Source organism: Martinezella lusitana (genome assembly GCF_010668395.1).
GTDB classification, from domain to species: Bacteria; Pseudomonadota; Alphaproteobacteria; order Rhizobiales; family Rhizobiaceae; genus Rhizobium; species Rhizobium lusitanum_A.
In genome coordinates, this window is the sequence record NZ_WUEY01000036.1 from 1 (window position 1) to 44470 (window position 44470).

Genomic DNA, 44470 nt, shown 5'->3' on the forward strand with positions numbered 1-44470 from the left:
GACGGGCCTAAGCGTGGGCGCAAGGCAAAGGTATAAAACATCGAAAACGGTGAAGTCTGCGGATGCGGGCTTCACTCGTGTTCTAGGCGGTCTCCCCAACCACCTTTTTGGGCTGGGCAATGCCGGTCCGCTTTCTCGAGCCAAAGCATATCTTCTCTGCTGAGCGGACATCCCTTCTGGCGATCAATAACATGACCAGCGATTTTCGGCTCCCGCCATGTTCTTTTGGGAGATATCCTTTGATCAGCATCGGCACCGCAAAGGCGATATAATATAGGACGATCAACTCAGGAAGCCGCAATCGTGTCGCTATTCCATCTGCAAAAGATCGTGCACCAAGAAACGTAGCGACCGACAGGGAAATTCGTCGCAGTCACGCGATACGATCCGAGGGTCAGAACCCCGTGCAGCTTGGCGATTGCTCCTTCAATGGGCTGCGCGTGCATCGCCCACAGTTCCGCAGCCAGTTCGCGCTCGAAATCAGCCGCCAGGCTCTCGGCTTCCCGGGCTCCGGTGCAGTCGCCTCAATCGCCTGTGCTCTCCCGCGCCTTGACTTCGAAACCCAGATCGATGCGCTCGACGGCTGGGCGCGTGCTGGCGTGGATCGCTGCAAGCACCTTTTCGGCAGCGAGCTTACCGGTCTCGTAGCGTCGGGAGGCGATCGATGAGAGAGAAGGTGACGCGCAGGCGGCGAATTCCAGGTCATGAAAGCCGATGATCGAGATATTGTACGGGATTCCGATGCCGCGCTTGCGGCATTCCTGCATGGCGCCAAGCGCGAGATTATCGTCCGTGCAGAAGATTGCTTCGGGCATCTTCATGCAGTTCAACATTTCCGCGCAGAGGGCCGAACCGAGTGCAATCGAGCTATGGCGTGGCCTCTGCGTCACCAGCTCGAAGTCCTCCAAACCGGCTTCGCGCATTGCGAGATAGTAGCCATCGAGCCGCGACTGCGAGCGATGGTCGAGATTGCCGCTCAGAAAAGCGATCCGTTTAAAACCACGCTGGATGAGATGCTGCGTCGCCGCACGCCCGGCGCTTTCTTGCGACATGCCGATATTGATGTCGATTGGATCCTGCGAGAGTTCGAGCGTTTCTACAACCGGGAGATGGGCGCGGGTCAGGAGCTGCCGCGCATGGGTCGTGTGATGGATGCCGGCAATAATGACTGCTTCCACCCGCTGGCCGAGCAAAGCCTTGATGGCATTCTCCTCTTCGATTTCCGAGTAGCGGCTGTTGACGACGATGACCTGGAAGCCGGCATCGACGAGTATCTCATGCAATGCCAGCAGATATTCGGCGAAGATAACGTTGTATAGCGTCGGAACGATCACGCCGATGGCATGGCTTCGGGCTGAGGCGAGCCTGCTTGCGGCTATATTCGGCACATAGCCAAGCTCCTTGACGGCGGAGTTTACACGCTGACGAAGTGGTTCCGAAACGGAATCGGGCTTGCGGAGAACCCGGGAGACGGTGATCGGACTGACACCGGCAAGACTTGCCACATCATCCAATGTTACACGGCGCATGGAATAGTTTTCCCTCAAAATTTCGATATTGCTGCAGTAGCGAATAGAATAAGTTCAGTTATGCCATAGTTGACAGCGCTATCAAATTGAAATTGACAGCGCTGTCTACTGTGTTACCTTTTTTCTCGTTCCGGATATGGATGGGAATGGAGCCTTCCGGACCAAGCACGCCAATCTATTCATATTGGAAGGGCGGCCCCAGTTCGCCCATGGAGGAGGACATTCCATGCTTAAGAGATTGAAGGCGAAGCCCATCGGGCTCGCGTGCCTTTCCGTACCCATGCTCGCCCTGCTTTGCACAACCGCCGCTGCGGCGCCGAAGGTCGTTTCCGGCCCGGCGGCCGACCCCAAGTGCATGACCCCCTGGGCATCCGACACGCAGTTCCTTCAGTTTCCGAAGAAGGACGGGCCCTACCGGATCGCGCTTGCCAACGGCTATATCGCCAATACCTGGCGCATCCAGATGGTACAGACTGCCAAGGCTTACGCTGCGCAGCCCGACGTCAAGGCAAAGCTGAAGGAGTTCAAGGTCGTCTCTACGGGTGAGGATGTTCCCGCCCAAATTTCCGCGATCAACAACTTTATTGATGCCGGCTATGACGCGATCGTCGTCGATGCTCAGAACCCGACCGCCTTCGGTCCCGTCATCAAGCGCGCCAAGGAAGCTGGCGTCGTCCTGGTCGCCTTCGACAATACGCTCGACACCAAGGATGCGATCAATGTCAACGTCGACCAGAAGGGCCTTGGCGTCATCTGGGGCGATTGGCTGGTCAAGCACATGCCGAACGGCGGCAAGGTGCTGGAAGTCCGTGGCGTCGCGGGCACCTCGGTCGATACCGATCGCCACGACGGCATCAAGGAAACGCTGGACGCCTCAGGCAAGAAGTTCAACGTGACGGAGGTCGTCGGCAAATGGGATGACGGCGTCGCCCAAAAGGCGACTGCCGATGCAATCGCGACCAATGGTCCGTTTGATGGTGTCACGGCGCAGGGCGGCGATACCGGCGTCGTGCAGGCAATGATCGATGCCAAGCATCCTTTTGTACCCTTCGGCGGCGAGACGGAGAATGGTTTTCGCAAGTTCTGCGCCGCGCATGCCGCTGATGGCCTGAAGTGCACCTCCGCAGGCACGGGGCCGGCCCAGGTCGCCGTTGCGATCAAGACGGCGATTGCTGCGCTCGAAGGGCAGGTGATCCCACAGGCAATCAAGCTGCCGACCGCGCTCGTGTCGGATCCAGACTTCAAGGAAGGTCAGGATTATTATCCGAAGGAGTCCGACAACTTCTTCGTCGGCAACGCATTCCCCACCTGCGGCATCAATTTCACGGCGCAGGAAATCATGGGGCAGAACAAGGAAAATCAGTAAGCCGCTTCATTCGTCATGGTAGCTGCGGGCGCCTCGCCCGCAGCACTTGCCTTCACTATGACCGCAGGAGACGAGCGCTTGAGCTTATCTGAACCCCTTTTCCGGATGGACAGCATATCCAAGCGATATGGCGGCGTCATCGCTCTGAAGGATGCCAGCATCTCGATCCGCTCGGGCGCGATCCATGCCGTCCTAGGTGAAAACGGCGCCGGTAAATCGACGCTCATCAAGATTATGGCCGGCGCGGTAGTGCCCGATGAAGGGCGCATGCTGCTCGACGGCCGGGAGGTTTCCTTCTCGACGCCAGCGGCGGCGATGGCGTCAGGCATCGTCTGCGTCTTTCAGGAGCTATCGCTCATTCCGGATCTTTCGGTCGCCGACAATATCGTCATCAGCAATCCACCTCTGCGCTTCGGCATGATCGACAGGCGCAGGCAGCGTACCATCGCGCAAGATGCGCTCGCGCGGGCTGGGGCTTCTGATATTCACCCCTCCTCGCTAGTGAAGGACCTGCCGTTGTCGCGTCGCCAGATCGTGGAGATCGCCAAGGCGCTTGCCCGCAAGCCGCGTCTGCTGATCCTCGACGAAGCGACGTCGGCGCTGACGCAATCCGATGTCGAGAACGTGTTCGGCGTCCTGAAACGGCTGCGCGCCGAAGGCATGGCGCTGATCTACATCTCGCATCGCATGCACGAGATTGCCGCGCTGGCAGACGACTGCACGGTCTTCCGCAATGGCCGCAGCATCGAATCTTATCCGGCCGGCAGCAAGACCGACCAGCAGGTGGTCGAGCTGATGATCGGGCGGGAATACGTCAATGTCTTCCCGCCCAAGCCGGCTGCGGCGCCGGATCGCGCTCCCGTGCTGTCTTGCCGAAACCTATCCTGGGGCGATCGTTTGTCCAATATCAGCTTCGATGTCCGCCCCGGCGAGATCATCGCTATTGGCGGCCTGGATGGGCAGGGGCAGCGCGAATTGCTGCTGGCTCTCTTCGGCGTGCTGCGAGACCTCAAGGGTACGATCGCCGTCGCCGGGCAGCCGGTGGCGTTTAGAAGCCCGAAGGAGGCTAAGTCGGGTGAGACATCGATCGCGCTAATCCCGGAGGATCGCAAGACGGAGGGGTTGATGCTACCAATGACGGTGCGTGAAAACCTCTCCATCGCCGCGCTTCGCAGCGTGTCGAAAAGCGGCATCATCGACCGCGGCGTCGAGTTGGCCCGGATCGACGAGCTGTTGAAATTGCTCGCGATCAAGGCGGCAACTATCGACATGCCGGTCGGGGCGCTCTCGGGCGGCAACCAGCAGAAGGTCGTTATCGCCAAATGGCTGATGAACCGGCCGAAGATCATTCTGCTCAACGATCCCACGCGCGGTATAGACGTCGGCACCAAGCAGGAAATCTACGCCCTGCTGCGCAAGCTCGCGGATGCCGGGGCAGCAATTATCTTCTATTCCACCGACTACGATGAACTGATCGGCTGCGGCGACCGGGTGCTCGTCATGTATGACGGCAGCATCATCCGTACGCTGGAGGGCAGCGAGATCAACGAACGCGAACTGATCGCCAGCGCGCTCAACGTCAATTCGCGCGCAATCGAACAAAGGATCGGGAAATGAGCACCAAGTCTTCTGGCGACTGGCGGTTCTGGTATGCGCAGCACAAGGGCACGCTGTTTGCGGCCGCTCTCTTCGTGGTCATGTTCGTAGTTTACGTCAGCAATCATCCGGCCGGCTTTACTCCGAATGTCGTGCAGACGGCGGCCAACAAGGCGACGCTTCTCGCCTTCGTTGCCATGGCGCAATGCTTCGTCGTGATTACGGCAGGCATCGATCTCTCCGCTGGTATGATCTTAATCCTCTGCAATTGCCTGGCCTCCTGGCTCGTCGTTGGCTCACCGCTACAGACGGGCATGGGCATCATCGCCGTTCTCATGGCCGGCCTTGCCTGCGGCATGCTGAATGGCCTCATCATCATCTTTGGCCGCTTGCAGCCGATCGTCACGACGATCGCGACGAGCGCGGTCTTCTTTGGCCTGGCGCTTCTCCTGCGCCCATCGCCTGGCGGATCGGTGAACGAGGATCTTGCCGATGCTTTTACCTCCAAGCTTTTCGGCGTCGTCCCGGCAAGCCTGGTTGTCCTCGCTCTGACGATTCTGATCATATGGGTGCCCTTTAAGCGGTCGGTTCTCGGGCGCGCAGCCTATGCGGCGGGATCCTCGGAAACGGCTGCCTACATGTCTGGCATGCCAATCAAACGGGCAAAACTGGTAGCCTATGCGCTTGGCGGCCTGCTTTCGGCAATCGGCGGCCTTTATCTGACCTTCTTCTCCTACACCGGCGAGGCGGCCTTCGCGAGCGGCAATGCCTATACACTTTATTCGATCGCGGCCGTCGTACTCGGAGGCGTGTCACTTGCCGGCGGAAAGGGCAGCGCAATCGGTGCTGTTTTCGGTGCACTTGCCTTTCGCACCATCGGCGACCTTCTATTCGTCTTTGACCTCGATCCACTCTGGCAGCCGCTATTCCAGGGGGTCGTGCTGATGGTAGCAATCAGCATCGGCTGCATCGGCTTGGCGCGCGTACGCAACAGGCTGGAGTGGTTTCAATGAGTGAGGATGCGTCGGCCATGCGGCAATCCATGATCCCCGCCCGCCTTCGCGGCATCGATCCCGCCGTGGCGATCGCCTTCGGATGCATCATCCTGCTGCTGCTCGGCGGGTCGCTCTATTCGCGCAACTTCCTGTCGCCCGACTATCTGTTGCAGCAGCTCAAGGTCGCCTCCTTCCTCGGCGTCATCGCAACCGGCATGATGATGGTAATCCTGCTCGGACAAATTGATCTTTCCGTGCCCTGGGTGGTGACGGCAGGGGCAATGATGGCCTGCGCGGCCACCGCCTACGGGTCGGCCGGCTCTGCCTTCGCCATACCTTTCGGCATTTTGTGTGGTGCCGCGATCGGCGCGTTCAACGGCGCCGCCGTTGCCTATCTGCGCATCCCCTCGATGATTATCACGCTTGCGACGAATGCCGTCGTGCAAGGGTTGATGGTCGTCTATACGGGGGGCTTTTCGCCACAGGATTCCGCCACGGCGGCGATGCGTTTTATTGCCACGGGCTATATTATCCCCGCCGTTCCGAACGGCGTCCTCGTCTGGCTGGTCATCGGTGTTCTTGCGATCTTCCTTTTGACCCGAACGACTTTCGGGCGATCGCTCTACGCAATCGGTAACCGCGAGCGCGCTGCCTATCTCTCCGGCATCGATACGCGTCGCATCACGTTGCTTGCCTTCGTCATATCGGGTGCGCTAAGCGCGCTAGCCGGCGTTTTGCTTGCAGGCTATGCTTCCAAGGCCTCACAGTCGATGGGGGATGCGTATCTGTTGCCCTCGATCGCAGCAGTCGTGCTCGGCGGCACCCATGTTCTGGGAGGCAAGGGCTCCTATCTCGGAACGATTGCCGGTGTCATTCTTATAACCCTGCTCCAATCTATCCTGTCCGTGATGCAGATCGAGGAAGCCGGACGTCAACTGATATACGGCACCGTAATCGTGTTTATGCTCCTGCTTTATGGCCGGCAGAAGTTGGAATAAACACCCACTGAGCGAGAATGCCATCGCAACAATGCTGTCGATTTCGGCTAGGAACTGGCCAGGTTGACCCGGAAACGGTCGTCGGATCACACTATCGCGCAACAGTGGATCAGGATGAGTTGCGACGAGATCATCCGCGCCAAGTCCGTTTCGAGGCGTAGCGGGTGAAATGCTTCCCTCTCATCGAGAAGCGTGTGAGCCCGCGTTGTTGTCTCGCCCAGTTGCGTCGGCACGGCTATCCCGAACCTCGGAAATCTGCGTCTATCGGATGCCCTTTCGTGACAACGCAAGATGGCGCCATATGCGTAAAAACAACCTGAAAGTCGGGGGCACCGCGCCGCGGCCTGCTCGGTATCTGAGGTGAAGCCTATCTGCATCGCTGCTGCATGTCGCTCGATCAGGCAGATCAGTCGAGGGTCATCGACCGGGGCCGGCCCGATCTCTGGCTCAGCGAATGCGAGGGTATGCAACACTGTTGCAGGAAGAGCCCGACGCGATGACCGGATTATTGTTGTTCCAAAGGCCAGCCACGTCACTTCTCCTAGGTTGTTTTGGGTCACTGGGCCCGTCCGTCGCCTGCTTTTGCGGACGATTGCCTTCACGCGTCGAATTCTGAAATGATCGGCACATCGAGGCTATGGTCGACCTTCCGGCCCACGTTGCTCGTGAACTGGCGAATGATTTCCTCATAGGAATATCGCTGAGCCGCAGTGCTGCAGCCTCCTGGGATAGACGCTTTTTATATCTGCACACCAAGTCCTGGTGATTCGCTGAGGCACTATATTACTGACCAAAATAAGTCAGTTTAACTTGAAATTAATCAGCTTTCGAAGGCGCTTATCTTCTTCAGGATATCAGCAGATATCTCGAATTGGCGCGCAGTTCCTCGGCCCATGGAATTTGTCCCCATGGTTTCCGTCAGCATTCCTCTCCTCACGAGGAGGTCGACCGTCTCTTTCGCACCACTTCGGGTGAGGTCGGTAACTTCTATGATATTTGAAAGAGTTAGCTTCTGGTGGGCTTGGGTCATTGTGTAGAGGATGGTCATCATGCCGATCTCTTTCAGCCGTGCCTGGGGCGTTTCTTCCTCAAGTGGATGATCGAGGATTTCATGAAGAATGAGTCCGGAAAAGGCAAGGTTGCGCAATTGCGTCTTGAGAGCTCTTGTCATGTCATTTAACTGTGTTATATAAGTTAGTAAAATGGCGCCTCGCTGGAGCTGAACGTTGCTTCCGCACGCGGCTGTCATCGTCTCGGAAAGTGCTGTCCATGAAAAGCCTTCTGCTCAATGTTCTGCTATCTATCGCCTGCATACTACCATCCTATCTGATTTCCCGCAGCAATGCGCGGGCTGAAGATTGGGGATGCCAGGTCATTTTGTGTCTTTCCAATCCGGGCGGGCCAACCCAGTATGCGGAATGCCGGCCTCCGATCCAGAAACTCTGGAGCGAGCTTGCCAAAGGACACTCGTTTCCAACGTGCAGCGGCGTCGGCTTTCGCAGTTCGCGTCCTGGTTACGAGCCCTACTATTGCGATGCCGGCTATCGGCTGTCGGGGAGCTACGGCCCGCGCGGTGAGGAAGCAACCTGTATTGCGACCTCCCTCCAGCGTGTGAGCAATTCGCTTTGCTCCTATGACCGCAACAATTATGGCAACGACTCCGGCTCGGTCCTGTCACCGCGTTGGCAACGCGAGGGCGGCCGTCTTCTATGCATGGCCTATCCGATAGCGCGCCCGAACGTGCGATCACAACCGCACTATGTCGACGTGACCATAGACGGCGTCGGCCAGCAGCGCGTGTGGTACTGATCCATGGCCGCCGCATTCGCCGATATTGCACAAAGCTGCGCGCCAATGGTCCAGGTGGAAATGCTGGCCGGCGTCGTGAGCCTGGAGAGCAAGTTCCTCCCCTTCGCCATCCGCATCAATAGCGGGGAGCCGCTGCCTTCGCAACCTTCCACCAAGGCCGAGGCCATCGAGCTCGCCACATCGCTGATCGCCGATCACCAGGATATCCAGATCGGACTTGGCGGTATCGGCACGGAAGAACTCCGCAAACTGAACCTCTCCGTTTCCGATGCCTTCGACCCTTGCCAGAACCTTAAGGCCACGGCGACGCTGCTCGACGGCTACTATCGTCTTGCCCTGCACGCCGGCGCCGGTCCGGCGCAGGCCGAAAAGGTGATGCTGCAGTCCTACTATGGACGCGACGACCCCTCCGTCGGTGCCATGATCAAATATGACGAGCAAGTGCGGCGTGAAGCCAAACGTCTCTCGCCGAAACTCGCCTCCCTTACCGTCGCCGGACCGGACGACCAAGCTGCACCTGCCGACGAACCTCGGGATCAGGAGGAACAATCCAACCCGAGGCAGCTCTCCCAAACCGAAGAACCTGCATCATGGAATGTCTTCACATCCAGACGCCGGTCCTCGGTTCTCGTTTTCCAGAATGACCGATCGGAGCAAAGCGAATGATCTTCACAAGCCGTATCCGCCCCTTTGCCGCCCCCGCGCTCATGGCCGCGGCCATTGTCGTCTGCATGGTCGAACCGGCCTTTGCGCAGTCCGCCGGCATCGAAACCGTGCTGCAAAACATCGTGACGATGCTCACGGGCAACATCGCTAAACTGCTGGCGGTGATCGCGATCATCATCATCTGCATCGCCTGGATGTTCGGCTACATGGATCTGCGCCGGGCCGGTTTCTGGATCATCGGTATCGGCGGCATTTTCGGCGCCACCGAACTGGTCAACACCATCGTCGGCGGCTGACGTCGATGGTAAGCGCTCCTACCCTCGAAGAAGACACGTTGTTCCTGGCCTGCACGCGCCCGGCAATGATTGCCGGCGTGACCATGGAAGCGATGGGCATCAACATCATGCTGACGACCATCCTCTATATCACCGCCGGGTCGATCGCCTACTTGGCTGTCGGTGTGGTCTTCCATCTCGTGTTCCGGGCGCTCGTCAAGCATGACCACAACATGTTCCGCATCCTGATCGCCTGGGTCGAGACCCGCGGCCGCTCGCGTAACGCCTCCTATTGGGGTGGCGCAACACTCTCGCCGCTGACGCTTGTCCGGCGCTACGACGAAAGGGATCTGAGCCTTGCCTAGCATAGCGAAACTGCAGTCCCGCGAGCTCGGGCCGGAGACCTTCATCCCTTATGTTCGCCATGTCGACGAGACGATCATCGTCCTCGATTCCCGCGCGTTGATGACCGTGCTCGTGCTCGAAGGCGTCTCCTTTGAAACCGCCGACATTCTGGATCTCAACGGCCTGCACCGCAGCCTGAACACGCTCTACCGCAATATCGCCGATGAGCGATTGGCGCTGTGGACGCATGTCATCCGCCGACGTGACAACGACTATCCCGAGGGACACTTCGCCAATCGCTTTTCCGACGGTCTCAATGCCAGATATCGTGAGCGGATGGTGCGTGAAGACCTGTTTCGCAACGACCTTTATATCACCCTCGTCTGGTATCCGAGCCGTGACCCCACTGACAGAGCTGCCAATCTTCTCTCTCGCCTTCGCAAAGCCCGCCGGTCCGGCGCCGAGCTGGACGAGACCGCGCTCAAGCACCTGCGTGACAAGGTTCTCGATGTCACCGCCGGGCTGAAGCGCTTTTCTCCCCGCACCCTGTCGCTTTGCGACCATGACGGCATCCTGTTCTGCGAGCCGAGCGAGTTTCTCCACCAGCTCGTCGGTGGGCGACGCGAGCCTTTGCCCCTGACGGAGGGACGAATCTCTTCGGCGATCTACTCGGACCGGGTGATCTTCGGTCGCGAGACGGTCGAAATCCGCCATGCGGCAGACACCCGCTATGCCGGCATGTTCGGTTTCAAGGAATATCCGGCAACCACGCGCAGCGGCATGCTCGACGGCATCCTGACCGCACCCTTCGAGCTCATTCTGACGCAGTCCTTTGCCTTCACCTCGAAGGCGGATGCCCGCACGATCATGGGCCGCAAGCAAAACCAGATGGTAAGTGCCGGCGACAAGGCGGCCTCGCAGATCGATGAGCTTGGTGAGGCGATGGACGATCTCGAATCCAACCGCTTCGTCGTAGGTGAGCATCATCTTGGCCTCACGGTCTTTGCGCCGTCGGTCAAGGACCTGACCGACCATATGGCAAAGGCACGCGCCCATCTCACCAGCGGAGGCGCTGTCGTCGCTCGCGAGGATCTCGGGCTCGAGGCCGCCTGGTGGGCGCAACTGCCGGGCAACTTGCGCTATCGGGCGCGCTCGGGAGCGATCACGTCGCGCAATTTCGCAGCGCTCTCGCCCTATCATTCCTATCCGACCGGCCAGAAAGACGGCAATGAATGGGGACCGGCTGTCGCCATGCTGAAGACGGCCTCCGGCTCGCCGTTCTATTTCAACTTCCATCACAGCGATCTCGGCAACACCTTTGTCTGTGGACCATCGGGTACGGGCAAGACGGTGCTCCTGAACTTCATGCTCTCCCAACTTGAGAAGCACGATCCCCATATGGTGTTCTTCGACAAGGACAGGGGGGCCGATCTGTTCGTTCGCGCCGCCGGCGGTACCTACCTGCCGCTCAGAAACGGCGTGCCGACCGGCTGCGCGCCATTGAAGGCGCTCGACCTGACGGCGGAGAACCGGATCTTCCTCACCCGCTGGATCGGCAAGCTGGTCGGAGCGGCGACACGGGATCTGACCGTCACCGAGCTGCGGGACATCGCCTCGGCCGTCGATGGTCTGGCGGACCTTCCCGTCGAGCGCCGCTCCATCGGCGCCCTGCGCACCTTCCTCAACAACACCGATCCCGAAGGTATCGCCTCGCGGCTCCGGCGGTGGGAGAGGGGAGGGCCGCTCGGCTGGGTCTTCGACAACGATCTGGACGATATCGGGATCGGCGCCAAATTCATCGGCTACGACATGACGGACTTCCTCGACAACGAGGAGATTCGCACGCCGTTGATGACCTACCTCTTTTACCGCATCGAGCAACTGATCGACGGACGCCGGATCATCATCGTCATCGACGAATTCTGGAAGGCGCTGCAGGACGAAGGTTTCCGCGAGCTCGCCCAGAACAAGCTGAAGACGATCCGCAAACAAAACGGGCTCATGCTGTTTGCGACCCAGAGCCCACGCGACGCCATTGTCTCGCCGATCGCCCACACCATCATCGAGCAGTGCCCGACGCAAATCTTCCTGCCGAATCCGCGAGGAGACCGTGCTGACTATGTCGATGGCTTCAAGCTGACCGAACGCGAATTCGAGCTGATCTCACGTGAGCTGTCGGTCGAAAGCCGGCGGTTCATCGTCAAGCAGGGCCACAACAGCGTCGTCGCAGAGTTGAACCTCAACGGCTTCGGCGACGAGCTCGCCATTTTGTCCGGTCGAACGGCGAATGTGGAGCTGGCAGACACCATTCGCGCTGAGATTGGCGAGGGACGCGAGGACTGGTTTGCCGTGTTCCAGGAAAGAAGGAGGAAAGCATGATCCGTACAGGCAGCATTCGGCTCTTTCTGGCATCGACCGCCTTCCTGGCATCGGTCAGTCTGACATTTGCCCAGGGCATTCCCGTTATCGACGAGTCAGCGATCGCCAAGCAGATCGAGAGCATCACCCAGCTCAAGTCGCAGCTCGATGCCCTGAACCAGCAGCTCCGGCAGGCCCAGCAGCTCTACGGTTCGCTGAACAAGATCACCAACATGGCCGACGTCGCCGGTTTGCTGAACGATCCGTCGATCCGCAAGGCGCTTCCGCAGGACTTCAACGCCATTGAGGGTCTGTTCAGGGGCTCGGGCACCGGCGTCTTCGGCGACTCCGCTTCGAAATTCCTTCAGGACAATTCCACCTATCGCACCAGCGCGAACGATTTCTACGCGCAGGAGCTTTCGCGCATCCAGAACCAGAACGCCGGGCAGATGAGCCTCGGCCAGCAGATCTATGATGCCGCCACCAAGCGCATCGACGGCATCGACCAGCTCCGCCAGCAGATATCGAGTGCAGCGGATGCCAAGGATATCGCCGATCTGCAGGCCCGCCTGCAGGCTGAAACCGCCTTCCTGCAAACCGACGTTCTTCGTATGCAAGGCCTGCAGATGGTGCAGCAGGCCCAGGTGCAGGTCGATGACCAGCGCAAGGCCGAGGACTGGCGCCAGCGTATGGACACGATGGGAGCGGCGCTCAAATGAGGTGGCTCATTGCGGTCGCGGTCGTGTTTCTCCTCTCAGGCTGCTCCCCTGAGACGGAGAAAGTCTACACCGTCGATGAACTGGTCGCCGACGATGCGCTTCTGACGAAGATCATCGGGGAATGCCGCAACAATCCGGGCGAGCTTCACGATACCCCCAATTGCCGCAATGCCGAGGCCGACGACGGCAAGCTTCGTCTCGAGCGCATGCGCAAATCGTTCGGAGGTTGACCGATGTATGAAGTGTTCAGCTTCGTCGACGGGCAGTTCAAGGCGCCTCTGGAAAATTTCATTTCCTCCGGCACCTCGAATATTGCCAATTGGATCAGCGGCCCGCTGACGGCCGCGTTGACCCTCTATGTCGTGCTCTATGGATATCTTGTGCTGCGCGGCTCGGTGCAAGAGCCGATCCTGGAATTCGCCTTTCGGGCGATGAAGCTCGCCATCATCGTCATGCTGGTCAGGAGCGCCAGCGACTACCAGACCTACGTCACCAATATCTTCTTCGACACCTTGCCGCGTGAGATATCGCAGGCGCTGAACTCCGGGACCGCGCCGAGCGCCTCCACCTTCGACAGCCTGCTGGACAAGGGTCAGAAGTGCGCCTACGAGATTTGGTCTCGTGCCTCCTGGCCAGTCGATATCGTCACCGGCGTCGGCGGTATGCTGGTGATCGGCGCAAGCTTCCTCGTCGCCGCAATCGGCTACATCGTCTCGCTCTATGCGCGGCTGGCGCTTGCCATCATCCTGGCGATCGGGCCGATCTTTATCGCGCTCGCGATGTTCCAGCCGACCCGGAGGTTCACCGAATCCTGGATCGGTCAGCTTGTAAACTTCGTCATCCTGCAGGTGCTCGTCGTCGCCATCGGCTCGCTGCTGATAACCTGCATCGACACGACGTTCACCGCAATCGAGGGCTACAGCGATGTCCTGATGCGCCCGATCGCACTTTGCGCCATCTGCATCGCCGCCCTCTACGTCTTCTATCAGCTGCCCGGTATCGCCTCGGCCCTCGCCGCCGGGGGCGCGTCGCTGACCTATGGCTATGGCGCCGCGCGCGACGCACACGAAAGCACGCTCGCCTGGGCCGCCTCTCACACGGCGAGGGCGTCGGCCGCGGAACGCGTGCCGCCGGCCGCCGGCTGACACCGAACCGGGCGGAATAACAGCCTCGATATCAATGAAATTGGACAGGTTATTTTTAGATGCCCCGTATGCTTTTGTCGCTTCTGCTGACCGCGAGCCTCGCAGGCTGCGGTTCGATCTCCCATCCGCTCCCCAAATGTGACGGCTATTCCCGCCGGCCGCTCAACCGCTCCATGTGGCAATGGGAGGGCGACGGAAAGACCGACCAGTCCGCCACCGGAGCTATCCCCACGGACCCGGCGAGCCATGCCGCTTCCTTTGCGGAGGAGCCCGCCTCGGTGACGCCGGCAGCCTTCGCGCATTTCGACGTCGCCGGCTCCTATCGTCCCTGCGAGGTCAAATGACATGGTGAGCACCGACAGTCTGAAGAGCTATTTCGAGAAGGCCCGCCGGTTCGATCAGGATCGGCTGATCCAGGTCGAGCGCTCTGCCCGCATCGCCTGGTTCGTCGCGATTTCCGCCAGCGTCATTGCGGTCGTCTCCGTCTTCGCCATCGCCGGCCTGACGCCTTTGAAGACGGTGGAGCCGTTCGTCGTGCGGGTCGACAATTCGACCGGCATCGTCGATGTGGTCTCCGCGCTCACCTCGACCGCCGGCACCTATGACGAGGCGGTGACGAAGTATTTCGCAGCCAAATATGTCCGCGCCCGCGAAGGATATGTGTCGAGCGAGGCCGAGGATAATTTCCGCACGGTGGCGCTCCTGTCGACTCAGCCCGAGCAGACCCACTTCGCGACGGTCTACCGTGGCAGCAACCCGGAATCGCCGCAGAATATTTATGGCCGGAGCGCGACCTCGCGGATCAACATCGTTTCGATCTCGCTCATAAACGCCAATGTGGCCTCCGTCCGATATATGCAAACCGTCACCCGCGGCGAGGATGTCCGCATCACCCATTGGGTGGCGACGCTCACCTTCTCCTATGCCAACGCTCCGATGTCTTCCACCGACCGGCTGGTCAACCCTCTGGGTTTCGTCGTCAGCGATTATCGCGCCGATCCGGAGGCCATCAATTGAGACTGCATTTTGTCATACCGTTCGCTCTCGCCGCAGGGCTGTCGTCGTCTGCCTTCGCTCTCGACATCCCGCGCGGGGCGTCCCAGGACAGCCGCATCCGCTTCGTCGACTATCAGCCCTACAACATCACGAAGATCGTCGGCACCTTGCGATCGTCGGTGCAGATCGAGTTCGCTCCGGATGAGGAAATCGCCCATGTGGCGCTGGGCAACAGCGTCGCATGGGAAGTGGCGCCGGCCGGCAACATCCTGTTTCTGAAACCTCGGGAAAACCAGCCGGTGACGAATATCTCGGTCGTCACCACAAGACGGGACGGCTCGACCCGCAGCTACCAGATGGAGCTGACCGTCCGCGATGGCACCGTCGAGGCCGGGCAGAACACCTATTTCTATGTAAAGTACCGCTATCCGGCGGATGACGCAGAGCGCCGAAAGCTGGAGGCTGCCGCTCGTGCTCAGGCCGCCCAGGCCGGCGACGCCGATCGCGTCCTGTCCCTGCACGAAGCCTATGGGCCGCGCAACTGGCGTTACTCGGCGCAAGGCGCGCAGGCGCTCGAGCCGCAGGCCGTCTACGACAACGGCAAGGTCACTACCTTCGCTTTCGTCGGAAATCAGGAAATGCCGGCGATCTATATGGAAAACTCCGACGGCACCGAAAGCCTGGTCCCGAAGTCCGTGGACGGCAATCTCGTGCTGGTCCACGCCATTAGTCGCAAGTTCATTCTGCGCCGGGGTGGCGATGTCCTTTGCGTCTTCAACGAGGCCTACGACCGCGTCGGCATCAATCCCGAAACGAATACGACGTCACCGTCGGTCGAGCGCGTCGTCAAGACCCAGCCCGGCGCAGCGCAATAGGAGGTGTCATGGCCGACGAAGAGATCACCCAGATTCCCGGCGAGCGCGCCGAGACGTCGACCGGCCGCCGGCTCGACAACAATCCGATCCTCAAGCGTGGTGCGGTTGCCGTGGCGATCGTCGCCTTTGTTGCCTTTGCCCTCTGGTCGATGCGCGGAAACAACAAGCCGTCGGACGCGCAGCCGGAGCGGGTCGTCATCCGTCAGACGTCGGATTTCGAGCCGGCCAAGGAGCCGGTCCAGCCGGTGACGGCGCCAACCGAGGTCGAGCTTCCGACACCCGTCGTCACCGAGCAGACGCCCACTGACAACGACAAACTGCTCGACGCCGCGCGTCGCGCTCCTGTCATGGCGTATGGCGCCGAGAAAACGCCGACCGCCAGGCGACAGCAAAATGATGCCAATACCGACCCCAACTCTAACTATGTTCCGCTCGGAAACACGCCTGGCAGCTTCACGGGGCAGGGCGAGAACGAAGACCAGCGCTTCAATCGCATGCTGACGCCGACACAATTGCAGGGATCGCGCGCCGGCACGCTCGGTAACCGCGATTTTATTGTCGCGATGGGGACCTCGATTCCGTGCGTCCTGGAGACGGCGCTTTCCTCCGATCAGCCCGGGTTCACGAGCTGCGTCATCAACCGCGATGTCCTGTCGGACAACGGCAGGGTCGTGTTGATGGAGAAGGGAACGCAGGTCGTCGGCGAATATCGCGGCGGCCTTCGCCGCGGGCAGAAACGGCTCTTCGTCCTCTGGAACCGGGCAAAGACACCCACAGGCGTGATCATCACCCTGGCGTCGCCGGCAACCGATGCTCTTGGCCGGGCCGGTGTCGATGGCTACATCGACATCCACTGGTGGGAGCGGTTCGGCAGCGCCATCCTGTTGTCGATCGTCGGCGATGCCAGCTCCTATGCCAGCAGCCAGCTACAGGATAGTAATGGCGAAGCCCAGAACACGACCAGCGCCGGACAGCAGGCCGCTGCCATCGCTGTCGAACAGTCGATCAATATTCCCCCGACGCTCGAAAAGCATCAAGGCGAGCTCGTTTCCATCTTCGTGGCGCGCGATCTCGATTTTTCCAGTGTCTACCGTCTTCGTGTCACCGAGCCCCGGAACCGCATCTACGACCGCGCCGTGCTCGGCGACTTCAGCCCGGCCTCGACGTTGGTCACGAAGTAGGGGATGCGATGATCGAAGCAGCAGACTCCGGGGTGGTGCGCGAATTGCTGCTACCATTTTCACGGTTCCTTCGTGACAAGGCGCTGTACGAGGTTATCGTCAACAAGCCTGGAAAAGTCGTCACCGAGGGGACCGACGGATGGCAGACACACGACATGCCAGACCTATCCTACGACAGGTTGATGCGCCTCGCGCGGGCCATCGCAAGTTTCTCCAGCCAGTCTATCGATGAAACCCACCCGATCCTGTCGGCGACCTTGCCGGACGACGAACGCATCCAGGTCGTCATCCCGCCGGCAACGGCAAAGGGAACGGTGAGCATCACCATCCGCAAGCCCTCGTCCGTCTCTCTCAGTCTCGACGATCTCGATCATGGCGGATTGTTTGCCGATGTCGTGCGAACCGAAGAGGCCGGCGGCCAATCCGATCAAACGTTGTTGGAACTCTACCGGACCGGTGCCTACAAGCAGTTCCTTCGGGAAGCGGTGCTGGCGCGGAAAAACATCATCATTTCCGGTGCGACCGGATCGGGCAAAACGACGTTATCGAAAGCGCTGATCCGGCATATTCCGGAGAGTGAACGGATCATCTCCATCGAGGATACGCCGGAGCTAGTCATCCCGCAGCCGAACCACGTCCGGCTCTTCTATTCGAAGGGCGGGCAGGGGACGGCCAGGATTGGTGCCAAGGACCTGCTCGAATCCTGCTTGCGCATGCGGCCGGATCGGATCCTGTTGCAGGAGCTTCGCGATGGGACGGCCTTTTATTACATCCGCAATGTAAACTCCGGGCATCAGGGATCGATCACGACGGTCCACGCCGACTCTGCTCGCCTGGCCTTCGAGCAGCTGACATTGCTGGTAAAGGAATCGGAAGGCGGCGGAGACCTCGAGCGGCATGACATTCGCGAGATGCTGACGATTGCAATCGACGTCATTGTCCAATGTAAACGCGTCGACGGGCGGTTTCGGGTGACCGAGATTTACTATCGGGATGCTTACGAGGTGGAAAAATAGCACGGGGTCTGATCGACGGTTGGTATGCGGCCACTGACCATACCGTTCCGACGGGTTAAGACATCGTTCGACTTTGATGCTGAGGAGTGAGGGGACTACAAGCGGCAAGCCGCTCGCGCCTTGACTGAAAGCCAATAGTCGATGATCGTAACTATGGTGGAAGCCGCAACTACGTACTAGCAGCGGCCGTACGGCACCCTATTGCGTATGTGCTGACCCAATACCTTCGGCAAGTGCAATATCGGCGATGTGCGCGAGTGTCGTCGAAGCGTATTTTGCCAGGAGCTGGGCCTCCGCAGCTACATGCGCCTCTTCGAGCACGGCGTTGGAGGCGCGTTCTACCGGACAGTTGGGATGATCCCGCGAGATGGGGGCTGTGATGATCGCGCCTTCGTTCAAGGCCTGCTGCACGTCCAGCACGGTGATCTGATCGAGCGACCGCTTGAGTTTCCAACCTCCGCCGCGCCCTCCCTCGGACTCGACGATCCCATGATCGCGCAACGCTCCAAGTGTGCGGCGCACCACAACCGGATTGGTATTGAGCATCTGTGCAATCCGCTCTGACGTTTCCCTGCCTCCGAGCAATCCCATATGCACCAGCACATGCAGCATCCTGGCAAGCCGGCCATCGGTTCTCATCGCTCACCTTTCCGCAACAATAATTGTTACGATATATTGACTTTCAATCGTTTGCGTAACACAAACAGTTACGCAATTAAAGGAGCGTAGATGCGACGCCACCGGTTTCTCGTCATGTCGACGGATCTGATCGTCTCCGCTTCAACTATCCCAGCATCCAGCTAAGAGGCTCCGATGAAAGAGACCACTATCCAGACTCGTACCATTAACATGAGCATCTTCGATGCGGGGAGTGGCCCGCTGGTCCTGCTCTGCCACGGCTTCCCTGAAACCAAGCATGCCTGGCGACACCAGATCGAGGCTCTGGCGCAGGCAGGCTATCGCGCCGTTGCGCCGGATATGAGAGGTTACGGCAAAACCGACGCCCCGGAGCGCTCGGATCAATATACTGTTTTGCACGCCGTCGGCGACCTCGTTGCGCTGCTCGATGCCCTCGGCGAGAAAACGGCTGTTATCGTCGGCCACGATTGGGGAGCGACGATCGCCTGGCAAGCCGCGCTGACGCGGCCCGACCGGTTCCGCGCGATCGTGGCGTTGAGCGTGCCTATGATGGGGCTGCCGCCCGTACCGCCTTCGAAGATTTTCCCGCAGAACGACGAGGCCTTATTCTACGCCCTCTATTTCCAGGAACCGGACGGCGCCGAAGTCGAATTCAATCGGGACGTCCGCTTGACGCTCCATAAGCTCATCTTCGCGGCCAGCGGCGAAGCAGGCCTACGCAAACCGGGCGGCAGCACGCCGAACCCCTTTTGCATGGTCATGCGGAGCACAGGCTTGCTGCCGGGACTGCCGGATCCGGCCGCGCTGCCGGACTGGCTGCCTTCAGAAGACTTCGAGCAATTGGTTGGCGCGTTCGAGGCGTCGGGCTTCGCCGGTGGATTGAACTATTATCGCAATCTGGATCGCAATTGGGAGCTGCAACAGGCCAATGCCGGCCAGACAGTCAACGTGCCGGCGCTGTTCATGATTGGGGAGCGCGACACCGGACTCAGCATCCCCGGCATGGATCAAATCATCGCTGGCATGCCGAGCCTGATTCCGGACCTTCGCGGATCTCATACTATTCAAGGTGCTGGCCACTGGCTCCAGCAGGAGCGGCCCACTGAGGTGTTGGAACTGACCCTTGGGTTTCTAAGGCAGCTTTAGGATCAACGGAATCGTCTCGTTTGGGGCCGGAAGGGGACTGACAGCTCCTAAGAAGGCTCTCGCGAAAATTGGACATCCGAGATGCTGATGCGGACGTTCGGGATCGGGCCAAGGCGGATGTCAGATATGTCGCGAAGATCCCACATACCTGACGCCGTAATTTCCATCCATTCGCTCGATCAGCGTGAAACCGAGTTCACCAAGATGCATCCCCGCTATCAGCAACCGTTCCGAACTGGCGAGGTCCAGCAGCCTTTTGCGTGTTTCGGCGGCAAGAAGCGCATCCTGATCGAATGCGATCGACACATCCGGTCGCGGAACCTGAATCTGGGGGAAATGGACAATATCTCCCCAGACCAACAGATTCAGGCCGCAGGATTCGAGACGATAACCGGTGTGCCCTTCGGTGTGGCCCGGAAGCAGCATGGCCGTCACGCCGGGAAACACCTCACCGGCATCGAAAGTGCGCAGTCTGTCGCGATAGCAGTCGAACGCCTGACGCGCCAAGAGGAAGTTGCCACGAGCACGCTCGGGCGCGCGGCTCAGATTACCGTCATCCTGCCAGAATGCGACTTCCCGATGGTGAGCGCCAAGCTCGGCATTTGGAAAGGCGGCTTCTCCTGAAGTATCCACCAGCCCTCCGACATGATCGGGATGGGCATGCGTCAACAGGATCGTGTCGATCTCGGAAGGCTGGACGCCGGCCAGCGCGAGATTGGCCTTCAGCAGGCCGCCCCATTGCTTGAAACCGCCCGCTCCTGCGTCGATCAGGATCGTGCGGCCGTCTCCACGCACCAGATAGCAACCGATATGGATCGCGGTGTGATCCTTTACTCCTGCATTTGCCTGCATGCTGGAGGCATCTGCTGCGTCGATATTCGACAGCAGAGCGAGGCTGCCAGCGAGATAACCATCGCTGATGGCCGTGATTACTAGGTCGCCGACCTGCTGGCTAGGAAATGCAATATTTGTCACCGGTTCTCTCCGAGCTTCCAATCAATTTCGCGCGTGAATGTTCGACGCTGCATAGCCGAAGCAACGGATGCGCGCGGTGAGGTCAAGATTGCGCCTGATGGCATCATCCAGGCCCTCCATGAACTGATCCATCACCTTCGGCGTCCGAAAGGGTTCGAGGCGATATTGGATTTCTGCAAAGACGGGGTGCCCCCGCCCATGCCGAACAGCGACATAGGCGACATGCACATTCACCAACGCGGCTCGGAGGATGCCGATGCAGAGTTCGGTGCACTGCTCCGTGAGGGCCGCGAGTGCTCCGTCCGGCGGCATTCTGTCTGAGGGGATGAAGATCGTAACATTCGGCATCGGCACTTACCGTGCCTTCGCGAAGGCGACGCTATCGTTACTCATCAATTGTGCCGTCATCGGCTCATAGATATGGACGTCTTCCCGCAGTTGCTCAAGGTCAGACGTCTGGGCGCGCTCGACCTTGGCAAGCCAGCGGTATTCGGGGAACTTCTCCATGGCGACCGCGTGCATCGCTTGTGGATTGAGGCCCAGCCGGATCAGAGGCTCGGGGCCCTTTGCGCTCAACGCCAGATATTCGCCCTTACCGATTGCCGGCGCTCGATCGACGCCATCATAAAGGTTTCGGTGCCAGTCGGTAATGTGCTGCTGCCAGCGCGCAAAATTGCCACCGCCCTTTTGGCGATATTCCTCGCCCGTCAGAATATCGAGGCCATCGATGGAATGAATGGCGAGATAGACAGGGCAGCCATGGCTCAACGCCTTGAAGCGCTGTGAGGTGTGAAAGCCGTTCACCGAAATGAGGGCCGGCAACTTCTCCAGGCTATAGAAGTCATTCCATTCCGCTTCGCTATCTGCATCGGCGAAGCTGCATTCTACCGTATAGATCATCGTATCACCTCCGACCGAACGCACATGGCTTCAGGTCTTGTTTCTCATTGAGATTTAATCATGATAGAACGGCGATCGACGCCAATATATCGATATCGGATCATGCTTCAGTGATCTAATATCAAGGTAACGGTGGATCGTATGCCGAACCATCATGCCAAGAGCCGCCCATGCGCCGCAAGATTCCAAGCAATTCCGCGCTCATGGCGTTCGAAGCATCGGCTCGTCATGGAAGCTTCGCTCGCGCGGCCGACGAGCTGGCCCTGACCGAGGGAGCAATCAGTCGCCAGATAGGCCGGCTCGAAGCTTTCCTGGGTGTCACGCTCTTCGAGCGGGTCGGTAATCGTGTTCGGCTTTTGCCGAATGGAGAGCGCTATGCCGTTCAGGTTCGAGAGTCACTCGACCGGCTGGAGCGTGATAGTCAATATCTGATGGGCGAGCCGAGCGACGGCGGAAGCATCGACATTGCTACGATCCCGACCTTCGCCGCGCGCTGGCTTATCCCTCGTCTGGCTCGGTTCCAGGAAGAGCAACCGAATATCATCGTGCATCTTGCTGAACGCATGGAGCCTTTTGTCCTTGCGGGAAGCGGTTTCGACGCTGCGATCCATTTCGAGCATCCGGCATGGAGCGGAATGAGAACGCACCGGCTGCTGCATGAAATGTTGGTTCCTGTTTGTAATCCCGTACTTCTCGATAGAGGGGAGGGCGTGGCATCCCTCGATGAACTCCCACGCCTTCATCGGCGCCAGAACCCAGATGCCTGGCAACGCTATGCGCAGGAGACCGGGGTCGCGCTGACCAATCCCGCGATCGGTCCCCGGTATGATCTTCACATTATGCTGATTGAGGCCGCGCTGGCCGGACTTGGCGTCGCGCTGGTGCCGCGCCTCTATGTTGAAACAGAATTGGCGGAAGGGCGCTTGATCGCACCTTGGCCCGATGGCCGATCGATCTCCAAAACCTTCTGCCTCATCCTGCCGGAGCCGATCCGATTGAGTGAAGGACCAATGCAGGTTTTTGCGAATTGGCTTATTAAGGAAGGGCAGTCGGCAAACTCCATGCTTTGAGGCAGCTCTTGATATTGCCGAGAAAGTCCCGATTGGTGCGGAACTTCCATTCCCGACTTTTGCGACATCGCAAAATAGGTAGACTTGCGGCGACCACAATGCCTCATTCTGCAGGCGCAACACGCTGCTGCGCTCCGTCCACATGTCTGCTATCGGGGCTCTGCTACAGGATGCCCTACGGCGGGGATGAGGGCGCAAAGCGGAACTCATTTCCTCTCAGCCGGTTATGGCTTGAAAATTTGCTGGTCTCAGTGCGCTCAGGCCCCTGCAACCAATCCCACGATACAATATCTTGAGGCGATATTAGTCTCTCTGGCGAACACTTGGGCTGCCACATCAATTCGACGACGGCATATAACACATTGCCGTTCGTCGAAGCGTGCCTGGTCGGCGGTGCTCTCCGTCGCCATGTGATAAGCCATTTCGCGGAGCCGTTCCGTGAGGACGGCTTTGTAACGGGGGGCGCGCCTTTGACGGAGATCTGCGGGCCGTTCGACGTCATGCGAAAGCAGATGGCCGCCTGGCTGAACAGGCCTCTTTCCGCAGCCGGCGATGGCCCGGATGCTGGCGGGAAGCGGTGATGGCGGCGGATGAGGTTGGAGGGAGAGGGGGGAAGAAGCGTTCATGGCGGGTTGAGGTTGTCGGAGAGAGGCTCCGGCCAATCCGCCACGGAGAAAAAAAATGGCAAAGGCCATCCAGAAAATCACGCTCAATACCGGGCGTGACATCCCCTTCGACAAGCTCGTTCTCAGCCAGCAGAACGTGCGCAAGACCAAGGCGGGCGTCTCGATCGAGGAGCTTGCGGAAGACATCGCCCATCGCGGGCTGATGACCAGCCTCAACGTCCGCGCCGAAGTCGATGGCGACGGCAACGAGACCGGCATCTATCGCATCCCGGCTGGCGGCCGTCGCTATCGCGCGCTGGAGCTGCTAGTCAGCCAGAAGAAGCTGTCGAAAACCGCGGCCATTCCCTGCATCGTCAGCAAGGGCGACACCCTCGAAGTCGAGGATTCGCTCGCCGAGAACGTCAAGCGTGTCGATCTGCACCCGCTGGACGAGTTCCGAGCCATCATGACGTTGCGTGAACAGGGCCTCGACGAGGAGGACATCGCCGCCCGCTTCCATATGTCGGTCGCAACGGTGAAGCAGCGCCTGCGGCTGGCGTCGGTCTCACCACGCCTCCTCGAACTCTATGCCAATGACGAGATGAAGCTCGGACAGGTGATGGCGTTCTCCATTACCAATGATCATGTTCGGCAGGAACAGGTCTGGGACATGATCTCGCGGTCGCACAATCAGGATGCCTATTATATCCGCCGGATGCTGACCGAGACCGCGGTCCGCGCCTCCGATCGTCGCACCGTCTATGTCGGCATCGAGGTCTATGAGGCAGCCGGCGGTGTGGTGATGCGTGATCTATTCGAGCAGGACAATGGCGGGTGGCTGCAGGATCCGGCGCTGCTCGAACAGCTCGTGCTCGAAAAGTTGACCACTGAGGCGGAAGCGCTGAAGGCCGAAGAGGGCTGGAAGTGGATCGAGGCCGCATTTGACTTCCCCTATGGCCACACCTCCGGTCTTCGCCGCGTTTACGGCGAACGGGCGGAATTCACCGACGAAGAGCTTGCCCGGCATGATGCCCTTCAGGCCGAATACGACAGGCTCGACGCGGAATATGCAGAGGCGGATGAGCAGTCCGATGAGACTGAGGCCCGGCTTGACGAACTCGGCAACGAGCTGGACACGCTGAACGATCGGCCCTATATCTTCGATCCGGCAGAAGTCGCCCGCGGCGGCGCATTCATCTCACTTGCCGCCAACGGTGAGCCAAAGATTGAACGCGGGTTCGTCCGGCCCGAGGACGAACCGGTCGCCGAGCCGGAAAGCGGTGATGGCGATGACAGCACCGGTGATGCTCGAAGCGAGACTGACACTCCTGCCACTTCCGCGAATGGTGGCATCTCGGTCAACGGCAAGCCTGTCGGCGTCGAAGAGCCGGAGGAAGACGACGGCAAGGTTCGTCCGCTTTCCGATCGCGTCATCGAGGATCTGACGGCGGCCCGCACCGTCGCCCTGCGCAATGCGTTGGCGAACGATCCTGTGATGGCCTTCATCGCCGCCCTGCATGCCGCGGTCCTGAAAATCTTCTACAGATACGGGACTGACTCGTGCCTGGAGATCACGCTCCAGCACACCGCGTTCAGCCAGACACAGGGGCTCGGCGATACGGTCTGGGCAAAGGAGATCGAACAGCGGCAGGAATCCTGGGGCTATGATCTTCCCGGCAACGCCGACGAGGTCTGGAACTATCTGACCGCGCTCGACCAAGATAGCCGCATGGCTCTCTTTGCCCATTGCGTCTCGCTGTCGGTGAACACAACCGTGCAGGCATGGAACCGGCGTGCCAAGGAAAACGCCCACGCAAGGCAGCTTGCCCGCTCGCTCGGCTTCGGCATGGTCGCAGCCGGCTGGACGCCTACGGTCGACAACTATCTCGGTCGCGTGACCAAGGCGCATATCCTGCAGGCGGTCCGCGAGGCGAAGGGCGAACAGTCGGTGCAACTGATCGATCATCTGAAGAAGCCCGACATGGCGCGGGAAGCCGCCCGGCTGCTGGAAGGCAGCGGCTGGCTCCCCGAAGTGCTGCGGCTCCCGGTCGATCGGATCCCCGAGGACGGAGAGGTCGATGCGGTGGTGCCGGACGCTGTTGTCCAGGACGATACCACTGACGCTGCCGACATCGATCTGCCAGCCTTCCTGACGGAGGACGAGGAAGCCGCAGACGAGGCAACCGGCACGATCGATGGCGACGGCAAACATCTCGAAGCCGCCGAGTAATCGCTCCAAAACGCACACTCACGAAAGCCCGGCCCACCGCGCCGGGCTTCTGGGGTTCGAATTGGGATAGCCGTCCACCATCATCTGAAAAGCCGCCGCTCCAGAAAGGACTGCATATCGCGACGGCCATCGGCAACGCAGTAGACAACCACATCTTTGCCCATGATGCGGTAGATCACCCGCCATGGCTTGTGATGCAGCTCGCGATAGTCTGAGATGCCGACCGTGATCAGTTCCTTCGGAATGTTTCCCCGCTCGGGAAACGCATCCAGGCCGAGGCAGGCCGTTTCGATTTCGCCCAGAATGCGGTCAGCCGTTTCGGCACCGTCGCGCCCGGCGATGAAGCGGTAAAGGTCCTCGATATCCCGTTCCGCGTCCTCGGCAAAGAGAACCCGATAGGACATCAGGATGGCTCAGCCGATATGCGTTTGCGAATACGTGCGAACGCTTCCGCGGCTGGAAGGACCCTTCCTTCTTCCACCTGCTTGCCGGTAAGCGCCAGCACCTTCAGGAGCGCCAGCGTTTCCTGCGTCTCTTCATATTGCGCCACATCCTGAAGGACGGCTTTCGCCTCTCCATGAACTGTGATGACCACCGGCTGGCGGTTATCACCGAGCGTGCGAATGATCTCGGGCGCATGCGCCTTGAGATAGCTCATGGGCTTGACCTGTTCCGACAGTTTCATGATCCGCGTCTCCTTTGACCAGAATATAGACCGCCAACAGGTCGATTGGAAGAGGCGTTGGATCTCCCGTCCAAACTCGGGCGCGGCGCAAAAGGCCGCTCCGTTGGCTGCACCTCCAAAATCCAAAGAAGGGATCGACTATGGCGAAACCCATACTCAATGCGGAAGGAGATCTGTCCCGGGACATGCAGCCGTGATCGGGACCGTCATCATCTCCGATGGCAGCAATCCGAGCGGCGTACAGTCACTTTCACCCAGATTATAGCATGTCAGACCGCTCTGACTTTTTGGGCGCGGCCCGCCGTCAATCCAGAACCTCACTTTCCATTCAACCCAGCCCGGCCGTTGTGGCGGGCTTCTCCCCGTTCTCAAGCAGTGGCCGGACGTCTGCATCTTTCCTCTTGCGCGCGCCGGCATGGGGCGGCTGCGGCCAGCCGGAAGGGAAGAGTGGGGCCGAGTAGAGGGGCGAGGCCGGTCCGTGGAGAGAGGGGCGCCCGGCCAGAATCCTGTTGCCTCTCTGGAGAAAGATCGATGTCGATATCCGAAGTCACACCCCAAACTGCGTCCATCGTTCCTGATGAGCGCCGTCTGGAATTCCTGCCTACCCTGTTCGGGCGCTCGCTGCTGATGATTGGCGAGAACGCGGTCTACAGCCTCATGGAGCGGCTCAGCCCCCTCGACTATGGCGGCGGGTTCTGGGATTTCTACGAACACGAGGGCAAGCCGCTGTTTCTTGCTCCGAGGTCCAAATCGCGTTTCAGGATCACCGGCGAGATCACCGGGTTTCAGGGGGAAGTCTCGGCGGAAGCTGTCGGGATTATCGCCACGCTGTTTGCCTTCTCGCATCTCTCCTTTCAGCACCAATCCGAGCATCTCTCGGAAGGCTACGGCCGCCTTTACGCCTATTCGGCTGACCACCCCGAAGCCTCGGAGATCTTTCAGGCGATCGATTGACCAATTGCCCTGCGTCGTCCTCGGGCGGCGCGCTCACCTGTACTGACCGCATCGCCCCGTCAGTCGGGTCTTGCGATCGCAATTCATCGTCCATTTCACCAGCCCGGTTGTCGCAGGAGCGGTCAGCCGGGCTCCTTCGTTTCAGGAGACTTCATCATGAACACCATGATTTCCAATCCGCGACCGACATCATCTGGATTCAAGGTCGATATATCCCGCGGCGAACGCATCGGCCGCGTTTCGTCAGAATGGTTTTCGCGTCCAGACGACGAACGCTATCTGTCGCTTTCCGATCTTCACCATGCCGTCAGCGCCAGAACGGATCGCGCTCGCGTCCGTACGGTCGAGACCGCGGATATCCGCGTCGAAGCGACCCGTGACAATGCCGAACGCCTGTCCCTGATCGTTCCCGGCGGGCGCGAGCCATTGGCCCCGACCCACTGGAGCTATGGCCAGCTTTGCAGCCTCGTCGGCGCGCCTGCGAGCTACATGCGCCAACTGCCCGCGCCTTTGGCCGCGATCAATCTCCAGCATGGCTTGCTCAATCACAATGCCGAAATGGTCAAGACGCTGGAGATGGACGACGGACGCTTTGAACTGCGCGCCGTGACCGGTCCGGAATACGGGCGCATCTGGGACAGGGATTTGATTGCGGCCATCATGAATATTGCCGGAAACGGGACGGGCGACACGATCTGGAAAGTCCCGGGTTTGCTCGACTGGTCGATCATGACCCACAATCCCTTCGTCGACATCACGAAGAATACGACGACGCTGTACGCCAGCGATCGCGACGTCTTCGTCTTTCTTTGCGATGACACACACCCCATCGAAGCCGGGCGATTGCCGAACGGCGAACCTGATTTGTATTTCCGTGGCTTCTACGCCTGGAACTCAGAAGTGGGTTCAAAAACGCTCGGAATTGCAAGTTTTTACCTGAGGGCCGTTTGTGCCAATCGCAACCTTTGGGGCACCGAAAACTTCGAGGAGATTACCATCCGGCACTCGAAATTCGCGGCCCACCGTTTCGCCCAAGAAGCTGCCCCGGCGTTGACGAATTTCGCCAATTCCTCGCCAGCGCCGTTCATTGCCGGCATCCGCGCCGCGCGTGAGCGCATCGTCGCCCGCACCGAAGACGATCGCTCGGAGTTCCTGCGCAAGCGCGGCTTCTCGAAGACCGAAACCGGCAAGGTTATCGAGACGGTTCTGTCCGAAGAGGGGAGACCGCCCGAGTCAGTTTTCGATTTTGTGCAGGGTATCACCGCTTTGGCGCGGGGGAAGTCGCATCAGGACACGCGGCTCGAACTCGAAGGCAAGGCAAAGAGGCTGCTCGAAAGCGCCGCCTGATCGCGCCAATCCCCTGCATACCCTCATCCATCCCTTTCATCGCCCGGCCATCGCGCCGGGTTTTCCCTGTTTACGGAAAGGAAACATCATGACCCCGCTCGAAACCAGAATCTATAGTCGTCCGCCCATTCCGCTGGCCGACATCAGCCCGCTCGAAATGCTGCTCCTCACCAATGTGCTCGAGTGCAGCGAAACCGAAGAGGGTCTTGTCCTGTTCACGGATTTCGGACCGACCAACCCGATCCGTGTGCCGCGCAGCGAGCTGATCACTGCCTTTCGCGCCTCATCGCAATATGCCGAGGATCCGCTCAACATATTCATCGCCGACCGTGTCCTCTCTCTTTTGCCGGCAGGCGGCAACACGGTCGAGGACGACGCGATGATCGACATCGACCTCAGCCAGTTCCCGTGGCCGTTCGTGGTTCAGGGCATCGTCGCGCGATCAGCGGATCTGTGCGAGGTCACGGTGATACAATGGATGAATCACCCCTCGCAACGTCCGGAGAGCTTCGGCGCCAGCGTTTCGCTGATCACCGCCAAGGCCATTCATCATGCCACAAGCGAGGATATTCTCGCCCGTTTCAGGATTCAGGATAACGCCCTCCCACCTGCTGCGGCGTCGGCTGCCTCGCCAGAAGCCGATGGCGCTTTGACCGGTGGCGCTGCAGGCGATCCGTTCACGGTGAAAGAGATCGAGACGGCTCTCTGCATCTGGGAGGCGATGCTTTATTTTCGCGGGCTGCATCAGGATGGGCGGCCGGTCCCCGACAATATCGTCCGCATGTCCGAAGTCTGGGATGCTGCCGGATGGCAGGCGATGCGTTCCCATGTTCGCGAGATCGTGCCCTTCGCACTCGACGTCCATGACGACGTTTCAGAAGACCTTGAGGAAGAAGGTTTCACCTTCGATTTCGATTTCGCGCCGGCGTTCGTCGAGACCCTCTCCTGGTCCGAGGATGGCGCCTTCCGAGAAGGCGAACCGGATGAGTTCCTTGAAGACGTTATGGTGGCCGTCAGGCGCCATCGACAGGACGTCGTCGCGCGAAACACATCGAGCTTCAATCCGCCTTCATGCCAAGTCGGCTCATGAGGAAAGGCGTTACCTATGTCCTTGTTCAACACAATTTCACTTTCACCAATGCAATCGGGGCGACTGCAGACCGCACTCGACCGGCAATACCGCTTCGACGGCGTCGTCAAAACGCTCCGGTCCCACATTGAGGAGCTGGCCGCAGCAGGCAAGCTCGAATTCAGCGAAGGGGACGGAATGATCGATTATTCCCGAACCCACTTCAACCGGCTTGGCTCATATGCAGAGCAGGACGCTTATATCGCCCGCCTCAGGGCCAAGCGATATTTCTACCTGAATGGATGGGTGGTTCCGAAGCTGGTGTACGATGCGATCAAGCGCTGATGTCGGCGGCGTTCTTCTCCGCCACCATTTCAGCGCGGCAGAGGTGTTGCGTCATCACCCCCTTCGGCCATCTGTTCGGCGGTGACCTGCTCTCCCGCTGCTTTGAAGTCGATCTTTTCCCAGATCGAATTCTTGCCCCGGGACAGGCGATGCGGGTTCTTGATCTCCACGACGAACGGTTTTTTCGCAGGTTTCATGGGGTTCCGTTGGACAGATGAAGCTTCGAACCGTCGAGGTGCTATTATTCGGCGCGGTCTGTCAACGCCCTCCAGATATGTGTTTTGTGGATCACGGCAGGCGTGGGATTTCACCCTCCGCCACCCGCCAGACCCAGGGCGTGATCTCCGGCCTCGCCTCGATCATGTCAGCCAGCGCCTGCTCATATTCCGCTCCGGCGCTTGCCGGCACGATGAACATGGCGACGGGGGCGGGTTTCTGTTCCGGTAACGTCACCGACACGATCGGCGCATCCCGTGACAGATTGAAACGCAACCCCTTGACGCTCTTGCGCTTGAGGTGGCCCAGCTTCTCCAGAAGCCGAAGCTCGTGAATGTCCTCGAACGGCAGCCAGTTCTCGTTGACTACCATCAAGGCGACCTCTTCGGCCGCCGCAATGCCGGCGGCCGAGACGCCGAAGGTGGCGATGACGATCAGATGGAAGGTCTCGTTCGAGCGCCACAGTTCGAGTTCGAGCTCATAGCGTGCGACGAGCCGCCGCCATGCGCTCTCCTCGATCATCAGCGGAAAGGGCATGTGCCGCACGACGATCCTCTGCCCCTCGCGAGCAGCGGAAAACTCCTTCACTTCTGCCACGATCATCATCAGCTTGCGTGGACCAGCGTCCGTCGCCTGCACTCCCTTGAGTGCAACTGCACGGCGGGCGGCGATACCATCCTTGTCTTCGGGATGAAACACTTCCGGCACGAAGAGCATTTCGCCCAGGATGGTGCCTCTTGCCGTCATCTGCGCGGCGGCATTGAGAAGGCTTGCTCGCACTCGGCCCCAGCCGCGCCTGCCTGTCCAGGTTGAACGCCATTCCGTCAGTTCGCCTGCTTCCCAGAGATAATGCAGCATCGCCCGCAGCGACAATTTCCTTGGCTCGCTCCGGATCCCGTGTTCTGACGGTTGAGCCAGCGCGCTGGGTGCTGCGCGAGGCCCGCGCTTCGTCAGCGAAAAATCCAGCTTCAGGTCGGCCTTGCCACTGGCATCGATCTGGATCGCATTTCCGATCAACGGGCCAAGGCCGGAAAGCTCGTAAGGTGGCTCGTAGGAAGGGCATGAAGGATCGTGATCGCGTCCCGACAGCGGCATCCGCTTGATGAGATACTGGTCTTCGACCCGTGCGATGTACATCGGCGCCGGCGGCTCTTTGCACATGCACATCGGGCGAAGCCGCTGCTCGTAGGCCTGCGGCAGAAACTCCCGCAATTCAGGCGAGGATTCCTCGACCACCCGGTCACCGATCGTAACCTTTCGCACCTCTGTTCTCTCCGTTTCTTTATCGAAGTTACACGCCCACCATCCGTTTTACTATCGCAAATTCGTTAGTAAAATGGATGGTGTCGAGGAACCTGCGCAGTGGAGTTCCGTCAGTACCGGGCGGTGGAGCGATGTGGCGCAGAGGAGGAGTTTGGCTGGCAGAGGGGCGGCAGGTTCGGGTCGGAGGAGAGGCTTCCGGCGGCCCGCCGTGGAGTTCCTGCCATGCACAAACATCAGTGCGACCGACAAGAAGGAGGCTGGCAATGCAGATCAGGCGTAAACCCCGGCCGGCGAACAGCGGCGATATCTCGCTCACTCCCTCTACGCGGCGGAGCTCGGGGCGCCCGACCCTGGCCGCTATCGTTCGACGCCGAGCGGCGCGCCGGATGTCGCGGCGCTCATTCACCCCGGCATGGTGATCCGCCCGTCGTACGGCACGGGCGGAACGGTGATCGGGGTTGAAGGTCCCTATGTCCATGTCGCGCCGGATGGCAGCGAGCATCCGCATTTCACGATCGTCTATGTGCCCTCAGAACGGTTCGGGCGGCACGGCAAGCTCGATCGCAACTGGATCAACGAATGCGTCACTGTTGACGGCCGCATCCTGAAGCTTCTCGAAGCCAACCGCGACGAGGTCTTTATCGAAGGTGCGGTCTCCGGCCGGCGCTGACGCCCCCCAATCTTCCTTCCAACCTTTTCTAACCAGGCCCGGTGCTCCGAATGGAGCGCCGGGCCTTTTGACGTTTTCAGGAGAGCATCGTGACCATGCCTGCACTCGACTACCCGCGCCCAGCATCTGCGCCGGTCGCACCGGTCGCGCCGGTGTTCCTCAATTTCCGTTCGCAGATCGTTCGGCCCGTCTGCTTCGCCGTCGTCTATTGGGACGGTCCGGGCGATACGCTCTACGCCTTCGAGGAGCGCGACGCCTTCGAGCGCCAGCGCAGCGCGGCCGAGCGACATGGCGTCCATGTCCATGAGCTGTCGGTGGAGGAGGTGGTCGATTGGATCGCAGCCGGCGGCAATGCCGTCCTGCATGAGGTATCGGTCGCCGGCGTTGCGGCATTCGGAAACCTGAAGCTCGCGTCCGGCTGAAGGCCAGGCGCCCGCGGCCTTGGTCGTTCCAGAGGGAGAGAGGGGCCGGGAAAGGGCTGTCTGCCTGGGCTTGGAGAGCGTCCGGGCGGGCCTGTCCTTTTCCGCTCTCGACAGGGTTTCCCATGAACATCGTTCCTTCCCGCGTCGCAAACGCCACCACCGCCTCGCTCGCTCCCGCCGATAGCACCAGCCGAGCAGGCAAACTCTTCCGCTCCGGTCACGCGCTTCTGCCGTCTCTCGAACATGGCCAGCCCATCGGCGCAGCCGATCTCCGCACCATTCTGATGAACATCTTCGGCGGCTCGGACGCAGAAGGCTTCTGGTCATGGAAGGACGCCTACGAGGCGACCGAGGTGGCGCAGGTCCTGTTTCTGCGCAAGTTCGGCGCGGCAATCACCGCCCGCGCAAACGCGCCGCAGGCGACGCTGGCGATGCTGACCAAGGTGGCGGGCTTGGTCCCCACCCACACACGGCGCTCGGAGGAAAGCCAGCAACTCCAGCAATTTTCAACGCCGATGCCACTGGCTTATGTCGCGGCCCGCGCCGCCGGCATCATGGCGGACGATACCGTGCTCGAACCCTCCGCCGGGACCGGCCTGATGGCGATCTTCGCCGAACTCGCGCATGCGCGCCTTTCTCTCAACGAATATGCGCCGGTCCGCCATGGCCTTCTGCAGCAGCTCTTCTCCGGATCGACCGTGTCACAGCATGATGCCGCCCACGTCGATGACTATCTCGATCGTTCGATCCGCCCGACGGTCGTCTTGATGAACCCGCCGTTTTCCGCCGGCGTTCATGTCGAAGGCCGCATGACTGAGGCCGCATGGCGTCATCTCGCCTCCGCCTTCGCGCGGCTTGCCCCCGGCGGCCGGCTGGTTGCGATCACCGGCTCAAGTCTCTCTCCCGACAATCTCAAATGGCGCGACGCCTTCGTCCGCCTACAGGACCGCGGCACGGTTCTGTTCAGCGCGGCGATCGATGGTTCTGCCTATGCCCGGCACGGCACGACGATGGAAACGCGACTGACGGTGATCGACAAGATCGTCGCTACGGATCCGTCGAGCCTGGTCGCGCCGCACGGTGTCGCCCCCGATCTGGAAACCTTGCTTTCATGGATCTCGGGCCTGCCGCCCCGCTCGCCGTCGACCGCGTCGAACTCTATCGACGCTCTTTCCAACGGCATGCCTCGCGCCTGCACGGCGAAGATGGTCGCCCGAAAGGCCGCGGGCACCCTGCGTTCCGCGGCCGTGGCCGATCCAGTCGCACCAGTGGCACATGCCTTGCCCGCTGCTCACGCGCCGCGTCTCCTATCCCCGTCGCCCGCGCGCGTCGATGATGAGGTGGTCGCGCTCTCCTACGAACTGCGCGATGCGGCAGAGATGACCTGCGCCGAGCTCGCCGACAGCATCTACGAGCCGTATCGGCTGCAGGCGATCCACATTCCCTGCGCAAGACCGCATCCGGACAAGCTGGTTGAATCCGCCGCCATGGCGTCCGTCGCGCCGCCCAAGCCGACCTATCGGCCGCATCTGCCGAAACGCGTTGTCACCAGCGGCGACCTTTCCGACGCCCAGCTTGAAAGCGTGATCTATGCCGGCGAGGCCCATTGCGGCTATCTCGCCGGTCACTGGTCCGTCGACGCCAGTTTCGACAATCTGAAAGCCGTCAAGCCGGAGGACGAGGGCGCTGTCCGCTTTCGCCGCGGTTGGTTTCTCGGCGATGGCACGGGTGCGGGCAAAGGCCGTCAGGCTGCCGGAATCATTCTCGACAACTGGCTCAAGGGCCGTCGCCGTCATCTCTGGATCTCCAAATCCGAGACCTTGATCGAGGATGCTCAGCGCGACTGGAGTGCGCTCGGCCAGGAAAAGCTGCTAGTCACGCCGCTCTCACGCTTCCGCCAGGGCAAGCCGATCAAACTCGATGAGGGCATCCTCTTCGTCACCTTCGCCACGCTGCGCACCGACGAGCGTGAGGGCAAGCGCTCGCGTGTCCAGCAGATCGTCGACTGGCTTGGTCAAGAGGCGGTCAGCGGCGAAGCCGCGACAGGGAACGCAAAAGGTTTCGATGGGGTGATCATCTTTGACGAGGGCCACTCGATGGCCAACGCCGCCGGCGGAAAGTCCGAGCGCGGCGAAAGGTCCGCCTCGCAGCAAGGCCGCGCTGGCCTTCGGCTTCAGCGTGCTCTTCCCGATGCCCGCGTTATCTATGTCTCGGCAACCGGCGCCTCCGAAGTGGAGTCGCTCGCCTATGCCGAACGCCTCGGTCTTTGGGGCAGCACTGACTTCCCTTTTGCGACCAGATCGGAGTTCATCGCAGCGATCGAGGATGGCGGCGTCGCGACGATGGAGGTGCTGGCCCGCGACCTCAAGGCGATGGGACTCTACGCCTCCCGGTCCCTGTCCTTCGAGGGAGTGGAGTACGACATTCTCGAGCACGGGCTGACCGAAGAACAGGTCCGCATCTACGATTCCTACGCCGAAGCCTTCCAGGTCATTCACAACAATCTCGATGCGGCACTTGAAGCCTCGGGCATCGTCAGCAACAGCACCACGCGCAACAAAAATGCCAAAGCCGCGGCCCGCTCCGCCTTCGAGAATTCGAAGCAGCGTTTCTTCAATCACTTGCTCACCAGCATGAAGACGCCGGCACTGATCGACGCGACGACCAGGGACGTGGAGGAGGGGCATGCGGCGATCGTCCAGATCATCTCGACCGGGCAATCCCTGACCGAGCGCCGCCTCGCGGAAATACCGACCGAAGAGTGGGGTGATATCCAGGTCGACGTCACGCCGCGCGAGATCGTTGCCGAATATCTCAACCATTCCTTCCCGACACAGCTCTTCGAGGAATATTCCGACGCCGAAGGTAATCTCCTGTCGCGGCCGGTTTACGACGCCGACGGCAACGCCGTCCTATGCCGGGAAGCAGTTGCCCGCCGGGACGCGTTGCTCGAACGGCTCGGCAGCCTGCCGGCGATCCCGACCGCCCTCGACCAGATCGTTCAGTCATTCGGCACGGATCGCGTTGCCGAAATCACCGGCCGCACTCGCCGTATTGTCCGCCGCGACGGCGGCGACACGATCGATCGCTTTGCCGTCGAAAGCCGTCCAGGGAGTGCCAATCTCGACGAGACCCGCGCCTTCATGGACGATGAGAAGCCGATCCTGATCTTCTCCGAAGCCGGCGGCACAGGACGGTCCTACCACGCCGATCTCGGCGCGAAGAACCAGCGCCTGCGTCTTCACAACCTCCTCGAAGCCGGCTGGCGGGCCGACGTCGCCATCCAGGGCCTCGGGCGCAGCCATCGCACCAACCAAGCACAGCCTCCGAAATTCCGGATGATCGCCACTAACGTCAAGGCGGAACGACGCTTCCTGTCGACGATTGCCCGGCGTCTCGACACGCTCGGCGCCATCACCCGCGGGCAGCGCCAGACAGGTGGGCAGGGGATGTTCCGCTCTGAGGACAATCTCGAATCGCAATATGCCCGCGATGCGCTGCGGCAGTTCTACAAGCTGATCCACGGCGGCGGCCTCGCCGGCTGCTCGCGGGAGAAATTCGAGGCGATTACCGGTCTGTCGCTGACATCAGAGGAAGGCGGGCTCAAGGACGAGCTGCCGCCGATCCACATCTTCTTGAACCGCATGCTGGCGCTCACCATCGCCATGCAGAACCTGCTGTTTGGCGCCTTCGAGCAATTGCTGGCGGCGCGCATCGAAGGGGCGATTGCAGCCGGCGTCTACGATAAGGGGCTTGAGACCCTGACGGCGGACCGCATGACGGTGAAGAACCGACGGCTGGTCTATACCCATCCGGTCACCGGAGCGCAGTCGCACCTGTTAACCATCGAGCGCATGGATCGCAACCAGCCGATGCAGCTCGCCGACGCGTTGAGCCTTGCCGCGTGCGATCCCCACGCCATGCTGATGGTCAACGGCAAGTCCGGCCGTCCCGCGGTTCAGGTTCCGACCCGTTCGATCATGCTCGACGATGGCTCCGTCCAGCCGCGCGTCGCGCTCGTCCGGCCGATGGACGAAATTCGTTTCGAGCTGCGCCAGCTCGAAGAAACCAACTGGGAGCAAGCGGACGAGCAGCGCTTTTCCGCCGCTTGGAATGCCGAAGTCGCCGCTCTCCCGGAGTTTTCCCTCTCGACCATGCATGTGGTCTCGGGCCTCCTATTGCCGATCTGGAAACTGCTGCCGCAGGACTATTGCCGCGTGTACCGGCTTGAGACCGACGAGGGGGAGCGGGTCGTCGGCCGTCTGATCTCTTCGGAATGGCTCTCCCGGCTTTGCCGGAATTTCGGGCTCGACCAGACGGAGGTCGTCAGCCCTGCTGAGGTGTGGCAATCGCTGCGCGCCGGTTCCTCGATTGTGGCACTCGCCGGCAACATGACGCTGCGGCGCGTCCGGGTGATGAACGACTATCGCATCGAGCTCGCCGGTTTCACCGATGGTATGCGTGACAGGCTGAGATCCATCGGCCTGTTCTCCGAAATGATCGCCTGGAAAGTCCGGTTCTTCATCCCGGCCTCGGATGATGGGCAGGCGGTGCTGTCGCGCCTGATTGAACGGCATCGCATCGTCGACGTCGCGGGGCGGAGCTGACCGTCATGTTGTCCGCCTCGCAGTTGGCAGATCGTCTGGCGTGCGACGCCGAGGCGGTCTGCCGTCACTACCTCTCCGCCGGCCGCCGGGCCGGTAATTACTGGATCGTTGGCGACGTCGCCAACAACAAGGGCAGGTCGCTCTACGTCCATCTCTCCGGACCTCGCAAGGGCAGATGGACGGACGCGGCGACCAGCCAATATGGCGACCTCCTTGATCTCGTGCGCGAATCTTGCGGCCTGGTCGATTTCCGCGACGTTGCCGATGAGGCGCGGCGTTTTCTGAACGAGCCGCAGCCCAGACCGGTGTCGTTTCGCAGGGACGATACCCTCGACAGCCAGCCCGCCGAAAGACCGGCTGCGGACCGTGCAAGACGCCTGTTCCGTACGACGGAGCCGCTCTCCGGCACGCTCGCCGACAGCTATCTGCGTCAGCGCGGCATCCGGTGCGCATCTTTGCATCCCGCGCTCCGCTTCCATCCGTCCTGCTACTATCGTGATCTCGCCAGCAGCAAGACGAGCCGCTATCCGGCGCTGATCGCAGCCGTGACCGATCAGGCCGGCGAGATCACCGGCGTGCATCGCACCTGGCTCGACCCTGATGGCGACGGCAAGGCAAGGGTCGACGATCCCCGCCGTGCGCTGGGCGGGCTACTCGGCAACGCCGTGCGCTTCCGCTTTCCTGTCGATGGGCTCGTGCCTGTCATGGCGGCGGGCGAGGGCCTCGAAAGCATGTTGTCGCTCTCGCATGTAATGCCCGGTATGCCTGTCGTCTCGGCGCTGACGGCCAATCATCTTGCCGCCTTCCGGCCACCGGCCGGATGCTTGCGCCTCTACGTTGCCGCCGACGCGGATGCCGCCGGCCGGCATGGCATCGAGGGACTGAGCCGCCGGGCGCAGGCGCTCGGCATTCTGCCGCTTGTGCTCACCCCGGAACTCGGCGACTTCAACGAAGATCTACGCCGGCTTGGACCTGATCGGCTCATCGCAAATCTTCGGGGCCAACTCGCACCGGAAGACGCCTGGGCCCTTCTTCCCGCGTGATGCGGCCGCGGAGCAGAAGACTGGTACGGGCGCGGCGTGGCTGGCAGGGCCGGTCCCTGCCGGTCTCCCTCCTGGTCAGGCGCGCCTGCGGGCCTGCCGAGAGGCGCCCCTTACCAGGCAGCTGTCGGGCCTTCAGCGGATCGGTCAGGTTTCTTCCCCGCGCCGGCAAGCCGGCGCTCCTCGCGGGCCAAGAAACCCTTCCTCAACCGCCCGGCGCTGCGCTGGGCCGCTTCGCTGCGCTCGCGGTTCCGGCCCGCCCGCTGCCTGTACGGGGATCGCCGTCAGGCCGCGAGAGGCGCGGCCCAAACCGACGGTGACCATCATGAACCTGACCTTGTCCCTCGATGACGCCTTCGAGCCGCACCGCGCGTCCTCCCCGACGGACCGCTTCATCTACGAGATGCAAGTCTTTGGCTACCGACCCTTCCAGGACGAGCCGGATCCCCGTCCGCTGCCCGAGGAGCCAATGGTCCAGTCGGCGCTGACCGCGATGTTCTCCGCGATGTTCGAAATGCTCGGTGACACGCGGCTGGAGCCCGATCTCGAAGACCTGCTCTGGTCGACGGTCAATCTCTTCCATCGCGCCGGCGAGCGCATCCAGCGTGAACTTCAGCGCAATGAGGATGCGCAGCGCACCGGCCAGCGCGAGCAGGACGGGTCGGAAGTCAAGAGTGTCGAGCTTGAGCGCCATGTCATAGAAGGCATCACGCTCCTCGAACGCCGCAACGCCTTCGAGTTCATGCGCGACTACGCCGCCGACCTCTTCGAGGCGCAGACCGGATCGGCGTGGCGGCCGCGCACCGGCTCGAAGGTCAGCCACGCCAATATGACGGCGGCGATGATCGACTCCAGAGACTTCCTGTCCGCCCGCCGGCGCGCCGAGACCGAGGTGCTGATCCCGGCTGGCACCAAGATCGCCTTCGGCGGCGGCATGGACTACAATGATCACGATCGGATCTGGGCCGCGCTCGACAAGGCCCATGCCAAGCACGCGGATATGATCCTGCTGCACGGCGGCTCGCCGAAAGGTGCCGAACGCATCGCCGCCTGCTGGGCCGAGGCCCGCAAGGTCACCCAGATCGCCTTCAAACCCGACTGGAACAAGCACGCCAAAGCCGCCCCATTCCGGCGCAACGATGAGATGCTGGCGGTTATGCCATCGGGCGTGATCGTCTTCCCCGGCTCCGGCATCACCGACAACCTTCGCGACAAGGCCCGCCGACTCGGCATCAATGTCTGGGAACTCAAAGCAGATGGCGCATAAGCGCCATTCTCACCTTGCCGAGGAGCCTCTTGCATTTTGGAGGAATTGTGTACACATTTCCCGCTCAAACGGAGCCTCGCCATGCCTCGGTCCCGCCAACAGACATCTTCTCTTCGCCATGTCGGTGTGCGGGAGTTTCGCGGCAATCTGACGTCCTTCCTAAAGCAGGTCGAGGATGGCCAGCGGTTCGTCCTCACCTCCCATCACAAGGTTGTCGCGGAAATCGGGCCGCCATCAAAGGACATTGTTGTTCGCAAGCCCGGCGCGTTGCGCGGGAAGATCAACGTTGCCGATGACTTCGGCAGCCTGCCGGCAGATGTTCTGTCGTCAATGGAAGACGAGGCGTGAGGTTACTCCTCGATACGCATGCCTTGTTGTGGTGGCTGAACGACGACGGGAAGCTGGGGAACCATGCGCGTGGCCCTATCGGCGATCCTGAGAAACGACGCCCTCGTCAGCGCTTTCTCCCTGTGGGAAATCACCGTGAAGCTGCGGATCGGCAAGCTCCAAGCTTGGTGCCGATTTAGACGAGATTCTTGCGATCTTACCGGAGCAGGGTTTCGATCGGCTTGATATCTCCGATGCGCATCTTGTCGCTCTCGCTGCTCTTCCGCTTCCTCACCGGATCCCTTTGATCATCTGCTCATGGCGCAGGCGGTGGCGGAGGAAGCGCATTTTGTTTTGTTTCGCAAGATCAGCATGTCGCGCTTTACGGCGTTCCGTTCGTGACTTGCTCGGATCCTGTCGCCTTGTGATCCTCGCGGGTTTGGTTGAGCCGCCGAAGCTGGCCCCGATTGCTCGGAGGGCCCGCTTGCCGATAGCGGTGTATCTGCGGATGCCGACCGCTCAGACGGCGGGACGCTGGAACGCGAGTTGCTGAAGGCCGTATCCGATCCTCCGTGCGAACGGCGTCATCCGATATTGCCGCACGGTCCGCAGGCGGCGATGCGGTCACTGTGCCGACCTCGCGGACACGCAAAGGTGTGATCTCAGCGGAGGCGTGCTCATCGCGCCCAGCTGCTGCGACAGGGCGAGGGCAGGACGTTGACCCGGCTGGCGGCGACTGGCTCAGGGTGCGTGGCCAATATCCTACAGCGCTGGTCTGGGCAGCCATGGATTATCGCGCCCTTCAGTTGCCCCGAACCATTCCCGTTTTATGTCGCTCGTATAGACGACCGCCTGCTTTTGCGGCCAACCCCTGAAGGGGTAAGACTCAGGCAAAATTTTGCGAAATTCGATTTCAGTTGTTTGCTTCTGGCGGAAAATAGAATTTCCCAAAAATTTTGCCCGAGCTGACCGCAGCAGTCGGCCGTCTCTTCGTGCGCCATCGGGAATGGTCCCGATCAACCGAAGGAGCAAGTACCATGGCCACCACGATCGCAACACTGACGCAGAAGGACGGCATCTTCGAAGGCGTCTTCGCCACCATCCGGGTCAACGCCCCGATCGCCATCGTCCCGAACGCCAACAAGGCAAGCGAGGAAGCCCCCGACTACCGGGTCATCCACCGCAAGACCGGCTTCGAGATCGGCGCCGGCTGGAACCGCATCGCCCGCCAGACTGGCGAGGAATACCTCTCGGTCAAGCTGGAGGCTCCTGAGATAGGCGTGATCTTCGGCAATCTCGCCCAGGCGCCCGGCGGCGATCCGAGCAAGAAGGTGATCCTCTGGAACAACCCGAACTGAACGGCAAGCAAGCGGCCCCGAGCGATCGGGGCCGACTTCGGCGTATGAGGCCAGGCGGCTGGAACGATTGTGGGAATGATCGCGGGCATCGAGCCCGCGATCATTCCTTTTGGTGCCAAACGAGACCAAACCTTGTCTGCTCAGAACGCCAAGTCTGCCGTGAGCATCGTGCCGCCTCAAGGACTACCGCGGCACCTCCAATTTTCAGCCGACGCCCTGAAGGACGCCGTCAGAAAATCGGTTCCTCCGCTCGCCGCCTCCGGCGGTCGCTGCGCGATCCTTGACCCGGCGCGATCCTCACGACCCCCGGCGCCATCTTTCACACTATCGAGGAGATGACGATGACGAACGAACTCGAAATGCAAGTCGAGGAACTACGCGCCGAACTGGGCCACTGCGACCCCACCGAGCGCCACCAGATCGCCGTGGAGCTGGAACAAGCCCGCGCCGCGCTGAAGGCGGCAATCGCTGTACAGGAGGGCGCAGACGACCGCGCGCCCCCTCAGTGAGGGAGGCGCTTCCGCAGAAGCATCTGGTTCTTCACGCCGGGTCGACCGGCGCGAGGAACCCGAAGCTACGCTTCGACCGGCGATCAAATGAGTTGATGCTGCCGCCTCCGCGGCACCGTCTTGTACCCTCGCGCTCGTTTCGCTCGCAGAAGGTCGAGAAACATAGCGACAGCCTGGCCGTTCTGGGCATTTCCGCTTACGAGCCTCGGCTTCGTCGCATTCGCTCTCGGCTATGCATTGCTGACCGACTGGATTACGCCGCCGGGCGCAGAAGATCCGTTTGAACGTTATCGCCGTCACCGGAGGTGCCTGACAGGCTGCCGTCTATCACTGCGTAATGTACCTGCTGCAGCCCGCCGTCGCTAAATCAGTTTTTCGACGAAGAGAGAATACTGGTAATTGTTCCCAGAACAATAAGTGCCCCAGCCTGGATCAGCACCCATACGTCCGGCCCGTAGACCGCGCACCAAAGCCCGGCAGTCAAGCAAACCAGCGCGTTGACGATAAGGGACCTGACCTGCCACGGAAGATGCTTTCCCTGCCGCGACACAAACAAATAAAGCACGATCGCAATTGCCAGCAGAATGGCAAAGGTAAGCACGATCTCCATTAGGATCCTTTCTTGGTCGTGGTCTTGAGGGAAAGGCGGGTCTCGCCTTGCACTGCATTCAGCACGGATTCTTTGAATAGCTGACTCACGCGAATAAGATAGTATCTCATTCCGAAACTGGCAAAATATTCACGACGTCGGATGCTTGCGGTGCTCATGTCGATATGCCGTTGCGGAATGCGACTGACCTCGAAGTGAGCGAGGCGGAATACGACCGCGCAGAGCAGGCTGAGCATCATGGGGTGGCTCTGACGAACCGATTGGCGTTAGCCGCTGCATTCATGTCCTTTCGCCGAAAGTAGATCGCGCGACCGCAGCGGATCGGGCTGTGCCCCTGCACGATAATGATCTGTTCGTCCTTGCGCATCGACTGGGTGATTTCATGCGGCATGATCAGTGGCCGCCGCTGGAAATTGACGTTCTCCGACTTACGCGATGCGCTGTTCTTCGTGTCCCAGCCGATGTTGCGAGAGCTTCCTTTCACCTCCACCGTCATTTCGCCGCACTGTGCCGACACGTTGCGCGCCGTGTCGAGCGCTTTGATAGCGGCATAGGACGCAAAGGCGCAGCCGTCGATCCATGACGTCGCGCCGTCTCTCCCGAAATGCCGCTCCAACTGCCCGACCGACTGATACATCAGCATCATGCTGACCCCGTACTTGCGGCCGCGATCCCGCGCCTCTTCCAGGACGCGCATGTAACCAAGCAGGTCCACCTCGTCGAGCATGAAGAGCGCCCGACGATTGAAACTGCCGTCAGCCTGAATCATGGCATTGATTAACGCGCCGATGATCACCCGGCCGATGCCCGGATAGGAGCGCAGGATCGACGCGGGGATATTGAGGAAAATATCCTTCTTGCCGCTGACGATATCGCTGGACCTGAACGCATTGCCGCAGACCAGCGCCGCATAGCTGTCGAGCGAAAGCCATTGCGTATCCTTGGACGCTGTCGAATACACGCCCGAGAAGGTCTGCTCGGTCATGTTGGTGAATACGCCCAAGGTTTCGCGGATAAAGGCCGAGCCTGAATTCTCCTGAATGTCGCGCAGCATGGCGAGCACCGACGGTTCTGGCTCGGACACGATCTGGCGCAGGCTGCGCAGGTTTCGTCGACCGGCATATTCGGGCGACAGCATGACGTGGGCGAGCAGTCCGGTCAGAAGATTGTGCGCCTGGCTCTGGAAGTAGGAGCCGGTCGAGCTTTCGAAACGAACGCTCTCCGACAGCAGCATATGGGCGACACCGACGATGTCCTCCTCTTGTCTGATCGACGTCTCGATCCCGTCGAGCACGTTGAAGCCCATGACCGGGTTGGTCGGATCGAGCACCATGACCTCGCGCTTCAGCACGCGAGTGCGATGTTCGGCGACCATCGGTGCGACCTCGGTCGACGGGTCGAGACAGATCAGGGGTCCGGTATAGCGCAGCGCCGTCGGCACGACGTTGCTGGTGGTCTTGTATCCTCCCGATCCGGCAAAGAAGAGCATATGGGTGGAATCGAAATCTTGGCTATAGGTGAGAAGTGGGGCCTTGCCGCCTTGCCCCCAGGTCGAACCGTCGTTCGGATCGAAGGGCAGCTCATGGACGATATCCTTGTCGACACGATAGCGCTCGCCGACGACGATCTCGCCATCAGCCGGAAAGAGCTTTCCCGCTGCCGACATCGATAGCCAGTCGGCATCGCCGAAAGTCGCACGTCGCGCCCGTTTGACTTGTTCGGGAACGACGGTGGAGATCCGGGCCGAGACCGCCACCGCCATAAAGCCGCACAAAGCGCCGATGACGACGATCATGTCGAGATAGGAAAGGGCATAGTTCCAGGTGACGACACCACGTTCGACGAAGGGAGCGAGCCGTCCATATTCTCTGAGACCATAGAATCCCACCATAGCCAAGAAGCACACCAGGCCTGTCATGGCGATTGGCCGCCGGCGATGCATCGGCAAGGTCCAAACCGCCAAAAGGCCGGTGAGCGGTCCAAACAGCAGCACGGGCATCGGGGCTGCCCGCAGGAACCAGTATTCGGTCTTGCCCGACATGCCGGCGGCCAATCCGGTCCATCGCCAGCCGACGATATAGACGGTGATAGCGGTGACGGCGATCGGCACGAGGACGAGCACCAGGCTCGGATGCAGTTTCCCCTTCAATGCCATTCCACCACCTCCTCCTCAGCCTGTGCGATCTCACCATTGAGCGAAGGCGCCTTGAACGCCTCTTTGCCGATATCGCGCAGCCGCCGATGTTCCGGCGAGCCTGCCGCCAGTCTCGCCAGTTCGAGCAGGCCACCGAGCAGAAAGGCACGGTCGGCCTTCGATAGACCCGCCTTGACGACGATGCCGCCGAGG

45 protein-coding genes and 2 pseudogenes are annotated in these 44470 nt (G+C 60.7%); 33 read left to right on the forward strand and 14 right to left on the reverse strand.

Annotation, left to right across the window (positions count from 1 at the left end):
• Positions 1 to 524: 524 nt before the first annotated feature.
• Entirely contained in the window at positions 525 to 1529 is a 1005-nt protein-coding gene (locus GR212_RS34540; RefSeq protein WP_163994148.1) for a LacI family DNA-binding transcriptional regulator, read from the reverse strand.
• Positions 1530 to 1755: 226 nt separating this feature from the next.
• On the opposite strand from GR212_RS34540, the gene GR212_RS34545 reads away from it, so the two are divergent.
• The 4 genes from GR212_RS34545 (at position 1756) to GR212_RS34560 (ending at position 6484) form a co-directional block, all read left to right on the forward strand.
• Positions 1756 to 2895, forward strand: coding sequence for a sugar ABC transporter substrate-binding protein (locus GR212_RS34545; protein ID WP_163994150.1), 1140 nt, complete (start codon positions 1756 to 1758; stop codon positions 2893 to 2895).
• 78 nt (positions 2896 to 2973) lie between these two features.
• Positions 2974 to 4512, forward strand: coding sequence for a sugar ABC transporter ATP-binding protein (locus GR212_RS34550; RefSeq protein WP_163994152.1), 1539 nt, complete (start codon positions 2974 to 2976; stop codon positions 4510 to 4512).
• The gene (locus GR212_RS34555; protein ID WP_163994155.1) at positions 4509 to 5504 is read left to right on the forward strand and encodes an ABC transporter permease; all 996 of its coding nucleotides are present in this window, start codon (positions 4509 to 4511) and stop codon (positions 5502 to 5504) included. The genes GR212_RS34550 and GR212_RS34555 overlap by 4 nt, the downstream gene beginning before the upstream one ends.
• Positions 5501 to 6484 carry an ABC transporter permease gene (locus GR212_RS34560; RefSeq protein WP_163994157.1) on the forward strand — a complete coding sequence of 328 codons (984 nt, stop codon included), beginning with the start codon at positions 5501 to 5503 and terminating at the stop codon, positions 6482 to 6484. Before GR212_RS34555 ends, GR212_RS34560 begins: the two co-directional genes overlap by 4 nt.
• 820 nt (positions 6485 to 7304) lie before the next feature.
• Here the strand turns inward: GR212_RS34560 and GR212_RS34565 are convergent.
• Positions 7305 to 7655: a MarR family transcriptional regulator gene (locus GR212_RS34565; protein WP_163994159.1), complete on the reverse strand. Its 351-nt coding sequence runs from the start codon at positions 7653 to 7655 to the stop codon at positions 7305 to 7307.
• A 98-nt stretch (positions 7656 to 7753) separates the two neighbouring features.
• Between GR212_RS34565 and GR212_RS34570 the strand changes: the two genes are divergently transcribed.
• The 13 genes and pseudogenes from GR212_RS34570 (at position 7754) to virB11 (ending at position 17869) form a co-directional block, all read left to right on the forward strand.
• On the forward strand, positions 7754 to 8293 hold the full coding sequence (locus GR212_RS34570; RefSeq protein WP_163994161.1) for a hypothetical protein: 540 nt from the start codon (positions 7754 to 7756) through the stop codon (positions 8291 to 8293).
• A gap of 3 nt (positions 8294 to 8296) precedes the next feature.
• Complete coding sequence (locus GR212_RS34575) at positions 8297 to 8959, forward strand: lytic transglycosylase domain-containing protein (RefSeq protein ID WP_163994163.1); 663 nt, start codon at positions 8297 to 8299, stop codon at positions 8957 to 8959.
• Positions 8956 to 9255 carry a TrbC/VirB2 family protein gene (locus GR212_RS34580; protein WP_163994165.1) on the forward strand — a complete coding sequence of 100 codons (300 nt, stop codon included), beginning with the start codon at positions 8956 to 8958 and terminating at the stop codon, positions 9253 to 9255. Before GR212_RS34575 ends, GR212_RS34580 begins: the two co-directional genes overlap by 4 nt.
• A 5-nt stretch (positions 9256 to 9260) precedes the next feature.
• Positions 9261 to 9599, forward strand: coding sequence for a type IV secretion system protein VirB3 (locus GR212_RS34585; RefSeq protein WP_163994167.1), 339 nt, complete (start codon positions 9261 to 9263; stop codon positions 9597 to 9599).
• Positions 9592 to 11958, forward strand: a complete 2367-nt coding sequence (locus GR212_RS34590) for a VirB4 family type IV secretion/conjugal transfer ATPase (protein ID WP_163994169.1) — start codon at positions 9592 to 9594, stop codon at positions 11956 to 11958. The genes GR212_RS34585 and GR212_RS34590 overlap by 8 nt, the downstream gene beginning before the upstream one ends.
• Positions 11955 to 12656, forward strand: coding sequence for a P-type DNA transfer protein VirB5 (virB5, locus tag GR212_RS34595; protein WP_163994171.1), 702 nt, complete (start codon positions 11955 to 11957; stop codon positions 12654 to 12656). Before GR212_RS34590 ends, virB5 begins: the two co-directional genes overlap by 4 nt.
• The gene (locus GR212_RS34600; protein WP_163994173.1) at positions 12653 to 12886 is read left to right on the forward strand and encodes an EexN family lipoprotein; all 234 of its coding nucleotides are present in this window, start codon (positions 12653 to 12655) and stop codon (positions 12884 to 12886) included. Before virB5 ends, GR212_RS34600 begins: the two co-directional genes overlap by 4 nt.
• Before the next feature lie 3 nt (positions 12887 to 12889).
• Positions 12890 to 13821 (forward strand): annotated as a pseudogene (locus tag GR212_RS34605) (type IV secretion system protein).
• Between the two features lie 39 nt (positions 13822 to 13860).
• A complete protein-coding gene (locus GR212_RS34610; protein ID WP_163994175.1) occupies positions 13861 to 14145 on the forward strand; it encodes a hypothetical protein in 285 nt (94 codons plus the stop codon).
• Between the two features lies 1 nt (position 14146).
• On the forward strand, positions 14147 to 14818 hold the full coding sequence (locus tag GR212_RS34615; RefSeq protein ID WP_163994177.1) for a virB8 family protein: 672 nt from the start codon (positions 14147 to 14149) through the stop codon (positions 14816 to 14818).
• Positions 14815 to 15672 carry a P-type conjugative transfer protein VirB9 gene (gene virB9 / locus GR212_RS34620; RefSeq protein WP_163994179.1) on the forward strand — a complete coding sequence of 286 codons (858 nt, stop codon included), beginning with the start codon at positions 14815 to 14817 and terminating at the stop codon, positions 15670 to 15672. Before GR212_RS34615 ends, virB9 begins: the two co-directional genes overlap by 4 nt.
• A gap of 8 nt (positions 15673 to 15680) precedes the next feature.
• A complete protein-coding gene (gene virB10, locus GR212_RS34625; RefSeq protein ID WP_163994181.1) occupies positions 15681 to 16853 on the forward strand; it encodes a type IV secretion system protein VirB10 in 1173 nt (390 codons plus the stop codon).
• An 8-nt stretch (positions 16854 to 16861) separates the two neighbouring features.
• Entirely contained in the window at positions 16862 to 17869 is a 1008-nt protein-coding gene (gene virB11, locus GR212_RS34630) for a P-type DNA transfer ATPase VirB11 (protein WP_163994183.1), read from the forward strand.
• 198 nt (positions 17870 to 18067) lie between these two features.
• Here the strand turns inward: virB11 and GR212_RS34635 are convergent, their stop codons facing one another.
• Entirely contained in the window at positions 18068 to 18508 is a 441-nt protein-coding gene (locus GR212_RS34635) for an RrF2 family transcriptional regulator (RefSeq protein ID WP_163994186.1), read from the reverse strand.
• A 174-nt stretch (positions 18509 to 18682) separates the two neighbouring features.
• Here GR212_RS34635 and GR212_RS34640 point away from each other — a divergent pair, with 174 nt between their 5' ends.
• A complete protein-coding gene (locus tag GR212_RS34640; protein ID WP_163994187.1) occupies positions 18683 to 19654 on the forward strand; it encodes an alpha/beta fold hydrolase in 972 nt (323 codons plus the stop codon).
• A gap of 120 nt (positions 19655 to 19774) precedes the next feature.
• Here the strand turns inward: GR212_RS34640 and GR212_RS34645 are convergent, their stop codons facing one another.
• Genes GR212_RS34645 through GR212_RS34655 form a run of 3 tightly spaced genes read right to left on the reverse strand, consistent with a single transcriptional unit; the run spans position 19775 to position 21529 of the window.
• Entirely contained in the window at positions 19775 to 20629 is an 855-nt protein-coding gene (locus GR212_RS34645; RefSeq protein ID WP_163994189.1) for an MBL fold metallo-hydrolase, read from the reverse strand.
• Between the two features lie 21 nt (positions 20630 to 20650).
• Entirely contained in the window at positions 20651 to 20977 is a 327-nt protein-coding gene (locus GR212_RS34650) for a hypothetical protein (protein ID WP_163994191.1), read from the reverse strand.
• Between the two features lie 6 nt (positions 20978 to 20983).
• Positions 20984 to 21529 (reverse strand): sugar ABC transporter, encoded by a 546-nt coding sequence (locus tag GR212_RS34655; protein ID WP_163994193.1) that lies wholly within the window; start codon positions 21527 to 21529, stop codon positions 20984 to 20986.
• Between the two features lie 170 nt (positions 21530 to 21699).
• On the opposite strand from GR212_RS34655, the gene GR212_RS34660 reads away from it, so the two are divergent.
• Together GR212_RS34660 and GR212_RS34665 are read left to right on the forward strand one after the other, a co-directional pair.
• Positions 21700 to 22599 carry a LysR substrate-binding domain-containing protein gene (locus GR212_RS34660; RefSeq protein WP_163994195.1) on the forward strand — a complete coding sequence of 300 codons (900 nt, stop codon included), beginning with the start codon at positions 21700 to 21702 and terminating at the stop codon, positions 22597 to 22599.
• A 681-nt stretch (positions 22600 to 23280) separates the two neighbouring features.
• Positions 23281 to 25434 carry a ParB/RepB/Spo0J family partition protein gene (locus GR212_RS34665; RefSeq protein WP_163994197.1) on the forward strand — a complete coding sequence of 718 codons (2154 nt, stop codon included), beginning with the start codon at positions 23281 to 23283 and terminating at the stop codon, positions 25432 to 25434.
• Positions 25435 to 25514: 80 nt separating this feature from the next.
• On the opposite strand, the gene GR212_RS34670 is transcribed toward GR212_RS34665, so the two are convergent.
• Positions 25515 to 25838, reverse strand: a complete 324-nt coding sequence (locus GR212_RS34670; protein WP_163994199.1) for a type II toxin-antitoxin system RelE/ParE family toxin — start codon at positions 25836 to 25838, stop codon at positions 25515 to 25517.
• On the reverse strand, positions 25838 to 26119 hold the full coding sequence (locus GR212_RS34675; RefSeq protein WP_163994201.1) for a type II toxin-antitoxin system Phd/YefM family antitoxin: 282 nt from the start codon (positions 26117 to 26119) through the stop codon (positions 25838 to 25840). Before GR212_RS34675 ends, GR212_RS34670 begins: the two co-directional genes overlap by 1 nt.
• Positions 26120 to 26650: 531 nt before the next feature.
• Here GR212_RS34675 and GR212_RS34680 point away from each other — a divergent pair.
• The 4 genes from GR212_RS34680 to GR212_RS34695 all read left to right on the forward strand — a co-directional run bounded on the left by GR212_RS34680 (position 26651) and on the right by GR212_RS34695 (position 29834).
• A complete protein-coding gene (locus GR212_RS34680) occupies positions 26651 to 27073 on the forward strand; it encodes an antirestriction protein (RefSeq protein WP_163994203.1) in 423 nt (140 codons plus the stop codon).
• 156 nt (positions 27074 to 27229) lie between these two features.
• Positions 27230 to 28420, forward strand: a complete 1191-nt coding sequence (locus tag GR212_RS34685; protein ID WP_163994205.1) for a DUF932 domain-containing protein — start codon at positions 27230 to 27232, stop codon at positions 28418 to 28420.
• 88 nt (positions 28421 to 28508) lie between these two features.
• The gene (locus GR212_RS34690) at positions 28509 to 29510 is read left to right on the forward strand and encodes a hypothetical protein (protein ID WP_163994207.1); all 1002 of its coding nucleotides are present in this window, start codon (positions 28509 to 28511) and stop codon (positions 29508 to 29510) included.
• 15 nt (positions 29511 to 29525) lie between these two features.
• On the forward strand, positions 29526 to 29834 hold the full coding sequence (locus GR212_RS34695; RefSeq protein WP_246726203.1) for a hypothetical protein: 309 nt from the start codon (positions 29526 to 29528) through the stop codon (positions 29832 to 29834).
• A 29-nt stretch (positions 29835 to 29863) separates the two neighbouring features.
• Here GR212_RS34695 and GR212_RS34700 read toward each other — a convergent pair whose 3' ends face one another.
• Complete coding sequence (locus GR212_RS34700) at positions 29864 to 30031, reverse strand: hypothetical protein (protein ID WP_163994209.1); 168 nt, start codon at positions 30029 to 30031, stop codon at positions 29864 to 29866.
• Positions 30032 to 30122: 91 nt separating this feature from the next.
• Complete coding sequence (locus GR212_RS34705; protein ID WP_163994211.1) at positions 30123 to 31313, reverse strand: DUF1173 family protein; 1191 nt, start codon at positions 31311 to 31313, stop codon at positions 30123 to 30125.
• 448 nt (positions 31314 to 31761) lie between these two features.
• On the opposite strand from GR212_RS34705, the gene GR212_RS34710 reads away from it, so the two are divergent.
• The 9 genes and pseudogenes from GR212_RS34710 to GR212_RS37005 all read left to right on the forward strand — a co-directional run bounded on the left by GR212_RS34710 (position 31762) and on the right by GR212_RS37005 (position 41513).
• Positions 31762 to 31983, forward strand: coding sequence for a hypothetical protein (locus GR212_RS34710; protein ID WP_163994213.1), 222 nt, complete (start codon positions 31762 to 31764; stop codon positions 31981 to 31983).
• A gap of 95 nt (positions 31984 to 32078) precedes the next feature.
• Positions 32079 to 32405, forward strand: coding sequence for a hypothetical protein (locus tag GR212_RS34715; protein WP_204326892.1), 327 nt, complete (start codon positions 32079 to 32081; stop codon positions 32403 to 32405).
• Between the two features lie 122 nt (positions 32406 to 32527).
• On the forward strand, positions 32528 to 37012 hold the full coding sequence (locus GR212_RS34720; protein ID WP_163994217.1) for a bifunctional class I SAM-dependent methyltransferase/DEAD/DEAH box helicase: 4485 nt from the start codon (positions 32528 to 32530) through the stop codon (positions 37010 to 37012).
• The gene (locus tag GR212_RS34725) at positions 37009 to 38055 is read left to right on the forward strand and encodes a DUF7146 domain-containing protein (protein ID WP_163994235.1); all 1047 of its coding nucleotides are present in this window, start codon (positions 37009 to 37011) and stop codon (positions 38053 to 38055) included. The genes GR212_RS34720 and GR212_RS34725 overlap by 4 nt, the downstream gene beginning before the upstream one ends.
• Positions 38056 to 38377: 322 nt before the next feature.
• A complete protein-coding gene (locus GR212_RS34730) occupies positions 38378 to 39319 on the forward strand; it encodes a DUF2493 domain-containing protein (protein ID WP_163994219.1) in 942 nt (313 codons plus the stop codon).
• A gap of 81 nt (positions 39320 to 39400) precedes the next feature.
• Entirely contained in the window at positions 39401 to 39667 is a 267-nt protein-coding gene (locus GR212_RS34735) for a type II toxin-antitoxin system Phd/YefM family antitoxin (protein WP_163994221.1), read from the forward strand.
• Positions 39664 to 40074: pseudogene (locus tag GR212_RS37415) on the forward strand (type II toxin-antitoxin system VapC family toxin). The gene GR212_RS34735 and the pseudogene GR212_RS37415 overlap by 4 nt, the downstream one beginning before the upstream one ends.
• A gap of 609 nt (positions 40075 to 40683) precedes the next feature.
• Complete coding sequence (locus tag GR212_RS34745) at positions 40684 to 41004, forward strand: DUF736 domain-containing protein (RefSeq protein ID WP_163994223.1); 321 nt, start codon at positions 40684 to 40686, stop codon at positions 41002 to 41004.
• 341 nt (positions 41005 to 41345) lie between these two features.
• The gene (locus tag GR212_RS37005; protein WP_204326890.1) at positions 41346 to 41513 is read left to right on the forward strand and encodes a hypothetical protein; all 168 of its coding nucleotides are present in this window, start codon (positions 41346 to 41348) and stop codon (positions 41511 to 41513) included.
• Positions 41514 to 41880: 367 nt separating this feature from the next.
• On the opposite strand, the gene GR212_RS34750 is transcribed toward GR212_RS37005, so the two are convergent.
• The 4 genes from GR212_RS34750 to GR212_RS34765 all read right to left on the reverse strand — a co-directional run.
• Complete coding sequence (locus GR212_RS34750; RefSeq protein WP_163994225.1) at positions 41881 to 42123, reverse strand: hypothetical protein; 243 nt, start codon at positions 42121 to 42123, stop codon at positions 41881 to 41883.
• Positions 42123 to 42362 carry a hypothetical protein gene (locus tag GR212_RS34755; RefSeq protein WP_163994227.1) on the reverse strand — a complete coding sequence of 80 codons (240 nt, stop codon included), beginning with the start codon at positions 42360 to 42362 and terminating at the stop codon, positions 42123 to 42125. The genes GR212_RS34750 and GR212_RS34755 overlap by 1 nt, the downstream gene beginning before the upstream one ends.
• Entirely contained in the window at positions 42359 to 44278 is a 1920-nt protein-coding gene (gene traG, locus GR212_RS34760) for a Ti-type conjugative transfer system protein TraG (RefSeq protein WP_163994229.1), read from the reverse strand. The genes GR212_RS34755 and traG overlap by 4 nt, the downstream gene beginning before the upstream one ends.
• The coding region (locus GR212_RS34765; RefSeq protein WP_163994232.1) for a conjugal transfer protein TraD at positions 44269 to 44470 on the reverse strand (202 nt) is incomplete at its 5' end. The genes GR212_RS34765 and traG, both read right to left, overlap by 10 nt.

What these genes read in the sequence shown, in the direction of transcription:
- GR212_RS34650 (WP_163994191.1), bottom strand. Translation starts at nt 20,977, where the DNA reads ATGCCGAATGTTACGATCTTCATCCCCTCAGACAGAATGCCGCCGGAC.
- virB10 (WP_163994181.1), top strand. Translation starts at nt 15,681, where the DNA reads ATGGCCGACGAAGAGATCACCCAGATTCCCGGCGAGCGCGCCGAGACG.
- GR212_RS34560 (WP_163994157.1), top strand. Translation starts at nt 5,501, where the DNA reads ATGAGTGAGGATGCGTCGGCCATGCGGCAATCCATGATCCCCGCCCGC.
- GR212_RS34665 (WP_163994197.1), top strand. Translation starts at nt 23,281, where the DNA reads ATGGCAAAGGCCATCCAGAAAATCACGCTCAATACCGGGCGTGACATC.
- GR212_RS34750 (WP_163994225.1), bottom strand. Translation starts at nt 42,123, where the DNA reads ATGGAGATCGTGCTTACCTTTGCCATTCTGCTGGCAATTGCGATCGTG.
- GR212_RS34635 (WP_163994186.1), bottom strand. Translation starts at nt 18,508, where the DNA reads ATGAGAACCGATGGCCGGCTTGCCAGGATGCTGCATGTGCTGGTGCAT.
- GR212_RS34585 (WP_163994167.1), top strand. Translation starts at nt 9,261, where the DNA reads ATGGTAAGCGCTCCTACCCTCGAAGAAGACACGTTGTTCCTGGCCTGC.
- GR212_RS34565 (WP_163994159.1), bottom strand. Translation starts at nt 7,655, where the DNA reads ATGACAAGAGCTCTCAAGACGCAATTGCGCAACCTTGCCTTTTCCGGA.
- GR212_RS37005 (WP_204326890.1), top strand. Translation starts at nt 41,346, where the DNA reads ATGACGAACGAACTCGAAATGCAAGTCGAGGAACTACGCGCCGAACTG.
- GR212_RS34685 (WP_163994205.1), top strand. Translation starts at nt 27,230, where the DNA reads ATGAACACCATGATTTCCAATCCGCGACCGACATCATCTGGATTCAAG.
- GR212_RS34600 (WP_163994173.1), top strand. Translation starts at nt 12,653, where the DNA reads ATGAGGTGGCTCATTGCGGTCGCGGTCGTGTTTCTCCTCTCAGGCTGC.
- GR212_RS34755 (WP_163994227.1), bottom strand. Translation starts at nt 42,362, where the DNA reads ATGATGCTCAGCCTGCTCTGCGCGGTCGTATTCCGCCTCGCTCACTTC.
- traG (WP_163994229.1), bottom strand. Translation starts at nt 44,278, where the DNA reads ATGGCATTGAAGGGGAAACTGCATCCGAGCCTGGTGCTCGTCCTCGTG.
- GR212_RS34715 (WP_204326892.1), top strand. Translation starts at nt 32,079, where the DNA reads ATGCCTGCACTCGACTACCCGCGCCCAGCATCTGCGCCGGTCGCACCG.
- GR212_RS34675 (WP_163994201.1), bottom strand. Translation starts at nt 26,119, where the DNA reads ATGAAACTGTCGGAACAGGTCAAGCCCATGAGCTATCTCAAGGCGCAT.
- GR212_RS34660 (WP_163994195.1), top strand. Translation starts at nt 21,700, where the DNA reads ATGCGCCGCAAGATTCCAAGCAATTCCGCGCTCATGGCGTTCGAAGCA.
- GR212_RS34655 (WP_163994193.1), bottom strand. Translation starts at nt 21,529, where the DNA reads ATGATCTATACGGTAGAATGCAGCTTCGCCGATGCAGATAGCGAAGCG.
- GR212_RS34735 (WP_163994221.1), top strand. Translation starts at nt 39,401, where the DNA reads ATGCCTCGGTCCCGCCAACAGACATCTTCTCTTCGCCATGTCGGTGTG.
- GR212_RS34720 (WP_163994217.1), top strand. Translation starts at nt 32,528, where the DNA reads ATGAACATCGTTCCTTCCCGCGTCGCAAACGCCACCACCGCCTCGCTC.
- GR212_RS34730 (WP_163994219.1), top strand. Translation starts at nt 38,378, where the DNA reads ATGAACCTGACCTTGTCCCTCGATGACGCCTTCGAGCCGCACCGCGCG.
- GR212_RS34615 (WP_163994177.1), top strand. Translation starts at nt 14,147, where the DNA reads ATGGTGAGCACCGACAGTCTGAAGAGCTATTTCGAGAAGGCCCGCCGG.
- GR212_RS34700 (WP_163994209.1), bottom strand. Translation starts at nt 30,031, where the DNA reads ATGAAACCTGCGAAAAAACCGTTCGTCGTGGAGATCAAGAACCCGCAT.
- GR212_RS34575 (WP_163994163.1), top strand. Translation starts at nt 8,297, where the DNA reads ATGGCCGCCGCATTCGCCGATATTGCACAAAGCTGCGCGCCAATGGTC.
- GR212_RS34670 (WP_163994199.1), bottom strand. Translation starts at nt 25,838, where the DNA reads ATGTCCTATCGGGTTCTCTTTGCCGAGGACGCGGAACGGGATATCGAG.
- virB5 (WP_163994171.1), top strand. Translation starts at nt 11,955, where the DNA reads ATGATCCGTACAGGCAGCATTCGGCTCTTTCTGGCATCGACCGCCTTC.
- GR212_RS34545 (WP_163994150.1), top strand. Translation starts at nt 1,756, where the DNA reads ATGCTTAAGAGATTGAAGGCGAAGCCCATCGGGCTCGCGTGCCTTTCC.
- GR212_RS34580 (WP_163994165.1), top strand. Translation starts at nt 8,956, where the DNA reads ATGATCTTCACAAGCCGTATCCGCCCCTTTGCCGCCCCCGCGCTCATG.
- GR212_RS34540 (WP_163994148.1), bottom strand. Translation starts at nt 1,529, where the DNA reads ATGCGCCGTGTAACATTGGATGATGTGGCAAGTCTTGCCGGTGTCAGT.
- GR212_RS34680 (WP_163994203.1), top strand. Translation starts at nt 26,651, where the DNA reads ATGTCGATATCCGAAGTCACACCCCAAACTGCGTCCATCGTTCCTGAT.
- GR212_RS34570 (WP_163994161.1), top strand. Translation starts at nt 7,754, where the DNA reads ATGAAAAGCCTTCTGCTCAATGTTCTGCTATCTATCGCCTGCATACTA.
- GR212_RS34745 (WP_163994223.1), top strand. Translation starts at nt 40,684, where the DNA reads ATGGCCACCACGATCGCAACACTGACGCAGAAGGACGGCATCTTCGAA.
- virB11 (WP_163994183.1), top strand. Translation starts at nt 16,862, where the DNA reads ATGATCGAAGCAGCAGACTCCGGGGTGGTGCGCGAATTGCTGCTACCA.
- GR212_RS34695 (WP_246726203.1), top strand. Translation starts at nt 29,526, where the DNA reads ATGTCCTTGTTCAACACAATTTCACTTTCACCAATGCAATCGGGGCGA.
- GR212_RS34610 (WP_163994175.1), top strand. Translation starts at nt 13,861, where the DNA reads ATGCCCCGTATGCTTTTGTCGCTTCTGCTGACCGCGAGCCTCGCAGGC.
- GR212_RS34640 (WP_163994187.1), top strand. Translation starts at nt 18,683, where the DNA reads ATGAAAGAGACCACTATCCAGACTCGTACCATTAACATGAGCATCTTC.
- GR212_RS34555 (WP_163994155.1), top strand. Translation starts at nt 4,509, where the DNA reads ATGAGCACCAAGTCTTCTGGCGACTGGCGGTTCTGGTATGCGCAGCAC.
- GR212_RS34690 (WP_163994207.1), top strand. Translation starts at nt 28,509, where the DNA reads ATGACCCCGCTCGAAACCAGAATCTATAGTCGTCCGCCCATTCCGCTG.